The sequence below is a fragment of the Streptomyces sp. NBC_00078 genome, from assembly GCF_026343335.1.
In the GTDB taxonomy this organism is placed as follows: Bacteria; Actinomycetota; Actinomycetes; order Streptomycetales; family Streptomycetaceae; genus Streptomyces.
Map to the genome: position 1 here is coordinate 8,212,593 of NZ_JAPELX010000001.1, position 57,671 is coordinate 8,270,263.

At 70.6% G+C, this 57,671-nt stretch carries 41 protein-coding genes and 5 pseudogenes (2 of these 46 cut by a window edge); 32 read left to right on the top strand and 14 right to left on the bottom strand.

Annotation, left to right across the window (positions count from 1 at the left end; genetic code table 11):
- The 7 genes and pseudogenes from OOK07_RS38210 to icmF form a co-directional block, all read left to right on the top strand.
- Positions 1-3, top strand: the end of a protein-coding gene (locus tag OOK07_RS38210) for an RICIN domain-containing protein (RefSeq protein ID WP_266801080.1). The gene continues 2,691 nt to the left of window position 1, outside the view; 3 of the gene's 2,694 nt are visible here — the last part of the coding sequence; the start codon falls outside the window, past its left edge; the stop codon is at positions 1-3.
- Positions 4-539: 536 nt separating this feature from the next.
- A pseudogene (locus OOK07_RS38215) lies at positions 540-1,118 on the top strand (transposase); the annotation flags it as partial.
- A gap of 457 nt (positions 1,119-1,575) precedes the next feature.
- Positions 1,576-2,817, top strand: a complete 1,242-nt coding sequence (locus OOK07_RS38220; protein ID WP_266801082.1) for an MFS transporter — start codon at positions 1,576-1,578, stop codon at positions 2,815-2,817.
- 89 nt (positions 2,818-2,906) lie between these two features.
- On the top strand, positions 2,907-3,587 hold the full coding sequence (locus tag OOK07_RS38225; RefSeq protein WP_266801084.1) for a pyroglutamyl-peptidase I: 681 nt from the start codon (positions 2,907-2,909) through the stop codon (positions 3,585-3,587).
- Between the two features lie 57 nt (positions 3,588-3,644).
- Positions 3,645-3,899 (top strand): annotated as a pseudogene (locus OOK07_RS38230) (MerR family DNA-binding protein); the annotation flags it as partial.
- Positions 3,900-4,116: 217 nt separating this feature from the next.
- Positions 4,117-4,422: pseudogene (locus OOK07_RS38235) on the top strand (zinc-binding dehydrogenase); the annotation flags it as partial.
- 329 nt (positions 4,423-4,751) lie between these two features.
- On the top strand, positions 4,752-7,982 hold the full coding sequence (gene icmF, locus OOK07_RS38240; protein ID WP_266801088.1) for a fused isobutyryl-CoA mutase/GTPase IcmF: 3,231 nt from the start codon (positions 4,752-4,754) through the stop codon (positions 7,980-7,982).
- Between the two features lie 244 nt (positions 7,983-8,226).
- Here icmF and OOK07_RS38245 read toward each other — a convergent pair whose 3' ends face one another.
- Positions 8,227-9,516 (bottom strand): hypothetical protein, encoded by a 1,290-nt coding sequence (locus tag OOK07_RS38245; RefSeq protein ID WP_266801090.1) that lies wholly within the window; start codon positions 9,514-9,516, stop codon positions 8,227-8,229.
- 284 nt (positions 9,517-9,800) lie between these two features.
- Here OOK07_RS38245 and OOK07_RS43355 point away from each other — a divergent pair, with 284 nt between their 5' ends.
- The 3 genes from OOK07_RS43355 to OOK07_RS38255 all read left to right on the top strand — a co-directional run bounded on the left by OOK07_RS43355 (position 9,801) and on the right by OOK07_RS38255 (position 13,865).
- Positions 9,801-9,911, top strand: coding sequence for a putative leader peptide (locus OOK07_RS43355; RefSeq protein ID WP_323178157.1), 111 nt, complete (start codon positions 9,801-9,803; stop codon positions 9,909-9,911).
- Between the two features lie 56 nt (positions 9,912-9,967).
- The gene (locus tag OOK07_RS38250) at positions 9,968-10,831 is read left to right on the top strand and encodes a glutathione S-transferase C-terminal domain-containing protein (RefSeq protein ID WP_266801092.1); all 864 of its coding nucleotides are present in this window, start codon (positions 9,968-9,970) and stop codon (positions 10,829-10,831) included.
- Positions 10,832-11,639: 808 nt separating this feature from the next.
- Positions 11,640-13,865, top strand: a complete 2,226-nt coding sequence (locus OOK07_RS38255) for a LuxR C-terminal-related transcriptional regulator (RefSeq protein ID WP_266801094.1) — start codon at positions 11,640-11,642, stop codon at positions 13,863-13,865.
- Positions 13,866-13,960: 95 nt separating this feature from the next.
- On the opposite strand, the gene OOK07_RS38260 is transcribed toward OOK07_RS38255, so the two are convergent.
- Positions 13,961-16,525 (bottom strand): CHAT domain-containing protein, encoded by a 2,565-nt coding sequence (locus OOK07_RS38260; protein WP_266802220.1) that lies wholly within the window; start codon positions 16,523-16,525, stop codon positions 13,961-13,963.
- A gap of 147 nt (positions 16,526-16,672) precedes the next feature.
- Between OOK07_RS38260 and OOK07_RS38265 the strand changes: the two genes are divergently transcribed.
- From OOK07_RS38265 to OOK07_RS38275, 3 genes are read left to right on the top strand one after another with little or no spacing between them, the layout of a single operon-like run.
- Complete coding sequence (locus tag OOK07_RS38265; RefSeq protein ID WP_266801096.1) at positions 16,673-18,109, top strand: S8/S53 family peptidase; 1,437 nt, start codon at positions 16,673-16,675, stop codon at positions 18,107-18,109.
- Positions 18,110-18,168: 59 nt separating this feature from the next.
- Complete coding sequence (locus OOK07_RS38270; RefSeq protein WP_266801098.1) at positions 18,169-18,744, top strand: RNA polymerase sigma factor; 576 nt, start codon at positions 18,169-18,171, stop codon at positions 18,742-18,744.
- Between the two features lie 5 nt (positions 18,745-18,749).
- Positions 18,750-19,235, top strand: coding sequence for a hypothetical protein (locus OOK07_RS38275; protein ID WP_266801100.1), 486 nt, complete (start codon positions 18,750-18,752; stop codon positions 19,233-19,235).
- Positions 19,236-19,267: 32 nt separating this feature from the next.
- On the opposite strand, the pseudogene OOK07_RS38280 reads toward OOK07_RS38275, so the two are convergent.
- The 5 genes and pseudogenes from OOK07_RS38280 to OOK07_RS38300 form a co-directional block, all read right to left on the bottom strand.
- Positions 19,268-19,444, bottom strand: a pseudogene (locus OOK07_RS38280) (cytochrome P450); the annotation flags it as partial.
- A gap of 57 nt (positions 19,445-19,501) precedes the next feature.
- A complete protein-coding gene (locus OOK07_RS38285; protein ID WP_266801102.1) occupies positions 19,502-20,299 on the bottom strand; it encodes an N-formylglutamate amidohydrolase in 798 nt (265 codons plus the stop codon).
- Positions 20,300-20,392: 93 nt separating this feature from the next.
- On the bottom strand, positions 20,393-20,881 hold the full coding sequence (locus OOK07_RS38290; RefSeq protein WP_266801103.1) for an MFS transporter: 489 nt from the start codon (positions 20,879-20,881) through the stop codon (positions 20,393-20,395).
- Complete coding sequence (locus OOK07_RS38295; protein ID WP_266801104.1) at positions 20,878-21,228, bottom strand: hypothetical protein; 351 nt, start codon at positions 21,226-21,228, stop codon at positions 20,878-20,880. Before OOK07_RS38295 ends, OOK07_RS38290 begins: the two co-directional genes overlap by 4 nt.
- A gap of 381 nt (positions 21,229-21,609) precedes the next feature.
- Positions 21,610-23,829, bottom strand: a complete 2,220-nt coding sequence (locus OOK07_RS38300; RefSeq protein WP_266801105.1) for an NADP-dependent isocitrate dehydrogenase — start codon at positions 23,827-23,829, stop codon at positions 21,610-21,612.
- Between the two features lie 218 nt (positions 23,830-24,047).
- Between OOK07_RS38300 and OOK07_RS38305 the strand changes: the two genes are divergently transcribed.
- On the top strand, positions 24,048-25,598 hold the full coding sequence (locus OOK07_RS38305; protein WP_266801106.1) for a M1 family metallopeptidase: 1,551 nt from the start codon (positions 24,048-24,050) through the stop codon (positions 25,596-25,598).
- Positions 25,599-25,629: 31 nt separating this feature from the next.
- Here the strand turns inward: OOK07_RS38305 and OOK07_RS38310 are convergent.
- A pseudogene (locus OOK07_RS38310) lies at positions 25,630-25,980 on the bottom strand (mechanosensitive ion channel family protein); the annotation flags it as partial.
- A 253-nt stretch (positions 25,981-26,233) separates the two neighbouring features.
- Positions 26,234-27,223, bottom strand: a complete 990-nt coding sequence (locus OOK07_RS38315) for a lysylphosphatidylglycerol synthase transmembrane domain-containing protein (protein ID WP_266801107.1) — start codon at positions 27,221-27,223, stop codon at positions 26,234-26,236.
- 204 nt (positions 27,224-27,427) lie between these two features.
- On the opposite strand from OOK07_RS38315, the gene OOK07_RS38320 reads away from it, so the two are divergent.
- The 5 genes from OOK07_RS38320 (at position 27,428) to OOK07_RS38340 (ending at position 36,433) form a co-directional block, all read left to right on the top strand.
- A complete protein-coding gene (locus tag OOK07_RS38320) occupies positions 27,428-29,329 on the top strand; it encodes an ABC transporter ATP-binding protein (RefSeq protein WP_266802222.1) in 1,902 nt (633 codons plus the stop codon).
- Between the two features lie 37 nt (positions 29,330-29,366).
- Entirely contained in the window at positions 29,367-30,161 is a 795-nt protein-coding gene (locus OOK07_RS38325; protein ID WP_266801108.1) for an alpha/beta fold hydrolase, read from the top strand.
- Positions 30,162-31,324: 1,163 nt separating this feature from the next.
- Positions 31,325-32,749, top strand: coding sequence for a non-reducing end alpha-L-arabinofuranosidase family hydrolase (locus tag OOK07_RS38330; protein WP_266801110.1), 1,425 nt, complete (start codon positions 31,325-31,327; stop codon positions 32,747-32,749).
- A 378-nt stretch (positions 32,750-33,127) separates the two neighbouring features.
- Positions 33,128-36,082, top strand: coding sequence for a helix-turn-helix transcriptional regulator (locus OOK07_RS38335; RefSeq protein ID WP_266801111.1), 2,955 nt, complete (start codon positions 33,128-33,130; stop codon positions 36,080-36,082).
- A gap of 189 nt (positions 36,083-36,271) precedes the next feature.
- Positions 36,272-36,433: a hypothetical protein gene (locus OOK07_RS38340; RefSeq protein ID WP_266801113.1), complete on the top strand. Its 162-nt coding sequence runs from the start codon at positions 36,272-36,274 to the stop codon at positions 36,431-36,433.
- A gap of 19 nt (positions 36,434-36,452) precedes the next feature.
- Here OOK07_RS38340 and OOK07_RS38345 read toward each other — a convergent pair whose 3' ends face one another.
- Positions 36,453-37,202 (bottom strand): DUF6585 family protein, encoded by a 750-nt coding sequence (locus tag OOK07_RS38345; RefSeq protein WP_266801114.1) that lies wholly within the window; start codon positions 37,200-37,202, stop codon positions 36,453-36,455.
- A gap of 382 nt (positions 37,203-37,584) precedes the next feature.
- Positions 37,585-38,610, bottom strand: a complete 1,026-nt coding sequence (locus OOK07_RS38350) for a 6-phosphofructokinase (RefSeq protein WP_266801115.1) — start codon at positions 38,608-38,610, stop codon at positions 37,585-37,587.
- Between the two features lie 634 nt (positions 38,611-39,244).
- Between OOK07_RS38350 and OOK07_RS38355 the strand changes: the two genes are divergently transcribed.
- The 4 genes from OOK07_RS38355 to OOK07_RS38370 all read left to right on the top strand — a co-directional run bounded on the left by OOK07_RS38355 (position 39,245) and on the right by OOK07_RS38370 (position 41,260).
- Entirely contained in the window at positions 39,245-39,631 is a 387-nt protein-coding gene (locus tag OOK07_RS38355; protein WP_266801116.1) for a hypothetical protein, read from the top strand.
- A 147-nt stretch (positions 39,632-39,778) separates the two neighbouring features.
- Positions 39,779-40,198, top strand: coding sequence for an aspartate 1-decarboxylase (panD, locus tag OOK07_RS38360; protein WP_266801118.1), 420 nt, complete (start codon positions 39,779-39,781; stop codon positions 40,196-40,198).
- Between the two features lie 24 nt (positions 40,199-40,222).
- Positions 40,223-40,567, top strand: coding sequence for a GNAT family N-acetyltransferase (locus OOK07_RS38365; RefSeq protein WP_266801120.1), 345 nt, complete (start codon positions 40,223-40,225; stop codon positions 40,565-40,567).
- A 54-nt stretch (positions 40,568-40,621) separates the two neighbouring features.
- Positions 40,622-41,260 (top strand): aspartate/glutamate racemase family protein, encoded by a 639-nt coding sequence (locus tag OOK07_RS38370; protein WP_266801121.1) that lies wholly within the window; start codon positions 40,622-40,624, stop codon positions 41,258-41,260.
- A gap of 527 nt (positions 41,261-41,787) precedes the next feature.
- Here OOK07_RS38370 and gnd read toward each other — a convergent pair.
- Positions 41,788-43,227 carry an NADP-dependent phosphogluconate dehydrogenase gene (gnd, locus tag OOK07_RS38375; protein ID WP_266801123.1) on the bottom strand — a complete coding sequence of 480 codons (1,440 nt, stop codon included), beginning with the start codon at positions 43,225-43,227 and terminating at the stop codon, positions 41,788-41,790.
- 278 nt (positions 43,228-43,505) lie between these two features.
- Here gnd and OOK07_RS38380 point away from each other — a divergent pair, with 278 nt between their 5' ends.
- Entirely contained in the window at positions 43,506-44,699 is a 1,194-nt protein-coding gene (locus tag OOK07_RS38380) for a transglycosylase family protein (RefSeq protein ID WP_266802224.1), read from the top strand.
- Here the strand turns inward: OOK07_RS38380 and OOK07_RS38385 are convergent.
- Positions 44,689-45,831 carry a DMT family transporter gene (locus OOK07_RS38385; RefSeq protein ID WP_266801124.1) on the bottom strand — a complete coding sequence of 381 codons (1,143 nt, stop codon included), beginning with the start codon at positions 45,829-45,831 and terminating at the stop codon, positions 44,689-44,691. The genes OOK07_RS38380 and OOK07_RS38385 overlap by 11 nt on opposite strands.
- Positions 45,832-46,041: 210 nt before the next feature.
- Here OOK07_RS38385 and OOK07_RS38390 point away from each other — a divergent pair, with 210 nt between their 5' ends.
- The 3 genes from OOK07_RS38390 to glgC all read left to right on the top strand — a co-directional run bounded on the left by OOK07_RS38390 (position 46,042) and on the right by glgC (position 49,338).
- Entirely contained in the window at positions 46,042-46,836 is a 795-nt protein-coding gene (locus OOK07_RS38390) for a (2Fe-2S)-binding protein (protein WP_266801125.1), read from the top strand.
- Between the two features lie 38 nt (positions 46,837-46,874).
- On the top strand, positions 46,875-48,026 hold the full coding sequence (gene glgA / locus OOK07_RS38395) for a glycogen synthase (protein WP_266802226.1): 1,152 nt from the start codon (positions 46,875-46,877) through the stop codon (positions 48,024-48,026).
- A gap of 91 nt (positions 48,027-48,117) precedes the next feature.
- Positions 48,118-49,338: a glucose-1-phosphate adenylyltransferase gene (gene glgC, locus OOK07_RS38400; RefSeq protein WP_266801126.1), complete on the top strand. Its 1,221-nt coding sequence runs from the start codon at positions 48,118-48,120 to the stop codon at positions 49,336-49,338.
- 12 nt (positions 49,339-49,350) lie between these two features.
- Here glgC and OOK07_RS38405 read toward each other — a convergent pair whose 3' ends face one another.
- Positions 49,351-49,737 (bottom strand): cupin domain-containing protein, encoded by a 387-nt coding sequence (locus OOK07_RS38405; RefSeq protein ID WP_266801128.1) that lies wholly within the window; start codon positions 49,735-49,737, stop codon positions 49,351-49,353.
- Between the two features lie 218 nt (positions 49,738-49,955).
- Here OOK07_RS38405 and OOK07_RS38410 point away from each other — a divergent pair, with 218 nt between their 5' ends.
- The 5 genes from OOK07_RS38410 to OOK07_RS38430 form a co-directional block, all read left to right on the top strand.
- Positions 49,956-52,121 carry a glycoside hydrolase family 2 TIM barrel-domain containing protein gene (locus tag OOK07_RS38410; RefSeq protein ID WP_266801129.1) on the top strand — a complete coding sequence of 722 codons (2,166 nt, stop codon included), beginning with the start codon at positions 49,956-49,958 and terminating at the stop codon, positions 52,119-52,121.
- A gap of 35 nt (positions 52,122-52,156) precedes the next feature.
- Complete coding sequence (locus tag OOK07_RS38415) at positions 52,157-54,487, top strand: GH92 family glycosyl hydrolase (RefSeq protein ID WP_266801130.1); 2,331 nt, start codon at positions 52,157-52,159, stop codon at positions 54,485-54,487.
- A 143-nt stretch (positions 54,488-54,630) separates the two neighbouring features.
- Positions 54,631-55,965: a wax ester/triacylglycerol synthase family O-acyltransferase gene (locus tag OOK07_RS38420; RefSeq protein WP_266801131.1), complete on the top strand. Its 1,335-nt coding sequence runs from the start codon at positions 54,631-54,633 to the stop codon at positions 55,963-55,965.
- 103 nt (positions 55,966-56,068) lie between these two features.
- The gene (locus tag OOK07_RS38425; protein ID WP_266801133.1) at positions 56,069-57,571 is read left to right on the top strand and encodes an SDR family NAD(P)-dependent oxidoreductase; all 1,503 of its coding nucleotides are present in this window, start codon (positions 56,069-56,071) and stop codon (positions 57,569-57,571) included.
- A 75-nt stretch (positions 57,572-57,646) separates the two neighbouring features.
- Positions 57,647-57,671 carry the 5' portion of a hypothetical protein gene (locus OOK07_RS38430; RefSeq protein ID WP_266801135.1) on the top strand. 212 nt of this gene lie beyond the right edge of the window, so 25 of the gene's 237 nt are visible here — the first part of the coding sequence; it begins with the start codon at positions 57,647-57,649; the stop codon falls past the right edge of the window.

Here is a 57,671-nt window from a genome sequence, read left to right on the forward strand (position 1 = left end):
TGAGCCGGCGGCCCGTCTGTCGGATGTGCCGCCACCTCCCCGTGGCGGCACATCCGGGGCGTGCGGACATCCCAGGGGGGCACACAGGGGACGCCACTGCTTCGTCCGTCACCCGGCTCCGGCCCGGATGACGGCCCCCGGCCCGCGCGGGGGAGATCCGCCGCGTGCGGGGACGGCTATGGTGGCGGTGAGCCGAAGACCGCTGATACGGGCGGCCGGCCGCCGGAACGGCGGCGAACGCTCGGGGCCCCGGGGAGAGTGACGCCGAGGACGCGCTGCCGGCCTTCGGGAAGGCGGCTGTGGCTGACCACGCGGCGGAAGGTCCGGCGGACGGGAGTCCCCCGGGCGGCGATCCCTCCCGGCCGGTCACGATCGCGTACATCGCCGAATCGGCGAACGTCTCGGTCCCGCGGCTCGTTCGCGCAGATCGGCAGCGTTGAGGTAATCGAGGTCGGCCGTGGTGTCGAACCTGATCTTCGCGAGTTTCCTGCGCAGCATATCGCCTTTGGTCTTGACCTTGGGGTGCCGGGTTTCGGCCGATCTCGAAGAAGGCGTGGACACCGGCCTACGACGCCGACGGCACCGAGCGGCCCGGCGCCTGGGTCGCAGAGATCACCGACATCCCCGACCTGAGCACGTGGCCCAAGAGCATGCGGCTGGTCATCCGCAAGGAACGGTCGTACCCCGGCGCCCAGTTGCGCTTCACCGACCTCGACGGACTACGGCTCACCTGCTTCGCGACCAATACGAAAGGCGGCCAGCTCGCCGACCTGGAGCTGCGTCACCGACGGCGGGCCCGCTGCGAGGACCGCATCCGAAACGCCCGCGCCACCGGACTGCGCAACTTGCCCCTGCACGACACCGCCCAGAACCGGATCTGGCTGGAGATCGTCCAGATCGCACTCGACCTCCTCGCCTGGATGCCGATGCTCGCCCTGATTGCAGAAACCCGCCGCTGGGAACCCAAACGGCTTCGCCTGCGGCTGTTCTCCGCCGCCGCCCAGCTGGTCACCACCACCGGCCACCGCCGCCAGCTCCGATTCACCGCCCGATGGCCTTGGACGGATGTGATCACCCGCGCGATCCAGCGACTCGCAGCCCTCCCCAACCCCGGCTGACCAGCGACTTCACAATCCCGACGAACCACAGCAACATCCCGGAGCCGTGGAACCCGGCGCCCACCCGACGCGACAGCCGGGCTACCGACCTGCCCCAGCCCACAAAATTCCCCACCCCGCAAGCACAGAGCCCCCGTCAGCGAACGGACAAGGACTCATGAACGATCGAGGCTAACAACTTACGGAGGTGCCTCATGAGCTACGACCACTGAGAATGAGCCGGTGGATGGGCCCGGCAGCGGCCGGGTCCATCCACGCCGGGGAATCAAGGGCGGTAACTCGAACACTCTTCGTACGTGCAGTCTCTGCGGGGCGAATTCCAGGAAGCCAGGAAGACAAGCAACCTCTGTTCATGAGTGGCCGGGACTATCAACTGCAGTGAAAAAAGTGGACATTGATGTTGTAGCCTAGGATGTCTCTTCGCCGGGCTACATACGTGTCAAAGCAGGGTGTGGGAATGAGTCTGAAAACCGAAGCCACAGCAGACGATCCAGACCAGGGGGTGGATGTCACCAGCCCCTTCAATCTGCCGGCATTCCGATGGTTCTTCACGGGACGGCTTGTCTCGCTGCTCGGCAGCTCGATGACCCCGGTGGCGCTGTCCCTCGCGGTACTAAATGCGTCGAACAGTGCAGGCGACATGGGTGCGGTGCTCACCGCAAATACTATTCCCCTCATCGTCTTAACGCTGGCAGGCGGAGTGATAGGGGACCGGTTCTCGCGCCGACTCGTACTTCTGCTGTCGAATCTAGGTGCCGGGCTGACGCAGGCTGTTGTTGCTTTCCTCTTGATCTCCGGGAACTATCATCTCGGTTCATTGATTCTACTGGAAGCCCTTAACGGAACAATGGCGGCTTTCACGAATCCGGCGCTGCGTGGCATCGTCCCGGACATTGTGCCCAAGCCGCAGATTCAGCGCGCGAATTCAGTGCTGGGATCGGCCAAGAACGCGGCAAAGGTACTGGGCCCGACCGTTGCGGCCACCCTTGTGGCGACCACGAATGGCGGGTGGGCCATCTCCGTCGACGCCGCCACTTACTTCGTCGCCGCGGTCTGCATGTTCCGGCTCAAGATGACCGGCCGGACGCCGCCCCGGAAGGCCAGCGCCTTCGTTGCCCTCCGTGAAGGCTGGACGGAATTCCGGTCGCGGACCTGGGTCTGGACGATCGTCGCCTCGTTCGGCGTCGCCAACTACATTCAGGTCGGCATCTGGACGGTCCTGGGACCGCTGATCGCGAAGGAGCGGATCGGCGAGACCTCCTGGGGCCTGGTGCTCAGCGTCAGAGCGGTCGGCATCCTGCTCATTGCGGTGGTGATGTACCGCATCACCCTTAGGCGGCTCCTGCCCGTGGCGCAGGTGTGCGCGAGCCTGGTAGGCCTTCCGCTGATCGCCCTGGGGCTTGTCGCGAACGCGTACTGGTTGGCAGCCGCCGCGTTCCTGGCCGGACTGAGTTTTGGTCTTTACAGCATCGCCTGGGAGACCACGCTTCAGGAGAACATTCCCCGGAACATGCTTTCCCGGATCTCGTCGTACGACAATCTCGGGTCTTTCCTCGGCGTTCCGGCGGGGCAGCTGTCGGCCGCTCCCATGGCGAGTGCCTTCGGGCGTCCCGTGTCGCACTCATCGGCGGATTCCTCTGGATCGCCCTCACGCTCTGCCCGCTCGCCGTTCCTTCCGTACGGGGCATGCGGCACGTGACTTGAGGAAAACATCCGGACGAAGTTTCTTTCCGGCCGGTCGCTCCCGCAGCGCTCCCCTGTCCGTTCTCCTCAACAGGCCGACAGCGCGTGAAGAATTCGCTGTCCTCATCCTCGGAGGCTACCGTTTCACGCGTCCTGCTGACTGGCGTCGAACCCTTCGGCCGAAACTACATGAATTCCGCTTGGGGGGCATGTCGGCTCGTGGCCGAATCTCCGCCGGAGGACATGCAGTTGGAGGTGGTCCTGCTGCCTTGTGCATTCGGAGATTCCATAGCCGAACTCCGGAAGAAAATCCTCCGCGTAGAGCCGGAGTTGGTCATTTCCACGGGCCAGGGTGGCAGCCGCCCCGACGTCACCATCGAGCGCGTCGCGATCAACCTCAACGATGCCGAGGGTGCGGACAACAATGGCAATCAACCCATCGACGAACCCATCGTCGCCGACGGGCCCGCAGCATACTTCTCCTCGATACCGGTCAAGGCTTGTACCGAAGCCCTGCTGAAAGCCGGAATACCCGCATCTGTCTCCCATACGGCCGGCACCTTCCTCCGTAACCACATCGCCTTCGGTCTGGCCCACCTCATCGCCACCGAATTCTCGGACAGGCGAGGAACGGCACGCCGGACTACTTCCGCGACCGCCGGGAGAGCCAGCGCAAAGGACTCGATCGCGTGCCACGGGATGCCCCCAGCCGACGAAATTCCCCACCCCGCAAGCACAGAGCCCCCGTCAGCGAACGGACATGGACTCATGAACGATCGAGGTTAGCGCCGCCAGGGCTCGGTCCATCGCGGCGTTGAACTCTTCCGGCGTCAGTGGCAGTCGGGCCCGTCCGGCCAGCGCCTCTACCGGCAGGACGCCGTCACTCTGGTGCGCTTTTTCCAGCAGATGTTCGCCGCCGGCCTGACCAGCCGAAGGATCACTGAACTCCTTCCGTGCTGGGACTCCGGGCACACCGACGCCGAGCAACGAGCCATGCTGCGCACCGAACGCGACCGCATCCAGGCCAAGGTCGACGACCTGCAGGCCGCCTTGGACCGCCTCGACGAGGTCATCGCGATCACGGACACGCACCCGTAGGCGCGGTCAAGGTATGCCGCGAGGTCGTTGCGCCGCTTGACTTCTGCGGCCGTCAGCGGCCGATGAGGGTTTGCCTGCAACACGGTGACAGTGTTCGTCCCCACGTGCCGCACCTAGCAATGGCGGTCGTCGCCGTAGAGGGCTTCGAAACCCTCTCGGTTGAGCACGGTGTTCAGTTGCTCCCACGCATGTGGCCGATCCGGCCCCTCACTCAACGCTCGACACGATCGGCGGCGACACCGCCGGGCGGTCGCTCGAAGTGCTCCGCCCGGGCGGGCGCCTGGTGACGGCGGTCGCCGAGGAGGATTCGGAGCTCGTTGCCAGGTTCGAGGCGGCCGGCATGCGCTTCAGCGGCATCGCAGTCGACCCCGACCCGGTCGCCCTGCGAGCTCTGGTCGAACTCGTCGAACAAGGCAGGCTCCGGGTCCACGTGCAGGAGTCGTTCCCGTTCGAGCGCGTCGTCGACGCGCACCGGCTGCTCGACGACGGTCACCTCCGGGGCAAGCTCGTCCTCACCGTCTGATCTTCGTCTGATCCCGCCGTGGGGCCTCGCGTGAGCCAGGCCCACGGAGACCCGTACGTCATGAAAGCTGCACGTCAGGTGGCGTTGGTGCGCGCCTGCACTCCGCCCTCGCCTTGCCGGCCGACGGCCTCGGTCTCGTCCTGACGCAGACCCTTCGGCAACAACCCGTCTCCTGGGGCGGTCACACCGCATCGGCTCCGGTCTCGCGCCGGCCACGAGATAGTAGGGCGTCCTAGTATCTGTGCTCCTCCTCACACTGCCAAAAATACTTGGACGTCCTACTATTTTTCCAAGAGTGCACTCCGATCTGTACCTGGGAAGGCCCCGCCGTGAGCGATCTGCACCGTCCCGTGCATCCTGTCCGCCTGGTCACCGCTTCGGCCCTGTTCGACGGCCACGACGCGTCGATCAACATCATGCGGCGGATCTTCCAGTCCCAGGGCGCCGAGGTGATCCACCTCGGTCACAACCGCTCGGTGCAGGAGGTCGTGGACGCGGCGCTGGAGGAGGACGCGCACGGGGTCGCGGTCTCGTCCTATCAGGGCGGACACGTCGAGTACTTCGAATACCTGGTCGAGTCGCTGCGTGCGCGGGGAGCGGAGCACGTCCATGTGGTCGGCGGGGGAGGCGGCGTCATCGTCCCCGAGGAGATCACCCGGCTCCGCAACAGCGGGGTGACGATCTTCTCCCCGGAGGACGGGCAGCGCATGGGTCTGGCCGGGATGGTCAACTCGGTGGTGCGGGACTGCGACTTCGACCTTTGGGACGGCAAGCCGGCCGAGGCCGCGGCCGTGGTGGCGGGCGATCGGTTCGCGGTCGCCCGAGCCATCACCGGCGCCGAACTGGGCAAGCTGCCCGCCGAGTTCCTTGCGCAGCTGCGTGCCGCGGCCGGGGCGCGGGTGGTGCCGGTGCTGGGTATCACCGGCACCGGCGGTTCGGGGAAGTCGTCACTGACCGACGAGCTGGTGCGCCGGTTCCGCGTCGACCAGCAGGACAAGCTGCGGATCGCGGTGATCGCGGTCGACCCGACCCGTCGCCGCGGCGGCGGTGCGCTGCTCGGCGACCGGATCCGGATGAACTCCCTCGACGGCAACCGGGTGTTCTTCCGGAGCCTCGCCACCCGCGGCAGCCGCGAGCTGCCCGAGCACCTGACCGACGTGATCGACGTCGTGAAGGCCGCCGGCTTCGACCTGGTGGTCGTGGAGACGCCGGGTATCGGCCAGGGCGACGCGGCGATCGTGCCGTTCGTCGACACCTCGCTGTATGTGATGACGCCGGAGTTCGGCGCCGCCTCGCAGCTGGAGAAGATAGACATGCTCGACTTCGCGGACGTCGTCGCGATCAACAAGTTCGAGCGGCGCGGCGCGAAGGACGCGCTGCGCGACGTCGGCCGCCAACTGGTGCGCAACCGCGAGGCGTTCGGCATGCGGCCCGAGGACATGCCGGTCTACGGCACCTCGGCGGCCACCTTCAACGACGACGGTGTCACCGCGCTTCACCAGCACCTGAAGACCGTCCTGGCCGAGAAGGGGCTGGTGCTGTCCGAGGGCGCGCTGGCGCCGGTCGACGTACGGCACTCCTCCGGAATCCGGCAGGTGGTCCCCGCGGACCGGGTCCGCTACCTCGCCGAGATCACCGACACGGTCCGCGCCTATCACACCGAGACCGGCCAACTGGCCGAAGCGGCACGGCGGGTGCAGCGTCTGGAGACGGTCGAGGGGGAGTTCGTCGACGCCGGCTTCGACACCGAGAACGTGCGCGCACTGCTGGAGAACGCCCGCAGGCACCTCCCGTACGAGATCACGCAGCAGATCGAGAACTGGCCCGCCGTCATCGCCTCGTACTCCGGTGACGAACAGGTGGTGAAGGTGCGGGACAAGGAGATCCGCACCAAGCTCACCCGCGAGTCCCTGTCCGGCAACAGGATCCCCCGCGTGGCCCTGCCCCGTTTCACCGATCACGGAGAGCTGGTGCGGTTCTGGCGCGGGGAGAACCTGCCCGGTCACTTCCCCTTCACCGCCGGGGTGTTCCCGTTCAAGCGTGACGGCGAGGACCCGGCCCGTATGTTCGCCGGCGAGGGCGACCCGTTCCGCACCAACAGGCGCTTCAAGCTGCTCTCCGAGGGCCAGCCGGCCACCCGCCTGTCCACGGCCTTCGACTCCGTCACCCTCTACGGCCGCGACCCCGACGAACGCCCCGACATCTACGGCAAGGTCGGCACCTCGGGCGTCTCGGTGGCCACACTGGATGACATGAAGACGCTCTACGGCGGCTTCGACCTGGTCGCGCCGACGACCTCGGTGTCGATGACGATCAACGGGCCCGCGCCGACCATCCTGGCGTTCTTCCTCAACACCGTGATCGACCAGCAGATCGAGCGGTTCCGGGCCACCGAGGGCCGTGACCCCTCACCCGAGGAGACGGACGCACTGCGCGCCCACGCGCTGGCGAACGTGCGCGGCACGGTGCAGGCAGACATCCTCAAGGAAGACCAGGGCCAGAACACCTGCCTGTTCTCCACCGAGTTCTCCCTGCGGATGATGGCCGACATCCAGGAGTGGTTCATCGCGCACAAGGTCCGCAACTTCTACTCGGTGTCCATCTCCGGCTACCACATCGCCGAAGCCGGTGCGAACCCCATCAGCCAGCTCGCCTTCACCCTGGCCAACGGCTTCACCTATGTCGAGGCCTACCTCGCGAGGGGCATGCGCATCGACGACTTCGCCCCGAACCTGTCGTTCTTCTTCTCCAACGGCATGGACCCCGAGTACTCGGTGCTGGGCCGCGTCGCCCGCCGCATCTGGGCCGTCGCGATGAAGGAGAAGTACGGCGCGGGCGACCGAAGCCAGAAGCTGAAGTACCACGTCCAGACCTCCGGCCGCTCCCTGCACGCCCAGGAGATGGACTTCAACGACATCCGCACCACCCTGCAGGCACTCATCGCGATCTACGACAACTGCAACAGCCTGCACACCAATGCCTACGACGAGGCCGTCACCACCCCCACCGAGGATTCCGTCCGCCGGGCCCTGGCCATCCAACTGATCATCAACCGGGAGTGGGGCCTGGCGATGAACGAGAACCCGCTGCAGGGGTCGTTCGTCATCGACGAGCTCACCGACCTGGTCGAGGAGGCGGTGCTGCAGGAGTTCGAGCGGATCAGCGAGCGCGGCGGCGTGCTCGGCGCGATGGAGACGGGCTACCAGCGCGGCCGTATCCAGGACGAGTCGATGCTCTACGAACAGCGCAAGCACGACGGCACCCTGCCCCTCATCGGCGTCAACACCTTCCGCAAACCCCACGCCGACACCGCCGAGCCGGGCGTCATCGAACTGGCCCGCGCCACCGAGGAGGAGAAGCACTCCCAACTGAAGCGCGTCCAGGACTTCCAGGGCCGCCACCAGGAGCCGGCCCACGCCGCGCTGGCCGCCCTCAAGGACGCGGCGGTCAGCGGGGAGAACGTCTTCGCCGTCCTCATGGACGCCGCCCGCGTCTGCTCGCTGCAGCAGGTCACCGACGCCTTCTTCGAGGTCGGTGGCCAGTACCGCCGCAACGTCTGACCGAGTCACCGGGGGCGCTCCCCCCTCCCCACGAGGGAGCAGAGGGCGGCGGCCGCCGACGGCCATCCGGGTCACCACCTCGGCGTCGGCGACGGTGACGTGTGCGGGAGCGGGAGCTGACGCACGTTTCCGCTCCCGCTGTTCAAGAAACCGTCCGGAAGGCCGGCCGGGGACTCGATGCCCCGGCCGGCCTGTGCGGTGCGATGGTGGCGGTGTATCTACTGACGGCTTCTGCAGCCGGCTTCTACGGTCGGTCGGTACGGCGGCGGCGTACCACCAGGATGGCGCCCGTCCCGACGACGACAGCCGCGGCCGCGGCGCCCGCGATGGGCAGGGTCGCCCCGGACCCGGTGCTCGCCAGGTTGCCGTCGACCGTGGTGGAGCCCGAGGTGCCCGTGGCGGAACCGCCCCCGGTGGACGTGCTGCCGCCCGTGGAGCCTTGGGTGGAGGTGCCGGTGCCTCCGGTGGACGTCGTGGAGCCGCCGCCGTCGCCGCCCGTCGAGCCTGTACCGCCGGTCGTACCGCCGGTCGTACCGCCGCTGCCGGAGGCGGCGAGCGTGATGTCGGCCGTGTCGTCGGCCTTGTTCCTGTCGAACGGCCGGGACTCCCCGGCGAGCGTCACCGAGCCCTTGGCGCCCGGCACGGCCTTGGCGATCTTCAGCTTGAAGGTGTACGTCTCGCCTTCGCCCTCGTTCTCCCAGGACTCGCTGGTGCCGCACTCGTAGGTGCCGGTGGCCACCTTTTCGCAGAAGCCGTGGCCCCTGGTCACCGTCGTACCGGCCGGCATCTTGATCCTGACCTTGGTCGCCGAGACGCCGCTGTCCCGCAGGACCCAGGCCGGCCCCGCGTTGGTGAACTTCACCGAGAGGTCGACCGTGTCCCCGACGGCACCCTTCAGCTGGGCGCCCGCCACCTTGAAGTCGGCCGTGTTGTCCGCGGTGACCTTCACATCGGCGTCGTCCCAGTCGGGGTGAGAGCCGTCGCCGGGTGCGGCGGGGGTGGCGTCGGGCTGCTCGGCGAGCTTGACCGCCGGGCCCGTTCCACGCACGGGCTCGCTCGCGTTCTCGTCGAGGCCCGGCTCGGTCGTCCCCACCACCACGCGCAGCCGGTCGTAGAGCGCACGGTCGAGGGCCTTCAGCGTCAGCGCCTTCTCGGGGGCGTAGACCGCGCCGGGCTTGACGGTCTGGTCGAACTCGCAGACCGCCTCGGACTTGCTGGGTGCCTCGTCGTAGGAAGGTATTTCGTAGCGAAGGCAGTTGGAGGGCAGCTCGGTGTGGCTCAGGCCGCGGGTGACGGTGTACGAGAGCCAGACCTTGTCGGCCGCAGCGGTGCCCGTGTTCGTGAAGGCGACCGAGGGTTCGAAGGTGCTGCCCGGCTTCACGCCGTCGATGGGCGCGATCTCGCCGAGGGTCACGGCGGCCGAGGAACCGTCGTCCGCGACGGCCGGCACGGCGCCCAGCGCGATCAGGGCGACTGCGCCGAGCGCGCCGGCGGTCTGTCGGAGCGGACGAAGGCCGGGAGAGCTCAGGAGCATGTGGGGGGTCCTCTGGTGAAGCATCGATGACGGATGAACGAACTGTGTGGGAACGCGAGTTCCACTACAGGAGACATGTCCGAGCACCGGATGGTTGCACTGGGAACACAGATGCGACGGCGTCACGCGAGGCCTGTGTGCGCGCCCGTATCCGGCGCCCGTGCCTGGCGCCCATGTCCACCGCCTGTCCACCAAGGTGTCCGCGATGCGGGACGGCCCTCTTGACGTCGTCCGGGGCCGGACCGACACTCACGTAGGGAATCCTAGTGAACAGGTAGGGAAATATGAGGCGCCTGGAGTGGGTCATCGTCCCGGTGAGCCGTACGCCTCTTCTGACCTCCCGCCGTCACATCGATCTGCAGCGAGTCTGCAGTGCGATCAGCCCCCAGGGCTGAGTTGCCCGACGTCGCTTCCGCCGCGCGTACGTCCGCGCCCTCACCCGGGGAGAACCATGTCCGTCACGCCTCTGGCCACCCACTCGTCCGACCGGCCCACGCCCGCCTTCCGCGGCCGGATCGGCAGCGACGCCCGCAGCGGTCACTACGCCGTACCCGGTCGCTACCGCCTCCATCTGTCGACCGCATGTCCCGACGGCCTGCGTATCGCCGTCACCCACAGCCTGCTGGGCCTGGACACCGTCTGCCCGGCGACCTTCCTGGCCGCCGTCCCCGACACTCCCGAGGGCAGCCACCGGGCCCTGCGTCCGCTGTACGAGGCGAGCGCCCACCGCTACACCGGTCCGGCCGTCGCGCCGGTACTCAGCGACGGCTGGTCCGGACGGATCGTCAGCACCCACGCCCCGGACATCATGCGCGACCTCGCCCGCCGCTTCGGCGGCGACCAACCCTCGCCCTACCCGTCCGGCGCGGAGTCCGAGATCGAGGCCGTCGAGCGCATGTGCCGACAGGGCATCGAGAGCGCCGCGCAGCGCGCCGGATCGGCAGGCGGCGGGCGGGCGGAGCGCCAAACGGCGCTTGAGGAGCTGCTGGAGGCGCTCGGTGCGCTGGAGCGGTGGCTCGTCGGGCGTACGTACATGATCCGTGACGACATCACCGCCGCGGACGTCGAGTTGTGGGTCGCGCTGGTCCAGCTCGACACCGTGCACCGCAACCACCTCGACGCCTCCGCCGTGCAGCGCATAGCCGATCACCCGGTGCTGTGGGCCTACGCCCGCCGTCTCACCGCCCACCCGGCCTTCGGCGCCCACCTCGACCTGGACGGCATCGAGCGCCGCCACCACGCCCGCTGCCAGGGCCTGGAGGCCGCCGGAGCGGCCGTCCAGATCCTGGACTGGGCGGCCCACGCCGCCCATTAGGCGTTCCATTCGGCGGACCGGCTTCGACGTTCCTTCGGGCGATGTCCTGACTGACGGTCCCCGTTTCAGCAGGCCCCAGGCCCACAGGGCCAAAACGGCGACGGTGACGTGATGTGCGCAGCTCCCGGGACGGCCGCGAGCCGCCTCCCGGGCTGCGTACGGCCGTACGCGAACCCGCTCGTCGCCGACCACGCCGTCGACCTGCTCCGCGTGAACAGCGACTGTGCCCCGCACCGGGCGAGGTCATGCTGCCGGTGCGGGGGAGAGGCGCCCGGATTCATCGACTTCCGTGCGAGTCGGCGCACAACGCCAGAAGCCCCGTCCCGCGCAACTCGGGACGAGGCTTCCATGCGAGCGCTGGGCAGGCCTTGCACCTGCATCTCCCCGCAGGAAGCGGGGCGTCTTTCCTTGGACCACCAACGCATGAGCGGCGACCAGGAGTTGTGGTGACCGGCTCAAGATCAAGTGTAGCGCACTCCAGAGCCGATCCGAGCCGACGCCGCGTGCGGGATCACTCGCGCCGGCCCCCGGCAAGGGCCGGGGGCGGTCTCCCTCCCCCGAAGGTGACCGTCCCCGACCGCTCCCCCGGTGCCGGACTGTGGTCCAGCCGACCGCGTGGTGGATCCGTGCTGTCACCAGCACATGACCGCTGTCTCCCCCCGACCCACGCGGAGTACAGACGTACTCGGACGACGTGGCGGCGACTGCTGCGCGAAGGAGCCATGGCGTCCGGTCATGCGCACAGACTGCCGCGTGCAGGGCCACGGGCGCCTGAGTCGGGGTCTACTCAAGTCCCCCTGTATCAGGAATGAGTACTCGCACTCATACTCCCGTGACGACCTTCGAACGCGAAGCGAAGACCCTTGAACTGCCCTGGCGGTTCACCGGACGTGAGGACGAGCTGGAGCTGATCCGCCGGTCCCTGACCGCGGGCCACCACGGCATCGTGGTGACCGGCCCGGTCGGCTGCGGCAAGACCCGGCTGGTCGCCGAGGCCGTGCGGGGCAGCGACCGCGCCCGGGCGGCCGGGACGCCCGAGACCCGGCACATCCCCTTCGCCGCGTTCGCCCACCTGCTGCCCGAGGCCGTCTCCCTGCACCGGGCGGTCCAGCTCCTGTCCGGGGTACGACTGCTGGTGGTCGACGACGCGCACCTGCTGGACGACGCCTCGGCCGCCCTCGTGCACCAGCTGGCCGTGCACGGCCGCACCCGGCTGGTCGTCGTAGCCGCGGACGGCGGCCCGCATCCCGGCGCGATCTCCCGCCTGTGGACCGGGGAACTGCTCCCGCGCCTGGCCCTGGAGCCGCTGCCCCGTGAGGACATGGAGCAGCTGCTCGCGGCCGGCGTCGGCGGCAGCCTGGAGCCGCTCACACTCAACCGCCTCCACCAGCTGTGCCAGGGCGATCTGCGGCTCCTGCACGACCTGGTGGACGCGGTGCGCGAACACGGCCTGCTCACACGCCTGCCCGAGACGGACGCGTGGGCGTGGCGGGGCCCCGTGCCGGTCACCGCGACCGTCCGCGAACGCACCGTCCAGGTCCTCGAAGGCCCCGGCCCCGAGGAGCGCAGGACCCTCGAACGTCTCGCCTTCGGAGAGCCCCTGCCCCTGCACCTGGACGACTTCGAACCGCGAGACCTCGACCACCTCGAAAACCTTGAGGCCGGCGGCCTGATCCACATCGACGACTCCGGCATGATCCGCCTCCGCCACCCCCTGCACGGCCCGGTGCTGCGCGCCGCGGCAGGCCGGCTGCGGGCGAGTCGGCTGGCCCGCACCCCGGACCAGTGCGCCGCGGCCCTCGCCGCCGAGTCGGCGGCGCTGACCGGACGGATCGAGCAGGCGGACGTACGGGCGCTGCCGACGCCCGTGGGGGAGTGGCTCGCGCAGGAGGGCGCACCGGTGCCGGTCCGGTACGCGTCCGTGCGCGCCCGGTTCGCGCGGCTTCGGGGGGAGCTGCGGGAGGCGGTGGCCTGGGCGAGGGAGGGACTGCGGGACGCTCCGGGCAACGCGTCCTGCCGCGCCGAACTCGCCCTGGCCGCCGCACAGTCGGGTGATCCGACGACGGCACAGGAGGCTGTGGGGGACTGCCCCGGCCTCGACGAGCCGTCCGCATGGCTGGTCGCGTCCCGTGGAGACGTCGACGGAGCCCTGGCGGCGATCGGCGAGGCGACGGACGGCATGGAGCAGAGGTACGGCGGGGGCGGCGACCGTATGGCGGGGATCGGCGCCATCGATGGCGACCGCGGCGTGGAGATCGGTGACGCCGTTGGCGGCGGTACGGCAGGGTACGGCGTCACAGTCGGCCCTGCGGCGGGGATCGCCGTCAGCGGCGGCGACCGTACGGCGGGGACCGGTGCCACCGGCGGTGACCGTGGAGGCGCGACGGGGCGTGCGCGGGGGCGCGGTGCGGCAGGGGCGGGGACAGCCGCCTGCGGTGGTGGAGCCGCCGACACGAGGGTGGATGGTGGCCGTTGGGCCGGGCGGGTGCGATCAGATGCTGCCGGTGCGGCCGAACTCGCCTGTGCCGAGGCCGCGTTCGCACTCTACGACCTCGTACGGCTCGGGGCCCCGGAGAAGGCCGTCGAGCGTCTTCCGGCCGACGGCGTGTTCGCCAGGCATGCCGACGCGCTGGCCCGTGGGGACGGGCCGGCGCTGGACCGGGCGGCCGAGGAACTGGAGGGGCGCGGGTTCCTGCTGTTCGCCGCCGAGGCGCACGCGCAGGCCGTACACGCCCACCGCGACCCGAGCGCCGCACGCACCTCACGCACACGTGCGGTGGCCCTCGCCCGCCGCTGTCAGGGCGCCCGCACCCCGGCCCTGTCCGGCCTGGTCCTGGGTGAACTGACCGCCCGTCAGCGGCAGATCGTCACGCTCGCGGCCGCGGGCCTGAGCAACCGGCAGATCGCGGAGAAGCTCACGCTGTCCATCCGCACCGTGGGCAACCACCTCTACAGCGCCTACGCCAGGCTCGGCGCGAGCGACCGGAGTGCGCTGCCGTGGCTCGTGGAGCTTCCGGACGCGCAGCCGGCCTGAGCCGCGCCCATGAACCGGCGGTCTGACCCCCAGTATTCGGGGGAGGGGTCAGGCCGCCCCCTCATGCCCGCAACGCCCTTGCGACGCCTGCCACTTCAGGCTGCTCCGAACGCGGTGAACGCCCACCCGGTCGCCTGATGCAGCGCATCCCCCGGCATCGCGGCTCGTGCGTCGCGCAGGGACTCCGCCAGCGACAGCCCCGAACTCAGGCCCTTGTGCAGGGCGAGCATCAGGGGCACCACAGCGGCATCGTTGACGGGTGCGCTGCTTGCCACCACTCCTGCCGTGCCGAGCGGCAGCAACGCGGTGACCAGGCCGAGGAGTTCGTCCGCGCCTACCGAGGCGAGGCGGGCGGTGTCGCAGCTGGAGAGGATGATCCGGTACGGGCTGCGGTCCAGGCGTTCGAAGTCGTGGACGATGAGCGGTCCGTCGGCCATCCGCAGCGAGGAGAACAGGGGACTGTCGGCGCGGAAGGTACCGTGCGCGGCGATATGGGCGAGCGCGGCACCGTCGAGTTCGTGCAGAACGCGCGGCACGCGCGCGTCGTCGTGTTCCAGGAGGGCCGGCCTGCCGTAGCGGTCGGCGAGTTCGGGCACCTCCGCGCCGCCGGTGGCCAGTCCCGGCCCGCGGACCAGGACGTGCCGGCCACCGGGCGGGGGCTCGGTCTCGTGGGCGCGCAGCCAGCTGCTCGCCGATGGCGACACGCTGAGCACCCGCTCCCGCAGGGACGGCAGCAGCGCCCACGGCACGCGGTGCAGCCGGCTCGGCGGTACGACCACGACCGGGCCGGAGCCCAGGTGCGCGGCGGCCGGGCCGAGCAGCAGCTCCTCCAGGCGGCGGCCCATCGCCTCGACCACCGCAAGGCGGCCCTCGGCCCCCGGGTGGGCCAGCCGTCGCAGCCCGGCCTGTACATGTTCGGCCTCGGTCTCGGCGTCGGCGAGCAGCCCCGTCTCGAACCGCCGTACCCGCCCCTGCCCGCACAGCAGCACCTGGACCCGCCCGTCGAGCACGGCGAGTTCCACCAGCCGCGTCTCGCCCAGCCGTTCGAGGAGTCGGGCGGGGTCGAAGCGGCGCTCGGCGCCGGGTGCGTCGCCGCGCATGTGCAGGGTCCGGGAGCGGATCTCCCGCTCCAGCCGGCGTTGTTCACGCTCCAGGGCGGGGATCGACCGGCCGTCCCAGCGGGCCTCCTCCGCGCGGGCGGCGATCTCCCGGAAGGCGGTCAGTGTGGCGAGCAGGGCCGGGTCGGCGGGCGGCCGGGTGGGCGGTGCGGACAGCACGGTGGCCCGCCAGCGTTCGCTCCAGGTCAGCAGCCGGCGCGGGCTGCCCGTGTCGAGACTGGCCTGCTGGGCCAGCGCGGCCAGCTCCGCGCCCTGCTCGGTGGCCCGGGCCCGAAGCTCGGAGGCGCCCAGCGTCATCCGGTGGTCGTCGAGCACGTCAAGCCCGCGCCGGCACGCCTCCAGCACGCCCCGCCCGGAGCCCGACGCCCGGGCCCGCAACGCCTGCGCGGCCCAGCCCGTCATACGCGCCAGCGGCGGCCCGCTGTGCCGGCTGCGTGCGGCCACGGCCAGATGCCGTTCCGCGTCCGCCGTCCAGCCCAGACCCAGTGCGATCCGGCCCGCCAGCAGCGAAGCCTCCGGGGCGGCCGGCGCGCCGAACGAGGCGAGCAGTTCGGCGACCGCCGCCGCGTCCGCGACCAGGCGTCCCGAACCGCGCCCGGCGGCCACCTGCGCCTCGATCAGCACCAGTCGGGCGTGCGTCTCCCACCATGTGCGCCGTTGCCCGGCGAACAGCCGCACCGCCAGCGCCGCTCGCGCGATCGCCGTGTGCGCGTCGCCCGCGAGACGGGCCGCGCGCGCCGCCACCAGCAGCAGCTCGGCCTTACGCGTGGACTGGCCGCCGATCTCGTCGAGCGCCCCGATGGCGGTGTCCGCCTCGGCGAGGGCCTCCGGGGCGAGCCCGGCGGCCATCAAGACCTCGCAGCGCCGGATGTAGAGCATGAAGGACGGCGTGCCGAGCTTGGCGTACCGCTCCTCGGCCTCGTCGAGCAGCCGTAGCGCGAGGGGAATGTCACCCGACCGGAAGGCGGCAAGGCCCCGGCTCTCCACCACGTCCGCCTTGTCGTGCTCCTGGCCGGTGGTGTCCCACTGCGCGTGGGCGGCCGTGAAGTCGGCCTCCGCCCGGTCCACCGCGCCGAGCGCCAGATGCACGGTGGCCCGCAGGGTCAGAGCCCGAGCCGTCCAGATGACGTCGTCCGCCTGCCGCAGCACCGGAATCGCCCGGCGCACGTCCTCCAGTGCCTCGCGGTGACGGCCCAGCACCCAGGACGCGTAGGCACGCCGGAACAGGACACGCGCGCGGGTGTGGCCGCTGCTCACCGCGACACCCCGCTCCAGCGCCTGCAGGCCCTGCCGCGTGCGGCCCGCGTGCACGAGTGCCACGCCGAGGGCGGCCAGGACGTCCGCCTCCCGGTCAGGCGACTGCGCCCGCGCGGCCAGGTCACGGGCCCGGCGCAGATGGTGCAGCGCGACCTTCATGTCGCCCCAGTCCCGTTGCCAGATACCGATCACCTGGTGGGCGACGGAGGCGCGCCACGGTGACGGATCGGCGTCGAGCACGCCACGCGCCCGCGCCACAGCCTCGCCCGGGTCGGCGAACACCATCGGCAGCAGTTCGAGAACCGAGTCGCTTCCCGCTGTCACTCCACGGATGGTAGTGGTCCTGGTTGCGCCCCACACGGTTTGGTGCTGTATCAATCGACTGCCCCGAGACTCTGATTGACGACTGTCGCCTCAACGGGAGGACACGCCTTGGCACCTCAGCGATTCCACGAGCAGTTCGACCAGATCCAGCGTTCGATGCCCGACGTCTCCCTGGCCATGGGGCCCGACGACGCGGCGGAGTTCATCTACGAGAAGGGCGTGGTGCTCGCCCGTGACGGTGAGGAGGCGCGCCTCGTCGAGGACACCGTGCGCACGCACTTCACCGAAGCGACCGGACTGACCGCAGACCGTGTGCAGAGGGTGAGCCCGGAGACCAACCGCTCGGGCATCACCCGTATCCAGGTCGGCGACCCGGGCCATGGCGACCGGCGCGGTGACCGGGCCGTCGCGCACGCCCTGCGGGCCCTGCGCGCGCAGGAGGGGCGCGCCGAGCGCCGGCTGGTCAGCCGCAACCACGTGGTGTCGATCGCGGTCAACTCCTGTCCGGGCGACGAGCCCGTGCCGGCCCCGCTCACCCAGGGCACCAACCCGGTCGCGGCCGAGGCCGGCCATGACGCGGACACCGCCGTCGGCGTCCTGGTCATCGACAACGGCCTCACCCACGACTACGGGATGGTCCCGCTGCTCGCCCACGTCCAGGGCGACCTGCACGGTGTCGAGACCGACGACCAGGGCCACCTGCTGCAGTACGTCGGCCACGGCACGTTCATCGCCGGCCTGCTCGCGGCCGTCGCACCCAACACGAACGTCACCGTGCGCAACACTCTCAACGACGCCGGCGCCATCCTGGAGTCCGACTTCGGTCAGCGACTCTTCGACGCGGTCGACCAGCACGGCTGGCCGGACATCATCAGCCTGTCCGCCGGCACCTCCAACGGCCGTACCGACGGACTGCTCGGCGTGGAGAGCTTCATGCAGGCACTCCGCGGGCAGCGCACCCTGCTGGTCGCGGCGGCCGGCAACAACGCGAGCGCCACCCCGTTCTGGCCAGCCGCCTACGCCTCTCTTCCCGACTACGCCGACGTCGTGCTGTCGGTTGGCGCGCTGCGCGGCGACGGCGAGTACGGTGCCTGCTTCAGCAACCACGGCTCCTGGGTGAACGCGTACGCCCCGGGCGAGCGCCTCACCAGCGCGCTGACCGGCTTCGACGCGCCCGTGCCGTACCTCTACCAGCACTCCACGTACGAAGCCTGCCGGTTCGGCTTCACCTACGCGTGCACCTGCCAGTACCCGCGCCACACCGGCGCGTTGAGCGAGGTGGGCACCCCTTCGTCCGCCAAGGCGGACCAGGTGATGTTCGAGGGCTACGCGCACTGGAGCGGCACCTCGTTCTCCGCTCCGGTGGCCGCAGGCATGGTCGCCGCCTACATGACCGCCAACAAGATGACCGACGCCCGCGCCGCCCGAGCGCAACTGCTCGCGGCGAACGCCGGGTTCGCGGAAGTGCGCGGGGCGCATGTACCGGCGCTCCGCCCGGCCGGCTGGCGCCCGGGTCCGGTCGTACAGCTCTCCCCCGGAGCATGAGGTCCGGAACGGCCCCCTCCACGGCGTACGATGACTTGCCGTACACGAGGGGTGGGGCCGTGGACCGAGCAGATGTCGGCGCGTTGGTCCAGACCGCCGTCGACGGTGACGCGGCGGCCTGGAAGGCGCTCGTGGAAGGGCTGAGCCCACTGGTGTGGTCGGTGGTGCGCTCGCACCGGCTCTCCGACGCCGACGCGCACGAGGTGTACCAGACGGTGTGGTTCCGCTTCGCCCAGCACCTGGGGCGGATCCGCGAACCGGAGAAGGCGGGGGCGTGGCTGGCGAGTACCGCACGCCACGAATGCCTGAAGGTGCTCAAGAGCTTAAGGCGGCTGACCCCGACCGACGATCCGCAGCTGCTCGACCGGGTCAGTGAGGACCGTACGCCCGAGCAGTCCTTCCTCGACCTGGAGGACGCGGCGGCAGAGACCGAGCGGATCCGGCACCTGTGGCAGGAGTTCGAGGAACTCGGCGATCGTTGCAGGCAGTTGCTGCGGGTCCTGATGGCCTCGCCGCCGCCCCGCTACCAGGAGGTGTCCTCGGCGCTGGGCATCGCCGTGGGCAGCATCGGGCCGCTCCGCCAGCGCTGTCTGCGGCGCCTGCGGGCACGAATGGAAGCACGGGGGGCGGTGTGAGGGACATGGACGACGACCTGAGTGACATGAGCGGCGAAGACGCCTTCGACGGCGAGGACCTGGGCTTCGACCTGCTGGAGGAGGAACTCCGTCGGGCCGCGGCCATCCTGGACCCGGTGCCGCCACAACTGCGCCGCCTCGCCGTCGAGGCCTTCGCGCTGCACGACCTCGACAGCCGCATCGCCGATCTGACCTTCGACTCGGTGGTCGACGCCATCCCCGTGCGCGGCGCGACGGATGTGCCGCGGATGCTGACGTTCCACGCGGGCGGGGTGACCGTCGACGTCGAACTGACCGCGCAGGGGCTGATGGGGCAGGTGCTGCCGCCGCAGACCGCGGCCATCGAGGTGCTCAGCGGCCCGCAGGCCGGTTCGCCGCTGGAGACCGACACCATGGGGCGCTTCACCTACGACCAGCCCCCCGCCGGACCCTTCGCCCTGCGGCTGCGGACCGGCGAGGGAGTACTCGTCACGGACTGGCTGACGGCCTGACCGCGGCTTCCGCCGTCACCAGGTGACGGGCAGCGGGTCGCCGGCCACGTCCAGCCCTCGCCGTGCGGCAGCCGGATGCGGATCAGCGGGCTCTCTCGCATGAACTCCGCGAGCACCGGGTCGAACTCCGTCCCGGTCAGGTCGAGCGCGGGCCAGTCCCGTACCGGGGGCGGGGTCTGCTCGGTCAGCGTGGTGGTCTCCTCGGTCATGCCCTCCACCCCGGCCCCGGCCGTGCGGCCGTCGCGCGGGAGTGCGCCAGGCGGAGGTCAGTCCGTCACGGCGTCGACGAGCGCGGCGAGCGCCGAGGCCAGCCGGGTCACTCCGGGGCCGGCCCGCCCGCCCGGCTCGTTCATGTACGTGTCCCGGCGGATCTCCACCATCAGCGCGCCGACGCGCGGCTCCTTGCCGTGGAAATCCAAAGGCACGTACGTTCCGCTGAACGGACTGTCGAGCCCCGTCTCCCCGCACACCGCGAACGCCTCGCGCGCCGCTGCCGACAGCTCGGACGGTGTGTGGAAGGAGTCCGTGCCGAGGCAGACCGGCGGCCGGGGGCCCGCGCCGTGCAGCTCGTAGGGCAGCGGGACGCTCGGGTAGGAGTGGACGTCGATGATCACAGCGCGGCCCGTGGCGGCCAGCCGGTCGGCCACTGCCTCGGTCATGGCCCGCGCGTACGGCCGGAAGTAGCGTTCGATCAGCGGCTCGGGGTCGGCGTCCGCGGGCCGCAGTACGCCCCGGTGAGTGGTCCGGGTGTAGACCGCGCCCATCCCGACGGATCTCATCTCCTCCCGCTCGTCAGGGAAGCGCTCCGGGTCGACGACCAGCCGCGAGAGCCGGTTCACGAACCGCCACGGCGTCACGGCGCACCGCTGCGCCGCGGCATCCGCCAGCTCGGCCGTGTGCGCGTCGGTGATGTGGTCCAACTCCCGCTCCAGAGCCGCCTCGTCGAGCACGATGCCGGCCCGTACCTCGGCCGGTATCTCCCGCGCCGAGTGCGGCACGTGCAGGATCACGGGGGAGTGGGCGGCGCCGGGCAGGAGCTGGAAGGGCGGGGTGTCAGGGGTCATGCGTCAGGCTCCCGGGCGGGCGTTGTCAGTGGCGTGGTGCATGATCAAGGTGCCACATCGGACGTCAAGGAAGGCGGGGGACCGGCGTGCCCGTCAGCAACCAGCAGGTGCTCGCACACCCGTTTCTGAAGGCCCTGTACCGGGACGGCTATCGGAGAGCAGGGTCAGGGACAGCGGCATGACGGCCGCCGCGCCGAAGCCCTGGATCGTGCGGAAGGTGATCAGCTGCGTGCTGGTGTCGGCCAGGCCGCAGCCGATGGAGGCCAGCGTGAAGACGGCGATGCCGAGCACGAAGACGCGGCGGCGGCCGAACCGGTCACCGAGGGCCGCGCCGGTCATCAGCAGACAGGCGAAGCTGAGGACGTAGGCGTTGACGAACCACTGCAACTGCTGAGTGGACGCCTTGAGGTCGACGGCGAGGGTGTGCAGGGCGGTCGATACGACGAGGTTGTCGAGCGCGACCATGAACATGGGCACGCTCGCCGCCACGATCGCCAGCCAGAGCGGGATACGGCGGGCGGCAGGGGCCGCCGGTGTGTCGACCGGGTCGGCGACGGCCGGGTTCTGTTCGGACAGGGTCATGGTGGGATCTCTCCTGGGGAGCCGGTGAGGGGATCAGGCGTCGGTGGTCTGCTGCTCGGCGAGCCGGCGCCGGGCGTCCGACCGGTCGATGGGCAGGTCGGCCGCCTTGACCTGCCAGAAGGTGAGTTATGCAGCAGGGCGAGAGCCTCGTCGGCGTGCGTGGCGAGCACGGCGTGGTCGAACCGCTCCGTGCCGGAGGCGGTGGTCGCCGCGACATGATCCGGCTCCTGCCGTGGGGCGACCGCCGGAGCGGAGACCCGCAGGTCGGGGCCGGTCGCCGCGAGGGCCTTGCGGACCTTGGAGATCGAACCGCCGCCCACCGTCCGCCAGTCGACCCGCTGCGCCAACTCATCGAAGAAAGCGGGCGGATTCGCCGTCCCGCTCCGCGACGGCCGCGGTGTGGTGGTCGCGGCCGTCGGGGTCGTGTTCCCCCTGGCATGGTCCGGCCGGCACAGCTTGCCCAGCACGTCCACGCCGTGGCCAATGCCATCTCGCAGACCTTGCGGGCGGTGCGGTCGGGTGCGGCGGAGGGCGGGACATGAGGGGCGCCCGAACGGGCACCTGCCGGCACCGGAGCGGGTGACGGCCCGTCAACTCGCCGTCGGCGGCGTCGCTCAGCCGTTCACACCGAGGGCGGCCGGGCCGGGCAGCGCGCGGGACGAGTCCGCCCCGGCAGGCGGGGTGCCTGCCGGGGCGGAATCAGCAACGGGCCGTCAAGACCTGCCGCGTCAGCTCAGGGACGCGAGCGCCTCGTTCCAGGTGGCCGAGGGGCGCATGACCGCCGCGGCCTTGGCCGGGTCGGGCTGGTAGTAGCCGCCGATGTCGACGGGCTTGCCCTGTGCGGCGATCAGCTCGTCGACGATCTTCTGCTCGTTGGCGGCGAGCGTCTCGGCGAGCGAGGCGAAGGCCTTCGCCAGGTCCGCGTCGTCGGTCTGCGACGCCAGCTCCTGTGCCCAGTACAGGGAGAGGAAGAAGTGGCTGCCGCGGTTGTCGATGCCGCCGACGCGACGGGTCGGCGACTTGTCCTCGTTGAGGAAGGTCGCCGTGGCGCGGTCGAGGGTGTCGGCCAGGACCTTGGCACGGGTGTTGCCCGTGGCCGTGGCGTACTGCTCGAAGGAGGGAACGAGTGCGAAGAACTCACCCAGCGAGTCCCAGCGCAGGTAGTTCTCCTTGACCAGCTGCTGGACGTGCTTCGGCGCGGAACCGCCGGCGCCCGTCTCGAACAGGCCGCCGCCCGCCATCAGCGGGACCACCGACAGCATCTTGGCGCTGGTGCCCAGCTCCAGGATGGGGAAGAGGTCGGTGAGGTAGTCACGCAGGACGTTGCCCGTCACCGAAATGGTGTCCTCGCCGCGGCGGATGCGCTCGATCGACAGCTTGGTGGCCTCGACCGGGGCCAGGACGCGGATGTCCAGGCCCTCGGTGTCGTGCTCGGGCAGGTAGGCGTTGACCTTGGCGATCAGGTTGGCGTCGTGCGCGCGGGTCTCGTCCAGCCAGAACACGGCCGGGTCGCCGGTGGCGCGGGCGCGGGTGACGGCCAGCTTCACCCAGTCCCTGATCGGGGCGTCCTTGGTCTGGCAGGCGCGGAAGATGTCGCCGGGGGCGACCGGCTGCTCCAGGACGACGTTGCCGGCCTGGTCGACCAGGCGGACCGTGCCGGCGGCCTTGATCTCGAAGGTCTTGTCGTGGGAGCCGTACTCCTCGGCCTTCTGCGCCATGAGGCCGACGTTCGGGACCGAGCCCATCGTCGACGGGTCGTAGGCGCCGTTGGCGCGGCAGTCGTCGAGCACGGCCTGGTAGACGCCCGAGTAGGAAGAATCCGGCAGGACCGCGAGGGTGTCGGCCTCCTGGCCGTCCGGACCCCACATGTGGCCGGAGGTGCGGATCATGGCCGGCATCGAGGCGTCGACGATCACGTCGGACGGGACGTGCAGGTTGCTGATGCCCTTGTCGGAGTCGACCATCGCCAGCTCGGGACCGTCGGCGAGCTCGGCGTCGAAGGAGGCCTTGATCTCGGCGCCCTCGGGCAGGGCCTCAAGGCCCTTGTAGATGCCGCCCAGACCGTCGTTCGGGGACAGGCCCGCCGCGGCGAGCGTCTCGCCGTACTTCGCGAAGGTCTTCGGGAAGAAGGCGCGCACCACGTGGCCGAAGACGATCGGGTCGGAGACCTTCATCATCGTGGCCTTGAGGTGCACGGAGAACAGGACGCCCTCGGCCTTGGCGCGGGCGACCTGCGCGGCGAGGAACTCGTTCAGCGCGGCGGCGCGCATCACGGAGGCGTCGACGACCTCGCCCTCGAGGACCGGTACGGACTCGCGCAGCACGGTGGTGGTGCCGTCCTCGCCGACCAGCTCGATCTTCAGCGAGCCGGCCTCGGAGATCACCGCGGACTTCTCGGTGGAGCGGAAGTCGTTCTCGCCCATGGTCGCGACGTTGGTCTTGGAGTCCGCGGACCAGGCACCCATGCGGTGCGGGTGGGTCTTGGCGTAGTTCTTGACCGAGGCGGGGGCGCGGCGGTCGGAGTTGCCCTCACGCAGGACCGGGTTCACGGCGGAACCCTTGATCTTGTCGTAGCGGGCCTGGATCTCCCGCTCCTCGTCGGTCTTCGGGTCGTCCGGGTAGGCCGGCAGCGCGTAGCCCTGGCCCTGCAGCTCGGCGACGGCGGCCTTCAGCTGCGGGATGGACGCCGAGACGTTCGGCAGCTTGACGATGTTGGCCGCGGGCGTCTTGGCCAGCTCGCCCAGCTCGTGCAGGGCGTCCGGGATGCGCTGGTCCTCGGTCAGGTACTCCGGGAACACGGCGATGATGCGTCCGGCCAGCGAGATGTCCCGCGTCTGGACCGAGACGCCCGCCTGCGAGGCGTACGCCTGGACCACCGGCAGGAAGGAATACGTTGCCAGGGCCGGGGCCTCGTCAGTGTGCGTATAGAAGATGGTCGAGTCAGTCACCGGGTGCTCCGCTCCACGTCTGCAACATTGCTCGACATCAAGATATCTCGTGATCCGGTCCGGCTCGACAGGGGTCCGGCTCCGCGTCCCACACTCCGGAACCCGATCTGCTGCCCGGCGTGCAACCAAAGGCGCCGATCTTTGGTCCTGCAAGGAGATCGTGCACTGATCGTCGACGGCCGGAACTGACCTCCCGGCCGCCCGAGCGAAAGCTGACCATGAGATATCGCAGCAGAGTGACGGCCCCTGTGGCCGCCTTGATCGGTACGGCCGCGGCACTGACCACGGGGTCCGCGGCCTACGCCGCCCCTTCGCCCCTGAAGGACGGCGGCACCCCGGGCGCCGAGACCCTCGGTGACTCCGTCTTCCCGGGCCTGGGCAACGACGGCTACCGGGTCTCGTCCTACCACCTCGACTTCGCCTACGACCAGACGTCGAAGCTGGTCGAGGCGGTGGCGACCATCCAGCTGACGGCGACTCAGGCCCTGAGCCGTTTCTCCCTGGACGCCCTCGGCCTCGACATCCGCACGGTCCGGGTCAACGGCCGCAACGTCGCCTTCAGGCAGTCCGGCGAGAAGCTGCGCATCACGCCCGCGACCGCCCTGGCCGCGCAGGCCCAGGCCAGCGTCAGCGTGGGCTACACCGTCGACCCGCGCGGCACGCTCGCCCACACCGCCTGGGTCGCCACGCCGGACGGTTTCGCGCTGTGCCCGCAGCCGAACTCCGCGCACACGGCCTTCCCGTGCAACGACCATCCCCTGGACAAGGCGGACTTCACCTTCTGCATCACGGTTCCAGCCGGGCTGCGCGGCGTCGCGAACGGCGTGCTCACCGGCACCAAGAGCCTGTCCGGCGGCCGGACGGCGTACTCGTACGCGTCCCGCTCGCCGATAGCCACCGAACTGGTGCAGATAACCGTCGGCGACTACGTCATCAAGGACCGGCAGGGCCCGAACGGGCTGCCCCTGCGGGACGTCGTGCCCACCGCCCGCGCCGCCGCTCTCGAACCGGCGCTCGCCCTCACCCCGAACCTCGTCCAGTGGATCGAGGCACGGCTCGGGGCCTTCCCGTTCGAGACGTACGGGCTGCTGCCCTGCAACTCCGACGCCGCCAACGCCTTCGACTTCACCGGCCTGGAGACGCAGACCCTCACCCTGTACAAGCCGAACTTCCTGCTCCAGGCGGAGAAGAACATCGGCTCGCACATGATGCACGAGCTGGTCCACTCCTGGTTCGGCAACCTCGTCAGCCCCGCCAACTGGGCCGACCTGTGGCTGAATGAGGGCCACGCCGACTTCTACGGGCTGCTGTACCGCTACGAGCGCGGCTGGACCGACTCCCTGGGCCTGACCACGATGGAAGCCCGGATGAAGGACACCTACGCCCGCGGCGACCAGTGGCGCCACGACTCGGGCCCGGTGGCCGCGCCGAACGAGGCCAACCTGTTCGACAGCCAGCGCTACCTGGGCGGCGTGCTCGTCCTGTACGCCCTGCGCCAGGCCGTCGGCGAGGACGTCTTCACCAGGATCGAGCAGACCTTCCTCGCCCGTTACCGCAACTCCACGGCGACGACGGAGAACTACATAGCCGTCGCCTCGGAGGTCTCCGGCCAGGACCAGTCCGGCTTCCTCAAGGACTGGCTGTACGGCACGAAGACGCCGCGGATGCCCGGTCACCCGGACTGGACGGTCACGCCGGTGCAGTCGGCGCTGGCCTCACCGCACAGCCGCAGGGGCGGGCACTACCACGAGAACTCCGCGACGCTCTGACCGCGGTGACTCACTGACCCGGGGCGGCCGGTCAGTCGAGGGGGGCGGGGGAGATCTCGCCCGCCTCGACGACCGCCGTCCGGGGGCTGCGCTGCTGCGGGATGGCCACCGGCCCCTGCTGCAGCGCCACCGTCCGCGCGGGCGCCGGGATGCGGATGCCCTCCTCGCGGTAGCGCTTGTGGAGGGCCTTGACGAACTCGTGCTTGATCCGGAACTGGTCGCTGAACTCGCCCACGCCCAGGATGACCGTGAAGCCGATCCGGGAGTCGCCGAAGGTGTGGAAGCGGATCGCCGGCTCGTGGTCCGGGACCGCGCCGGTGGTCCGGGACATCACCTCGGCGATGACGTCCATGGTCACGCGCTCGACGTGCTCCAGGTCGCTCGCCTCCAAGACCGTGCAGCCCGGCGACTACATCCGCCTGAGCAGCGGTGAGGAGCTCATCCTGCCGTACACGGCACAGGGATTCGAACGTCGAGGACTCCCGGACGACGCGGTTCGGACACTCCATATCGCAATCCGGACGGGGCAGATCGCGTGCGCCGAGCGCGCTCCTGGAGACGCCGTGGGCAGTGGTGCAGGGCCGGCGGACGCCCCGGCACCGAGGACGCGGCTGCGCCCTTACGGGAGGGGCGGCTCAGATCACCTTCAGCCGGACCAGCGCACCCAGCGTCAGTGCCCCGGGCAGCAGCGGCAGCCACACCGTGATGATCCGGTAGGCGAGCACCACCGCCGTTGCCACGGCCACCGGGCTGCCGGCCGCCACCAGAGCCACGACCAGCGCGGCCTCCACCGAGCCGAGCCCGCCCGGCGTCGGGACCAGGGCGACCGCGACCGTCGCCGCGAGATACGCCACGGCCATGTGGACGGGCGGCACCGGCAGCCCCAGTGACAGGCCGACCAGGACCAGTCCGGTCGCCTGCAGCGCGGGGAAGGCGAGGGAACCGCCCCACAGCGCGAGAGCGCGGGACGGACGGGTGTGCACCGAGCGCAGTTCGCTCAGTGCCGTGCGCAGGAACGACAGGACGGCGGCGCGCAGCGGTCGTAGGAGAGCGAGGACGGTCACCGCCACGACCACGACGGCACCGACGGCGAGCAGCAGCGGGACCACCGAACCGTCGGGCAGCAGCGTGCCGAACCGCAGGGCGCCCGGGGAGGCGAGCAGCAGCCCCGCCAGGAGGCCCAGCCGGGCGACCGACTCCGCGAGCAGGTAGAGGGCGAGCGCGGCGGAGGAACGGGCGAGCGGAATCCCGCACACGGTCATGAACCGCAGGTTGACCGCGCCCGCTCCGAGACCGGTCGGCAGCAGGTGGTTGGCCGAGCCCGCCGCGAACTGGGTGGCCAGCAGGCGCCTCCTGGGCAGCCGGTCCACGACCGCGCCCTGCCGTGTGCAGGCGGCCGCCACCCAGGTCAGACAGGTCGCGCCGGCCGCCGCAAGCAGCCAGGGCCACTCCGCGGCCCGCAGATGTCCGAAGCCCTCGACGAGGACGGACCGGTGCTGCACGGCCACGACGGAGACGAGCAGGAGCGGAAGCAGGCACAGGATCTGCCGGAGCACGCGGGCCGGGACGCGTCGGGGGAATCGTCCTGGGGGGAGGGGCCCTCGGGGAAGGTGTACAGCGGTCACATCCCGAGAGGGTTTCCAGTCCGCGCCAACGGCGGGTTGCGGAAGCGGGGACAGCGGCTGAAGGGGGGACAGCGACTGGAGGCGGGACGGCGACTGGAGGCGGGGCGGCGGCTTGCGTACGGTCATCGGGTCCTTCGAGCGGGAAGACGTCAGGAAAAGATTGACCTCAATGTTGCTTGAGGTTCTAAGTTCTCTCTCATGAGCATGGAGACCACGGCCTGGACACAGCTGCACAGTGTCATGAACGCCGAGCAGGAACGCCGCCCCTTCGCGCGCGCCACGCTGCGCCGCATCGCCGCCTTCGCCCGTCCGCATCGCGTCCGCATCGCGCAGTTCGTGGCGCTGGGGGTGGTGACCGCGCTGCTCGCCGTCGCGACCCCCGTACTCGCCGGACATGTCGTGGACGCGATCGTGTCGGGCGGCGACGAGGGAGAGGTCGTACACCTGGCCCTGCTCATCGCACTCATCGCGGTCGTGGAGGCGGCCCTCGGCATTCTCGGCAGGAGGCTTTCGGCGACGCTCGGGGAGGGGCTGATCCTCGATCTGCGGACGGCTGTGTTCGATCATGTGCAGCGGATGCCGGTCGCGTTCTTCACACGCACACGTACGGGCGCGCTGGTCTCCCGTCTCAACAACGACGTCATCGGCGCCCAGCGCGCGTTCAGCAACACACTGTCCGGAGTGGTCAGCAACCTGGTCACCCTCGTGCTCACCCTCGCCGTCATGCTGACGCTCTCCTGGCAGATCACCCTCCTCGCGCTGGTGCTGCTCCCGGTGTTCGTCGTGCCGGCCCGGCGCATGGGCAGCCGGATGGCCCGTATGCAGCGGGAGGCGGCGACGCTGAACGCGGCGATGGGCACCCGCATGACCGAGCGGTTCTCCGCACCGGGAGCCACGCTGATCAAGCTCTTCGGGCGCCCGGAGCAGGAGTCCGAGGAGTTCGCGGCCCGCGCGAGCCGGGTCCGTGACATCGGGATCCGCACGGCGACCGCCCAGTCCGCCTTCATCACCGCGCTGACCCTGGTGTCGTCCCTGGCGCTGGCCCTGGTCTACGGCCTCGGCGGCTGGTTCGCCCTGCGCGGCCGCCTGGAACCGGGCGCGGTCGTGTCGTTGGCGCTGCTGCTGACCCGCATGTACGCGCCGCTCACCTCGCTGGCCGGCGCACGCGTCGAGGTGATGAGCGCCCTCGTCAGCTTCGAGCGCGTCTTCGAGGTGCTCGACCTCAAGCCCCTCATCGAGGAGAAACCGGACGCGCACGCCGTGCCCGACGGCCCGGTGTCGGTCGAGTTCGACGGCGTCCGCTTCGCCTACCCCTCCGCCGACAAGGTCTCCCTGGCCTCCCTGGAGGAGGTGGCGTCCCTCGACACCCGGGGCGGTGCCGAGGTCCTGCACGGCATCTCCTTCCGCGCCGAGCCGGGCCAGACGGTCGCCCTCGTCGGCTCGTCCGGCGCCGGCAAGTCGACCATCGCGCAGCTGCTGCCACGCCTGTACGACGTCGACGAGGGCGCCGTACGCCTCGGTGGCACCGACGTCCGCGACCTGACAGCCGCCTCCCTGCGTTCGACCCTCGGCATGGTCACCCAGGACGGCCACCTCTTCCACGACAGCGTCCGCGCCAATCTCCTCCTGGCCGCCCCCACGGCCACCGAGCCCGATCTGTGGGACGCGTTGCGCCGCTCACGTCTCGACGATCTCGTACGCTCCCTGCCCGACGGCCTCGACACGGTGGTCGGCGAACGCGGCTACCGTCTCTCCGGCGGTGAACGCCAGCGCATGACCATCGCCCGTCTCCTGCTGGCCCGTCAGCGCGTCGTCATCCTCGACGAGGCCACCGCCCACCTCGACAACACCTCGGAGGCCGCCGTCCAGGAGGCCCTGACCGAGGCTCTGGAGGGCAGGACGGCGGTCGTGATCGCGCACCGGCTGTCCACGGTGCGGGCGGCGGACATGATCCTGGTGATCGAGGGCGGCCTGATCGTGGAACGCGGCACCCACGAGGAACTGCTGACGGCCGGTGGCCGGTACGCGGAGCTGTACCGAACGCAGTTCGAGGAGCCGGCGGAAGAGGTGACGGAGATCGCCCCGGCGGGGGAGGCTGTGGCGTAGTCCTTACCGGGCCCCGGCACAAGGAGATGGAGTCACCGTGATCGACCTCGGCCGTATCCGGCTGTTCCACACCGCCCTCGGACCGGCCGACGACGCTCCCGCCCTCCTGCTGGTGCACGGCTGGGGCGGGGACGGCCGGGAGTGGTCGGCGCATGCCGAGGCGCTGGCGGGCCGGTTCCGGGTGGTGGTGCCCGATCTGCGCGGGCACGGCCGCTCCGAGGTGCCGGCGGAGGGCAACACCCCGGCGGAGATGGCGGCGGACCTGGCCGCGCTGACCGAGGCCCTGGGCACCGGTCCCGTGATCGCGGTCGGCCACTCCATGGGCGGCCAGGTCGTCAACCTCCTCGCCGTCCACCATCCGCACGCCGTACGGTCGGTGATCGCCCTCGACCCGGCCCACGGCGCCCACGGCGAGGAAGTCGAGCAGATCCCCGCCAGGCTGGCCGCCTACCGTGAACGCGGCGCACAGGCGGCGGCCGCGTTCGTGGCGGCGGCTTTCGGGCCGGCCGCGCCGACGGGCCTGAGCACCGCCCACGTACGCACCATGCTCGGCACCCCCGGCCACGTCATAGCCCAGGCCTACGCGGGCATGTACACCGACGACGGCGCCGTCGGCATCCGCCCGGCCAGCGAGGCCCACCTGCGCCGCCGCACACAACCGGCGCTGACGGTCTGGACGTCGGCCGAAGCGGCTGCATGGGAGCGCGGCACCCTGCGCACAGCCGCATCCCGCGTCGACCACTGGCCCGGCACCGGGCACTACCTGCACGAGGAACATCCGCGCCGCACGGTCCGCCTGATCGAGGACTGGGCGGACGGCGGGCTTGCTTGACGTGTGATTCGCTAAGAGGCCGATTTGCGCCCGCTGAAGCACCCGACGAGGTGGCTGGACGGTCTTGCCGCCCAATGGGAGAACCGCCTGCGGGCGATCAGGGAACTGGCCGAGAGTGATGCCTCGCCCTGAGCCGAGCTGAATGTCACGCCGCTTCCCACTGCCTGCACAACGCCAAGGTCGGCGGGGGAACCAGCCTCGCCGAGGCCGGGGGCGCCGAGGCCCAGGTCATCGATACATCGACACCACGCATCTCACGCCGTCCGGGCCGCCCTGCAGATCGCAGAGGCCGCTGGGAGTTGAGGCCCGCATCAGGCGGAGCCATCGCCCAATGCCGGCCGGCTCAGGGCATCCCGGTCGAAGGGGGCGCGGCGCCGTTCGTGAGTGCGCGTGTGAGGCGACGAGGCCCGCCGCGCCAACGCAGCCGACCCGGCGGCGGAGAAAAGCGTCGCGGATTCAGTGACCGTCAGCGCGGCCGCCGCGAAGAGGGTTCGAAATTTCGGGTGCCATTCGGAAAAACGAGGTGGGGCGGACGCCGGAGACGCGACGGGCCATGTCGACGCAGTCCGCGAAACCGGCCCAGCTCCGGCGCCAAAGGGGCTGTCCATCTGCCCGGCCCGACGGTTCGATCCGCGTGACCTGCGTCGTTTCGTTCAGGACGTCCTGCGAATGTTTCGGAGTCCTTCGCGAATAATGCGAGAGGTATTGACGCCGTTCACCAGTTCCCTATCATCCAAATTGCTCGACAATTCGGCTCTTGTTCGATTTGCCGAACACGTCAGGGCCGCTCCACTCGCACAGCAGGGCAACTCCGGAACAGGGTCTCGCCCACCGCAACGACCGAGCCGCAAGGAGCACTCGCACGATGCGTATGTCATGGCCTCATCATTTCTGCTCCCGTCGTCGCGCACCGACGGCCGCCATCGCCAGGCCGCCGGCGCGGTTCTCCCGTCGGCGGGCGCCTCCCCGGGCCGCTCTGCTCCCACCCGGGGGCCGGTCTGTGGGTCTCGCAGGACCGCGCAGCAGTAAGGGCTCGGCCCGGTTCCCTGGACCGCTGCGAACCGCATCGCATCGACAGCCCTGACAGCCCTGACATCCCCAACAGCCCGGACGGCCTCGGACGGGCCAACCGGAACCGCCTACTCAAGGATTACGAGGTCCCCATGCGCAGACGAAGTTTGTTCAGCCGCGGACGTCTGTCCGTGGTGCTCGCCGCTGCGGTCGCGGCCCTGGCCACGTTGGCGGCGATGCTCGTCGCCGGCCCGGCTCAGGCGGCAACCAGCGGCGCCTTGCGCGGAGTTGGTTCCGGCCGGTGCCTCGATGTGCCGAACGCCGGCCAGACCGACGGCACGTACCTGCAGACCTGGGACTGCTCGGGCGGGACCAATCAGCAGTGGACATCGACGGACAGCAACCAGCTGACCGTGTACGGCAGCAAGTGCCTGGATGTTCCGGGCCATGCCACCGCGGCCGGTACGCGGGTGCAGATCTGGACCTGCACCGGCGGCGCGAACCAGCAGTGGCGAGTGAACTCCGACGGCACGATCGTCGGCGTGGAGTCCGGGCTGTGCCTGGACGTCAGCGGCGGCGCCACGGCCAACGGCACGGCGGTGCAGCTCTGGAACTGCAACGGAGGCAGCAACCAGAAGTGGACCGGCCTCTCCGGGACGACCCCGCCCGACGGCAACTGTGCACTTCCGTCGACATACCGGTGGACGTCGACAGGTGCGCTGGCGCAGCCGGCGAACGGGTGGGTCTCGCTGAAGGACTTCACCAACGTGACGTACAACGGCAAGCACCTGGTCTACGCGTCGAACGTGTCGGGATCGTCGTACGGCTCGATGGCGTTCAAGCCCTTCACGAACTGGTCGGACATGGCATCGGCCGGCCAGACCGGCATGAGCCAGGCCACGGTGGCACCCACCCTGTTCTACTTCGCGCCCAAGAACATCTGGGTCCTTGCGTACCAGTGGGGTGCGTGGCCCTTCATCTACCGCACGTCGAGCGACCCGACCAACCCCAACGGCTGGTCCGCGCCGCAGCAGCTGTTCACCGGCAGCATCCCGGGCGCCGCCCCGATCGACCAGACCCTGATCGCCGACGGCCAGAACATGTACCTGTTCTTCGCCGGTGACAACGGCAAGATCTACCGGGCGAGCATGCCGATCGGAAACTTCCCCAGCAGCTTCGGCTCGTCGTACACGACGGTCATGAGCGACTCGGTGAAGAACCTGTTCGAGGCGCCGCAGGTCTACAAGGTCCAGGGCCAGAACCAGTACCTGATGATCGTCGAGGCCCGGGGTGCCAATGAGCAGCGCTTCTTCCGCTCGTTCACGGCCTCCAGCCTGAACGGTTCGTGGACCCCGCAGGCCGCCACCGAGTCCAACCCCTTTGCGGGCAAGGCCAACAGCGGCGCCACCTGGACCAACGACATCAGCCACGGCGACCTGGTCCGCAACAACCCCGACCAGACCATGACCATCGACCCCTGCAACCTGCAGCTCCTCTATCAGGGCAAGTCCCCCACCGCGAGCGGCCCCTACGACCAACTGCCGTGGCGGCCGGGCGTCCTCACCCTGCAGCGCTGACCGCCCGATCCACGGTGACCGCGAGGTGGTGCGGTCCGCCGGCCCGTGGACGAGCGGTTCACGGCACGAGCAGCTCCACCTGCTGACCGGTACACACCGCAGCGAGGAACCCCAGCCGTGCGTCGGCTGGGGTTCCTGCTTCTTGTGAACCCGCTTCGTGGACAAGGACCGAAGCACTACGACGCCACCAGGGAATCGCTTCCCGGCCGCGATGTGCTCTCAACTCCGCGCAACGCGAAATCACTGCCGAGCCACGGCGGTCAGTGGCTCCTGCCTTCCCGCAGATCACAAGTCGGGCAATGTGATGGCCTAATATCCGAACCGACTACAGAGGGCGTCCTGGCTCGTGTGTACATCCGTGGGAAGGGAGAGGATCACTTGCCCCCCAAGGATCCGGCGCATGAGAACGGCGCAGTTCTCGTCGGCAGACACACGCAGATCGAGTGTCTCTCCGCGGTCGTACAGGATCTGACCGACGGGCGCGGAACGGTCCTGGAGGTCACTGGCGAGCCGGGGATCGGCAAGACCGCCCTGCTCGCCCTGCTTGCCGAGCGGGCAGCCGGAACAGGGGCCCTGGTGGCGCGAGCCCACGCCGCGCGCACTACGACGCAACCCGGCCAGGTGATCAGAGACGTGCTGGATGCCCTGGACGTGGGGGACTCCCCGATCGCCCGGGGGCTCGGCGCCGGGGCGGGAGCCGAGGTGCGCGGTGTACTGGGGCGCTGGGCCGCGCGGCACGGCGGCGTGCTTGTTCTCGACAACGTTCATCTGTGGGACGAGGAGTCCGCGAGGCTGATCGCGCAGCTTGTGCGGACACCCCCGCCCGGCCCGTTCGTCCTGGCGCTGGCGCACCGCCCGCGGCAGGCCGGCCCGGTCCTGAGGGAAGCGCTCGAACACGGAGTCGAGACCGGCTCGGTCACCCGTCTGGCCCCATCCCACCTGGACCTCCCGGCGATATCCACTCTGCTCGGCCACCGTGGGTCCCTCACGGACACCACATCCCGGCACGCCTTCTCCCATTCGGCGCAAGACCACGCGTACACCGACTGGCGCGCCTCCCCGGCCCCCGTGGTCGACGCCACATACGCCGAGCAGTTGCACGCCGCCTCCGGCGGCAACCCGCGGATGCTGCGGATCCTGGTCGCGGCGCGGTGGGACCCGGACGTGTGGCCGCTGAGCGCCGGACCGGACCGGGACGGCATGCGCCGGGAGGCCGTCTCCGTCGTCACCGAGCTGGACTCCCTCACCGCTGACGCCGCGCTCTCGGCCCAGGTCGCCGCGGTTCTCGGCGATCCCTTCCTGCCGGACGACGTCGCCGCGGTCTCCGAACTCGGCCTGGAACGAATCCTCAGAGCGTTCACCGAACTCGTCGAGGCGGACTTGGTACGGCCGCTGCCCTGGGGTGGCGGCTATGTCTTCCGCAACCCGGTGCTCGGCCACGTCGCCCTGGAACACGCTTCGCCGTCCCTGCGCGTCAACGCCCACAGGCGGGCCCTGGATCTGCTCACCACGCGAGGAGCGACGGCGCTCCGACGTGCCCGGCAGGCCGAGCACCTGGTGGGCGCGGGCAGTGCTCGGGCCCGGCAGGTGCTGGTCGAGGGCGCGGCGGAGGCGATGGCCAAGTCCCCCGCCGTCGCTGCCCGTTGGCTGCGCCTGGCGCTGGACCACCTGCCCGCCGGGGAAAGGATCAGCGAGCCCCGGGTCGTGCTCGTGCTCGACCACTGCCGGGCCCTCAGTGCCGTGGGCCGCCTGCAGGAAGCCCGTTCCCTGGTGCACGACCTGCTCAGGCATCAGTCGGATCTCTCGGTGGACCTTCGGCTGAGCGCCTACGCCGTCTGCGGAGAGCTGGAGCGGTTGCTGGGCCGCCACCAGGAGGCGGAAGCGGTGGTCCGGACGGCACTGGGCCTCGTACCCCGCCCGCTGCCGGTTCCGCTTCCGGCGCCGGCGGCCGAACTGATCGGCGCGTACGGGCGAGTGCAGTTGTTCCGGGGCGCCTACGGCGAGGCACGTGACGTGGTCCGCGAGGCGGCGGAGGCCGCCGAAGCCGTCGGCCCGGCGGCGCCCTACCTGCGGGCCCTGGGGGCCCTCGGCGACACCCAGTTGGGGCTGCTGCCCGAGGCCGTCGCCGAGGTCACCAAGTGTGCGCGGATCGTGGACGCGCTGCCGGACGCCGCTGCCGTCACCATGCCCGACGTCCTGGCGATGCTCGGCTGCGCGGAGCTGTTCCAGGAGCGGTTCCATGACGCCTACCGGCATCTGGAGCGGGGACTGCAGGCAACCACGGGTGCCACCCGCAGGTTCATCCGGATCAACCAACTGGTGGCCCTGTGTCATCTGGACCAGCTGACGGGGCGTCTGGAGTCGCTCTGTCGCCGTGCCGGGGAGGCCGAGTTGCTCGCCCGGACGAGCGGGGTCGACGAAGCCGCCGGGATCGCCATGATCCTGCGGGCGACGGGGCTGCTGTGGACACGTCCACGGCGGGACGCCGACAGGCTGCTCGAACTCGCCGGAGAAGGGCTGTCCCTCGCCCTGCGCAAGCGGGGCTGGCGGGCAGCCGTGGCGGTCGGCCTGCGCGCCCACGCCCAGTTCCTCGGCGGGGATCCGGCAGGCTGTCTGCGCACCCTCGTCGAGGAGGGAGGCCCGCAACTGCAGCGGCTGCTGCGGACGTGGCAACCCTCTCTCCTGGCACTGGCCTCCGTCGCGGCACTGCGTTGCGGTGACATCGACGCCGCACGCGACTGGGCCGGGACGGGGGAGGCCGTGGCCGAGGAGTTGGGGCTGCCGCTGCAACAGGAGTATGTGCGCAGAGCCCGAGCCGGGCTCCACGCCGCCGAGGGACAGCACCACCTGGCGGCAGGGCTGTTTCACGAGGCCGCGGAGGCGTTCCGCCGCGCGGGTCTGCCGGTGGAACACGCCTGGACCCTGGTGACCGGTGCGCCCTCGGTCCACGCGGCCCATGGCACCCAGCAGGCGCTGGAGTGGCTCGACATGGCGGGAAAGGCCGCGCGGGCCTGTGGCGCAGAGCGGATCCGTGAGGAGGCGGCACGAGTCAGGGGCATGCTGCCCGCGTCATCCGCCGCCACCGGTGCGGCGGTTGCAACGGCGCAGGACTGGAGCACCGGGGCGACGATGGTCCTTCTCACCGAGCGGGAGCGGGAGATCGCGGAACTGGCGGCAGAGGGCAAACGCACCAGGGAGATCGCAGAGCAGCTCTTCGTCAGCACCAGGACGGTCGAAACCCACCTCGGACGGATCTACCGCAAGCTCGACATCCCCTCCCGGGCGGCACTGCCGCGCGCACTCGGCCGAGTGATCCACCGGCCGGCCGTCTGACCGGTCACTCAGGTCCCGCCCGGCGGGGCCGCCGACGCCCAGAGGGTCGCAGTGCTGCCCCTCAGGAACGCAGCCGGGCAGCAGTGCCCGAACCGTCCCGGCCATGGCCGGCCAGGCCGCCGTGACCCAAGGATGGGCAGCGCGCCCACACCCCATGTCCGGGCAACTCGCTGCCCTTGGGACAACCCCGTGTCCTCTCCCCTCGGCGTCGGCCCGCCTGCGGCCGACCGTGTCACCACCATCGCCGATCGGAGCCCCGGATCCATCGGGGGAAACACGGAATCCTCCACGGACACCGGTGCCCTCACCGCACTGCTGGCGGGCGTGATCACCGAGGCGGCCGCCAGGTGAAGACGGGTCGGCCGGGCCGTCAGGCGGCGGACTGCTCGTGCAGGCGTTGGGCGACCGCCAGGAACAGGTGCAGGTTCGTGATGTCCTTGGCCATGTGGTGGGACCAGCGGACGGGGTCACCCATGGAGCCGGTGGTCATGATGCGGACCAGGCCACCCGTGGCACCGACCTCCCTGACCTGCGACCAGGGCAGGCTGCCTGTCCCACGGGCGCTCACGGCCGTGCGGGAGAGCGAGAGGGCTCCGAACGGGACCGTGCCGCCTTCGCGAAGCGTCTCCAGCACGGCCGGTCTCTGTGCGCGCACCACCGCGTCCTGCATCCGGGCACCCCAGACCTCGGGATCCTCGTAGAACTCCGTGATCTGCACCGAGCCCTGGCCGGGGGCGCTTGCCGAGTAGACGTATTTGGTCGGCGCGGGGATGCCGTTGATGATCAGCTGGCTGATGTCCTGCTGGAGGCGCAGCGAGTCCCAGCGCAGGGCGACCGGCTCGCCGCCGGACGGCGGTTGCACGACCAGCCCCTCCTCGAACAGGTGCAACCGCTGGGCGGCCCGCTTCCGGCTGAAGTCGGGGTAGCGCCGCATGGAGAACCAGTAGTACAGCAGCCCGGGAACCAAGAAGAACGGCATGAGCATGAGGCAGTTGAAGACATGGGCGACGTACACCACACGACGCAGGCGCTTCGGCGCGAACACGCCTTCGAGCGCCCCCAGCCGATGGCGTACGGCCAGGTCGGCGACCTCGGGCGACGCGGGGGTGAGTGAAGTCATGAGGACGAGCGTCCGAGCTGCGCCCACACGTGACAACCGTGGATTTACGTAACTCGGTTACGTATCTTCCGTGTGCCGTGTGCCGTGTGCCGCGTGCCGGTCGACCCGCCGGGTGCGGCCTTCGGCGACGTTGCGTGCGTCCAGGGACGGTCTGGGCGTGCCGCTCGTCGTTCCCGTCGGGACGGCCGCGTCAGGCGGTGGCGAAGAAGATGACGTGGTGCGGCTGCCTTTACACCTGCAAGCCCTCGGTCGACCTCTTCGGGCTCGACAAGGACGACCTCGCGGACCAGCTCCAGGACGTCCTCACCGTCGGCGAGTTCTACGAGCACGCGGCCGGAGGCCGGATAACGGCCGAGGGCCGGATGCCTGACAGCGGACGGGGTCAGCCGAAGAACACCTCGAACTCGTCGTACAGCGAGGGGTCCACCACCTTGGTCTGCGCCCTGGTGTGGGCGAGGGGCACACGGATGATGTCGGTGCCGCGCAGAGCCACCATCGTGCCGAAGTCGCCGTCCTTGACCGCGTCGACGGCGTGCAGTCCGAAGCGCGTGGCCAGCCACCGGTCGAAGGCACTCGGCGTGCCGCCCCGCTGGATGTGGCCGAGGACCGTGGTGCGGGCATCCGTGCCGGTACGTTGCGAGATCTCCTGGGCCAGCCACTCGCCGATGCCGGACAGGTGTACGTGGCCGTACTCGTCCAGCGACCGGTCCTTGAGGATCATCTGTCCCTCTTGAGGGAGAGCTCCTTCGGCGGCGACGACGATCGGCGCATAGTTGATCTTGAAGCGGTTGTTCACCCAGGCGCAGACCTGATCGATGTCGAACGGCCGCTCCGGGACGAGAATCACGTTGGCGCCGCCCGCGATGCCGGCGTGCAGGGCGATCCACCCGGAGTGCCGGCCCATCACCTCGACCACCAGGGTGCGCATGTGCGACTCGGCGGTGGTGTGGAGGCGGTCGATGGCTTCGGTGGCGATGCCCACGGCTGTGTCGAAGCCGAAGGTGTAATCGGTGCCGGGCACGTCGTTGTCGATGGTCTTGGGCACGCCGACCAGGTTGATCCCCTGGCGGCTCAGCTCGGTGGCCGCGCCGAGCGTGTCCTCGCCGCCGATCACGATGAGCGCGTCCACCTGGTGCGCGGCCAGGGTGTCCTGGATGCGCCGCACCCCGTTCTCGTGCTTGAAGGGGTTGGTGCGGGAGGAACCGAGGATGGTTCCGCCGCGTGGCAGGATCCCGCGCACGGCGGCGATGTCCAGCGGCACGACGTTGCCCCGCAGCGCACCGAGCCAGCCGTCCCGCAGGCCGACGAACTCGAAGCCGAACTCCTGGGTGCCCTTGCGGACCACGCTGCGGATCACGGCGTTGAGGCCGGGACAGTCGCCGCCACCGGTCAGCACTGCGACCTTCATGGCTTCCTCCCTCTTCCGCCCGGGAGCGACTGCGCTCTTGCCGTCGCGCACGAGGCGGGCCGCCGTTCGCCCTCGGCCCGGGGGTCCCGCAGGCCTGCTCCAGCAGGCTTCCCGGTCTGTCACGTAGGGGCAGAACCATGCGGCTCAGCTCTGCGGATGTGACCACGGAGAGCCGGGTGACTCTCCTTCCATCATGAGCGACAGAGTCTGCGGAGGCGACCCGCCTTGGGCCCGACGAGGGGGACCTTCGCCCCCATGACCGGGCCGTGCCGCCGTCCGACCGCGCAGAGACGACGGGCGGGAGGCGACGCCGATCTCCGACGCGACGACCACCGATCCGTACGAGGTCACGACCGTCATGACGTATCTGCGTGGGGCTGACTTCCATTGGGTCCGTACGGCCCACTGCGGCCGGATGCTCGCGGGCCGACGCCGGGTGCCGTCAGGAGAGGCGGGGGCCGTCCTGCCGACAAGGGCGGGTACGGCCGGAGACCGGCCTGACCATGGCGTTCACGCGTTCGTCCGGTACCAGCTCTTCAGCTCCCTGATCGCCCGCGCGGACAACGGCCCCTGCTGGGCCGCCACCAGCTGCGCAAGCGGATGCTGTGGCTGCGCCGGTGCCGGAGTCCCGGCCGTGCAGATCGTCGCCGTCCACCTGCCCTGGACGCGCAGCATCCTCGGCACTGTGCCGCTCGCGCTCACCCAGTGGGCGATGATTTTGGGCGCCGCGGCTACCGTGCCGCTCGCCGACCACGCGGCCCGCCTCGCCCCACTCACCGACCAAGACGTGCACGCCCTGATCACGCCGCACGCGCCCGCGCTCTCGGCGCGAGCGCGCTGTGCGGTCGTGATCGGCCGGCGCGAACAGACCGGTTCGGTTGTTGCGGCGGAAGCGGACAGACGTGCTGTGGCGACGGTCACGAAGGTTTCCGGCGCGTGGTTGCGTACGCTGGCGTCGGCCGTTCGACAGGGCGCAGCTCAGGAGCCGCAGCGACTCCGTGCCCCCACAATGGCTGCCTGACGCACCGTCAGGAAGGTCAGCAATCGGTCAGCGTGAGTCCTGAAAACCCGGGGGAAGCTGCCCGTGCTTGCGACTCGCTGTAAGGTGAGAAAATAGCCCTTGACCTGCAAAAACGCAGGCAGGGAGCCTACTCGCGGGAGTGCGCCGATGTTCCGTACCATGTTCAAGTCCAAGATCCACCGAGCCACCGTCACCCAGGCCGACCTGCACTACGTCGGATCCGTGACCATCGACGCCGATCTGCTCGACGCCGCCGATCTGCTGCCCGGCGAGCTGGTGCACATCGTCGACATCACCAACGGCTCGCGTCTGGAGACGTACGTCATCGAGGGTGAGCGGGGCTCGGGCGTGATCGGGATCAATGGCGCCGCAGCCCATCTCGTCCACCCCGGCGATCTGGTGATCATCATCAGCTACGCTCAGGTGACCGACGCCGAGGCGCGGGCACTCGAACCCCGGGTCGTGCACGTGGACCGCGACAACCGCATCGTGGCTCTGGGCGCCGACCCCTCCGAGCCGGTGCCGGGCTCGGACCAGGAACGCAGCCCGCAGGCCGTCTCCGCCTGACGGCCGAACACCAGGAGCGCGCTCATGAGCGACATCGAGATCCGCGACGACCGGGCGGCGGGCCGCCTGGAGGCCTACGACGGTGCCGAAGTCGTCGGCCACGTCGAGTACTTCGTCCTGGAATCCCCCGAGCGCGCCCTGGTCCCCGTGCACACCATCGTGGAACCGGCCCACGAGGGGAAGGGCATCGCGGGCTCGCTGGCCCGTGAGCTGTACGGCATCGCCGAGCGCGAGGAAATCGTCGTGGCCCCGCTGTGCCCGTACGTCGTCAAGTGGGCCGAACGCCATCCCGACGAGGCCCCCGCGGCCGCCCCGGAACTGCTGAGGGCGGCGAAGGGCTGGCTGGTGGCGCACCCGGGCCGGTTCTGAGACCGGGTACCTGTCCGGTACCTGTCTCCCCTCGAAGAAAGGCCCTTCGCCCGCATGCTGGCCCTCCTGCACACCTCGCCCCTGCACGTCCCGGTCTTCGACGCCCTGCGCGACGAGGAGCACCGGGGCCTGGAACTGCGGCACTTCGTCGACGAGGAGTTGCTGGCCCGAGCCCGCCGCGAGGGTCCGGAGGCGGTGGCGGACGAGGTGCGGGCGGTACTGGACAAGGCCGTCGGCGAGGGCGCGCGGGCCGTTCTGTGCACCTGCTCGACCATCGGCGCCGTCGTGGAGTCGGCGGCTTCCGGGGCCGGGGTGCCGGTGGTGCGCTCCGACCGTCCGATGGCGGCAGCCGCGGTGGCCGCCGGCTCGCGGATCGTCGTCCTGGCCACCGTGGAGAGCACGTTCGGTCCGACGACGGCCCTGATCGAGGAGGAGGCCCGTCGCGCCGAGAGCCCCGTTCAGGTGCGGACTCAGCTCGTCGACGGCGCCTGGAGCCGCTTCGAGGCGGGTGACGCCGAGGGCTGCGCCCGTCTCGTGGCGGCCGCGATCGACGCGGTCACCGACGCCGACGCGATCGTCCTGGCCCAGGGCTCCATGGCCCCGGCCCAGCACCTCGCCACGACCATGGTCCCGGTGCTGTCCAGCCCGCGCGCGGGTCTCGCCGCGGGCGCCGCGGCGGTGCGCACCGCTTAGGCCCACCGGACGCTCTGCCGTCCTACGGGTGCGTGAACACGGGCGGGTGAGTACAGGTGAGTGAGGGCGGGTGAGTGGGGAGACGGGCGTCGGGTACGCGGGGGAGTAGTCCAGAGCCGATGCCGACCGACTCGCCGGAGGACATCATGACCGATCCGTACCCCGACCCCGTGCCCCCCGCACCCGGCCCGGACCCGCGGCCGGACCCGTATCCGTCCCCGGTCCCCACGCCGCAACCGCCGTCCCCGGAACCCACTCCACCGTCGCCTCCGCCCTCACCGCCGACCCCGACGCCGGACCCGGGCCCCTCCCCGTCCCCGGTCCCACCGGGCCCGGACCCGGTCCCGCAGCCGGGACCTCCGCTGACCTGAGCTGGATCTCACGGAGGGTGAGACTTTCTCGTACGTCAACTCAATTGAGTGACGTCGCGTTGCCTGTCGGCAGGGATGGCCGATCGAGGGCAGGAGCGGTCCGCAGGGCATCCTGCGGACCGCTCCTTCGGCCCGGGAGACCGTGTGCTGGGCGGACTAGGCGGACACCTCCGACCGGTCCCCGCCCCACAGCGTGTGGAACGCGCCGTCCCGGTCCGTGCGCCGGTACGTGTGCGCGCCGAAGAAGTCCCGCTGCCCCTGGGTCAGGGCCGCGGGCAGGCGCTCGGCGCGCAGGGCGTCGTAGTAGGCGAGGGCCGCGGCGAAGCCGGGGGTCGGGACGCCCTGGCGGGTGGCGGCGACCAGGACCTCGCGCCAGTCGTCCTGGGCGGCCGCGATCTCCTGGGCGAACGTCTCGTCGGACAGCAGGCTCGGCAGGTCGGCGCGAGCGTCGTAGGCCGCGCGGATGCGGTCCAGGAAGGCCGCGCGGATGATGCAGCCGCCGCGCCAGATGGAGGAGACGGCGCCGAGGTCGATGTCCCAGTCGTACTCCTCGCTGCCCGCCTGGATCTCGTGGAAGCCCTGCGTGTAGGAGACGATCTTCGACGCGTACAGCGCCTGCTCGACACGGTCGGCGAAGGCCCCCGCCTCGGCCTCGGACAGCGGGGACGCCGTCGGGCCCGCCAGGCCGCGGGACGCCTCGCGCAGCGCCGCGTGACCCGACAGGGACCGGGCGAAGACCGCCTCCGCGATACCGGAGACCGGGACGCCCAGGTCGAGGGCGATCTGGACGGTCCAGCGGCCGGTGCCCTTCTGCTCGGCCTGGTCCACCACCACGTCCACGAACGGCTCGCCGGTCGCCGCGTCCACGTGGGACAGCACCTCGGCGGTGATCTCGATGAGGTATGAGTCCAGGCGGCCCGTGTTCCAGGTGCGGAAGATCTCGGCGATCTGGGCGGGGGAGTATCCGGCCACGTCCCGCAGCAGCTGGTACGCCTCGCCGATCAGCTGCATGTCGGCGTACTCGATGCCGTTGTGGACCATCTTCACGAAGTGCCCGGCACCGTCGGGGCCGACGTGTGTCACGCAGGGCGAGCCGTCCTTCGCCTTCGCGGAGATCTTCTCCAGCATCGGGCCGAGCGAGTCGTACGACTCCTTGGGGCCGCCCGGCATGATGCTCGGGCCGTTGAGTGCGCCCTCCTCGCCGCCGGAGACACCCATGCCGACGAAGTGGATGCCCTGCTCGCGCAGGTCGCGCTCGCGGCGCCGGGTGTCCGCGAAGTGCGCGTTTCCGCCATCGATGATCATGTCGCCGGGCTCCAGGAGCGGGGCGAACTCCTGGATCACCGCGTCGGTCGGGTCGCCCGCCTTGACCATGATGACCAGGCGCCGCGGCCGCTCCAGGGCCGCCACGAACTCCTTGGCGGTCTCGGCCGCGATGAACTCGCCCTCGTCCCCGAACTCCTCCACCAGGGCGTGCGTGCGCGCCGCCGTCCGGTTGTGCAGCGCGACCGTGTAGCCGTTGCGCGCGAAGTTGCGGGCGAGGTTGCGGCCCATGACCGCGAGTCCCGTGACGCCGATCTGGGCTGAAGTGCTCATACGGTTTGGCTCCTAAAGGATCCTGTGTCGGTGGTGCCGGTCGTGCCCGTCAGTATCGACCCACCGACCATCCTTGCCTGCCGGTTCGCCGAGCGCATGTCCGGGGTGCCCGACGTGCCGCAGGCAGATACGCACGTCGAGCACCACCCGCCTCAGTCGATCTGCAACTCCCGTGAATTCCTGGTTGCTTGCGGGACAGGGCGGCCGATTGCCGTCTTGTCATGGCCTGTTCGGGGCGCTTACTTTTGGCCCTCGGACGCATGTCGAGGGGGATCTTCATGGCCGTACGCGGCCGGCACCGCCGGTATCAGCCGAAAAGGATCAACCGCGCCTCACTCACCATCACGGTCGGCGGCGCGGGCATGGCAATCCCGCTGATCGGCGCCGGCACCGCCCACGCGGCCGACGTGTCCACCTGGAACAAGGTCGCCGCCTGCGAGTCGACCGACAACTGGAGCATCAACACCGGCAACGGCTTCTACGGCGGACTGCAGTTCACGCAGTCGACCTGGGAGGCATACGGCGGCACGGCGTACGCGCGGCGCGCGGATCTGGCCACCAGGGACCAGCAGATCGCCGTCGCGGAGAAGGTCCTGGACGGGCAGGGGCCGCATGCCTGGCCGGCCTGCTCGGCGAAGGCCGGACTGACCAGGGGCGGCGGCACCCCGGACGTCCATCCCGCCGGGGGCACCTCCGAGAGCGGGAGCACCGTCAAGAAGGCCTCGGTGCAGGACGTTCAGCCGCAGACCACGCCCCAGTCCCGGGCGGGTACGGCCGAGATGTACACCGTGGTGCGCGGTGACAGCCTCTCCGAGATCGCCGACAACGAGCGTCTGCGAGGCGGCTGGCGGCAGCTGTACGCAGCGAACCGCAGGACGATCGGGGCGGACCCCGACCTGATCCTGCCGGGCCAGCGGCTGAAGCTGCACACGAAGGACCCCGGGACGACCCGCAGCGGCTCCAAGTCCTCGACGGAGAAGACCTCTTCGGCCACCGAGGAGAAGACCCCCTCGGCCACCGGGAGAAAGGCCCCCTCGGCCACCGAGCACAAGGCCAGGCCCAGCGGTCACTCCCTCGTCGCCCCGGTCCACGGCTCGCTCGGCACCCCGTACCACGTGGCCGGCTCCTCCTGGTCGAAGGGCTACCACACCGGAGTCGACTTCCCGGTGCCGACCGGCACCACCGTGAAGGCGGTCGCGGCCGGCCGGGTGGTCAGCGCCGGCTGGGGCGGCAGCTACGGCTACCAGGTGGTGATACGGCACTCCGACGGCCGCTACAGCCAGTACGGCCATCTGTCGGCGATCTCCGTGAAGGCCGGACAGGGAGTGGGCAGCGGGCAGCGCATCGGCCGCTCCGGCTCGACGGGCAACGCGACGGGCCCGCATCTGCACTTCGAGGTGCGGACGGGGCCCGGTTTTGGTTCCGACATCGACCCTGTGGCGTATCTCAGGGCCGGCGGCGTCAGGATCTGACGCGCTCCCGGTGCCGGTCGTGACCCGGCATCGGGACGTACGAGCCGCCGTAGAAGGGGCCGTAGAAGCGGTACCTGGCCGGGTCGGCGGGCTCCGCGTCGGCCTGGTCGTAGGCCACCGCCAGGATCGTGGGGCCCGCCTGCGCGGGGACCAGGACCTCCTCGCGCAGGGCGGCCGTGGCCGGCCGCTCGGGGATCACGGCGAGCAGCTGCTCGACGGGGGTCGGTCCGGCGAGTTCCCCGACGGGCGTCGGCCCGGTGACGGGCTCGGCCGGCTCCTCCGGCGCGGCGGCCTGCACCGCGGCGCGCGCCATGCGTTCCGTCGTCAGCAGGATCAGGCCACCCGCCGCCACCACGCCGCAGCTCAGCGCGAGCGCGGTGCCCGTGGTGCCGTAGCGGAAGGTCTCGCCGAACATCGTGATGCCGACCGCGGCCGCGACCACCGGATTCACGACGGTCAGGGTGGCCAGCGGGGCGGTGAGACCGGCGCCACGGTAGGAGGCCTGGGACAGCAGCATGCCGGCCGTGGCGAAGACGCCGATCACGGCCAGGGCGGGAAGGTCGGTCGAGGACACGCCGTCGGTCCAGTCGACCGCGACGGTCTTCGTGAACACCGAGGACATACCGAACGCGATGCCGGAACCGGTCGCGAGCAGCATGCTGCGCACCGCCGGGTGCCGGTGAGCGGCCCGGCCCGCGATCATCAGCGCCAGGACCACGCCGCCGGAGACCACGGCCACGCCGACCCGCTGGGCCGTGTCCAGCGACTGCGACTCGGAGGAGCCGACCAGGGACAGCAGACCGGCCAGGCCCACGGTCGCCATGATCGCGCCCCGCCAGGCGGTCGCACCGGCCTTGCGGCCCACGAACAGCGCCGCCATCGGCAGCGCGAACACGATCGTCAGCGCGCCCAGCGGCTGCACCAGGCTCAGCGGGCCGTAAGCCAGCGCCACCACGTGCAGCAGTCCGCCCAGGCCGTTGAGCGCCACCGCGGCCCACCAGGTCGGCCGGCGCAGCGGCGCGTACTCCTGGTCGGGGGAGGACACCGCGACGTGCTCCTGCACGATCGCCCCGCCCGCGTAGGCGACGGCGGAGACGAGCGACAACAGCACGGACAACGCGAGGGCACTCACGAGCTGCTCCTCTGCGTGCGGCGGGGGAGGTGATCCCTGCGCGACGAACGGTCGGCCTTCATAACCAACACGATGCCTTGTCGATCTGTTCCCGTCGTCGTCCCTGAGCAGGCAATGGGTCCTACTGCCGATGGAGTACGAATCGGGCGCCGTCCTCCCCAAGGTGGGCGACACGGGGTGGGGACCCCCCAATGGGAACCCCTAGGGCGCTTGGTACTACTGCTCCTCGTGGACCTCGATCAGGATCTCGCCGCCCTCGGACCGCTCGGCGGCTTCTTCGTACTACGCACCGGCGGAGCACCGCATGCGCCCCTGCCGACGCTGGCGGACGCATACACGACGTACACCTGCACGACGCACACGACGTATCCGCAGGAAAACCAGTCTTCAGATGCTCGCGGAAATCCTATTACTTTTCGGGTCGAAAAGGTCGCTCATTCTCTCCGCGCTCCCGAGATGCGGATCGCTGTCTCCGTCGCCCAGCAGGGGCTCGCGGCCCGGCTGTGGTCGGTGACGCTCGCCTGCGCCGTGCTCTACGGCAGCGTCCCCGACCTGGACCCCGGGCTGCTGCACTGGGATCCCGACGCAGGCGCCCCCGACGACCTGTGGCTCGCCGAGGTGCGCCCGCTGCCCGCGGACGCCGCGACCGTCGCGGACGTCGTGCTGAAGGGCCACCTCGAACCGCTGGCGGCGGCCCTGCGCGCCCGCCACCGCGTCGCCCCCGGCCTGCTGCGGGGCAACGCGGCATCCGCGCTGGCGGGCGCCGCCCGGCAACTGGACCACTGGGCCGCCGCCCACGGACACCCCCGGGCGGCCGCGCACACCCGCTCCCTCGCCGCCGGACTCCTCGCGCACCCTCTGCTGTCCGGCACCGGAACCCTCACCGGCACCTCGTTCCGCCGCCGCAGCTGCTGCCTCTACTACCGGGTGCCCGGCGGAGGCCTGTGCGGTGACTGTTGCTTCACACGACCGCCGCGCTCTTCCGCGCACGGCACATCTGGGTGACCATGAGAGAACCGGTCGCCGAGAGCTGGGGGTTGCGGGTGCGAGTGGGACTGCTGACCCGGGAGTACCCGCCGGACGTGTACGGCGGCGCGGGTGTTCATGTCGAGTTCCTCGCCCGGGAGTTGACGAACCTGGTCGACCTCGAAGTGCACTGCTGGGGCGAGGGCCGCGGGGTGGGCGTCATACGCCACCGTCCCTGGGCCGCCCTCGACACCGCCAACGACGCGCTGCGCACGTTCTCCGTCGACCTCGCGATGGCCGCCGGACTCGAAGGCCGCGAGCTCGTGCACTCCCACACCTGGTACGCCAACCTCGGCGGCCACCTCGCCAAGATGCTGTACGGCGTACCGCACGTGATGACGGCGCACTCCCTGGAGCCGCTGCGCCCCTGGAAGGCCGAGCAGCTCGGCGGCGGATACGCCCTCTCCAGCTGGGCGGAGCGCACCGCGACAGAGACCGCCGACGCCGTGATCGCCGTGTCCGGCGCCATGCGCGAGGACATCCTCACCTGCTATCCGACGCTGGATCCGGCCAAGGTCCACATCGTGCACAACGGCATCGACACCACCCTCTACCGCCCCGACAGCGGCACCGGCGTGCTGGAGCGCCTCGGCCTCGACCGGAAGCGCCCGTACGTCCTGTTCGTCGGCCGCATCACCCGCCAGAAGGGCGTGCCCCACCTGCTGCGGGCCGTGCGGGACATCGACCCGGCCGCACAGGTCGTGCTGTGCGCGGGAGCGCCGGACACCCCGGAGATCGACCGGGAGTTCCGCGATCTCTACCAGGAGCTGAGCCGCGTGCGCGAGGGCGTGCACTGGATTCCCCAGATGCTGCCGCGCCCCGAGGTGATCCAGCTCCTCACGCACGCCGCCGCGTTCGTCTGCCCGTCGGTGTACGAACCCCTCGGTATCGTCAACCTGGAGGCGATGGCCTGCGGGACTCCCGTCGTGGCCTCCCGGGTCGGCGGCATCCCCGAGGTCGTGGACGACGGCAGCACGGGGCTGCTCGTGCCCGTGGACGACGACTTCGAGGCGGGCCTCACGCGGGCACTGGACCAGGTGATCGGCGATCCGGAGGCCGCCCGCCGGATGGGCGAGGCCGGCCGGGAGCGCGCGGTGGAGGAGTTCGGCTGGGACGCCGTCGCCCGCCGTACGGTCCGTCTTTACGAGGAGACCCTCAAACTGGGTTAGAAAGGAAGACAGCGGCAGGGAGTTCCTCGAACAGGCTTACACCCCCCTGTGCAGGGGCAGGCATGGATCAACCACGGTGAGGGGAGCGGCCATGCGTCGTGGCGGACCTTCGGTGCTCGGGATCGTACTGGCGGGCGGAGAAGGCAAACGCCTGATGCCCCTGACCGCGGACAGGGCGAAACCAGCGGTCACCTTCGGCGGCACGTACCGCCTTGTCGACTTCGTCCTGTCCAATCTCGTCAACAGCGACATCCTGCGCATCTGCGTCCTCACGCAGTACAAGTCGCACTCGCTGGACCGGCACATCACCACCACCTGGCGGATGTCGAGCCTGCTCGGCAACTACGTCACCCCGGTCCCGGCGCAGCAGCGGCTCGGCCCGCGCTGGTACCTGGGCAGCGCCGACGCCATCCTGCAGTCCCTGAACCTCGTGCACGACGAGGGGCCCGAGTACGTCGTCGTCTTCGGCGCCGACCACGTGTACCGCATGGACCCCAGCCAGATGCTGGCCCAGCACATGGAGAGCGGCGCGGGAGTGACCGTCGCGGGGATCCGCGTGCCGCGCGCCGAGTCCTCGCAGTTCGGCGTGATCACCCCGGGCTCGGACGGACTGACGGTCGAGCGTTTCCTGGAGAAGCCCGCCGACCCGCCCGGCCTTGCGGACGATCCGGAGTGCGTGTTCGCCTCGATGGGCAACTACATCTTCACCACCAAGGCCCTCATCGAGGCCCTGCAGCGGGACGCCGAGGACGAGCACTCCGTGCACGACATGGGCGGCTCGATCCTGCCCCAGCTCACCGACCGCGGCGAGGCGATGCTGTACGACTTCAGCGCCAACCACGTGCCCGGCGAGACCACCCGCGACCGCGGCTACTGGCGTGACGTCGGCACCCTCGACGCGTACTACGACGCCCATATGGACCTGATCGCCGAGCGCCCGGCCTTCAACCTCTACAACCGCCAGTGGCCCATCTACACCCACGCCAACCAGCTCTCCCCGGCCCGCTTCAACGCGGGCGGCATGGCCAGTGAGTCCATCATCAGCGCGGGCTGCCTCATCCGGGGCCAGGTCACCCGGTCCATCCTGTCCCCCGGTGTCAGGGTCGACCCGGGCGCCGTGGTCCAGGGCTCGGTCCTGCACGACAACGTCCGCATCGGCCGTGGCGCGGTGGTGCGCGGGGCGGTCCTGGACAAGAACGTCGAGGTCCCGCCCGGCGCCACGATCGGCGTCAACCCGGACCGGGACGCGGAGCTGTACACCGTCTCCGAGGGCGGGGTGATCGCCCTCGGGAAGGGGCAGGTGGTGTCGTAGCCGGCGGGCCGGTCAGCCGGAGGCCTCCCGCATCGCCTGGAAGTTCTTCATGATGGCCTCGCTGGTGGGCCGCACATCCTTGGTCGGGCTGAACTGCAGCGCCTCGGTGCCCGGTGCGGTGCGCACGGGGACATGTCCGGGCGGTGCGTAGTACGCGTCGCCCTCCTCGTACACCTCGTCGCGGTCCGCGTAGTGGAAGATCAGCTGCCCCTTGAAGACATAGCCCCAGTGCGGGCACTGGCACCGGTCGTCGGGCAGGCCCCTGAGCAGGAGCGTGTGATCGACGTTCTCGCGGAAGGTGATGAAGTCCACCGTGTAGTCGTCCAGCTCCTCGGACCGGTCGAGAACGATTCCGAAGTCGCCGCCCTGGGTGGCCGTCTCCCTGGATACCTTCGACATCTGCCTCGCCCCTTTCTGCTGAGGGTGCCGTCGCAGCCGACTCACGACCCGCGCGGCACAGGGGTGACATCCCCATTCTTCGCCGGTGGTGGTGAGGGGGCCACTCGCCGGGTCCCGCCTCGGCTTGTCCCGTCCCCTTGTCATGTCCCTGGACGCAATCCGGAATCCGTGTTGTCATGCCAACTGCTGTCCATGACAACGTTGTTATGGGAGGTTCCGTGCACACCAGACGCCTCAGAGACCGGCTCGCCCTCCTGCTCGCAGCGGCGCTCGGCGCGGCCGGGCCGGCCGCCGCGCCCCGTGCGACCGCGGCCGACGACCCCGACGAGGTCCACGGTCTGAAGGGCGAGTACTACACCCAGTCCGCTCCCGGCGCCTTCGACTTCGACCAGCTCAAGGCGACCGGCTTTGATCCGAACCTCGACTTCGGCAACCTCGAACCGAGGCTCGCCCTCGCCACCGGGCAGTCGGATGATGTCAGCGTCCGCTGGACCGGAAAGATCGTCCCGGAGAGGTCCGGCACCCACACCTTCTCTGTCATCGGCGACAACGGCTTCCGGCTGTGGGTCGACGCCGACGTCCGCTACGACGGAAGCGGCGGCCTCACCGGCGCCGACGGCAACGTTGTCAGAGGCTTCTGGAGCAGCGGCCCCAACCACTCCACGTACGAACTGCGCACGCAGTGGGCCGACCGGGTGGGCCCGGACAACGCCCACCCCGAGTACCCGCGCCCGCAGCTGACCCGCGCCGACTGGCGCAATCTCAACGGACGTTGGCAGTTCGCCGCCGCCACAGCGGGCGAACGCCCGCCCGTCGGCAGGAACCCCGCCGAGCGCATCCTCGTCCCGTACCCCGTGGAGTCCCAGCTCTCCGGCCTCGAACGGCACGAGGACCGGATGTGGTACCGCCGCACGTTCACCGTCCCCGCCGGCTGGAGGATCGGCTCCGGCAAGCGGCTGCGGCTCAACTTCGGCGCCGTCGACTGGCGATCCGAGGTGTACGTCAACGGCACCGAGGCCGCCCGGCACCAGGGCGGCTACGACAAGTTCAGCGCCGACGTCACCGACGCCCTCAAACCCGGCCGCACCCAGGAGCTCATCGTCGGCGTCTACGACCCCACCGGCGCGGCAGCCGGCGAGAACCCGCCGCTCGGCAGGCAGCGCCTGGACCCCAGCGGCATCTGGTACACGCCGACCTCGGGCATCTGGCAGACGGTGTGGATGGAGCCGGTGGCCACCGACCACGTCGACTCCCTCAAGCTGACCCCCGACGCCGCGGGCGGCCGACTCACCGTCGAGGCGCGGGGAGTCCGCGACGGCGCGGCGATCACCGCGACCGCGTACGACGGGAAACGCAAGGTCGCCACGGCCCGCGGCCGCACCGGCGCCCCGCTCACCCTGACGGTCCACGACCCGCACCTGTGGTCGCCGGACGCCCCGTTCCTCTACGGCCTGAAGGTCACCGTCGGCGCCGACCGCGTCGGCAGCTACTTCGGGATGCGTTCGATCGCCGTCGAGAAGGTGAACGGCGTCCCGCGCACGGTGCTCAACGGCAAACCGGTCTTCATGATGGCCACCCTCGACCAGGGCTTCTGGCCCGACGGCCGCTACACGGCCCCGACCGACGACGCCCTCGCCCACGACCTGAAGGTGCACAAGCAGCTCGGTTTCAACGCGGTGCGCAAGCACATCAAGGTCGAGCCCGACCGCTGGTTCTACTGGGCGGACCGGCTGGGCCTCATGGTGTGGCAGGACATGCCCGCGATGACGGCCGGGGTGGACCCGAGCGCCGAGGCCCGCGCCGAGTACGAGCGCGAGATGAAGCAGATGATCGACGAGCACATCAGCAGCCCGTCGGTCGTCATGTGGGTCACCTTCAACGAGGGCTGGGGCCAGTACGACATGGCCCGCATCGCCGACCAGGCGAAGGCCTGGGACCCGACCCGGCTGGTCGACTCCATGTCCGGGCTCAACCTCGGGGCCGACGGTGGCACCGGCGACATCATGGACGAGCACGGCTACCCCAGCCCCGCCCTGCCACCGCATCCGGACGGGCAACGCGCCCTGGTCAGCGGCGAGTACGGCGGCCTCGGCCTCGCGGTGCCGGGACACGCCTGGTCCGTGCAGCAGTCGTACGTCGATGTCGACCCGGCCACCTACACCGGCGACTACCTGGCCAAGCTCGCCGAGGTGCACGCCCTGGCCTGCAAGGGGAGCAACAGCGCGGTCTACACCCAGATCTCTGACGTCGAGGGCGAGCTCAACGGCCTGCTGACGTACGACCGCAGGGTGCTGAAGCCCGATGGGCGGCGCGTGAAGGCGGCCCAGCAGGCCCTGATCCGCGACGCGTCCCAGGCGGCTCCCGCCGGGTGCCCGACCACGTGATCCCACATCTCCCACGCCTCCGGAGGACTGCCCACATGAGACGGACCCGGCGCCTGCGCCTGTGCCTGGCGGGGGCGGTGGCAGCGTCCGCGCTGTTCGCCGTTCCCGGCACCGCGCAGGCCACCGAGCCGCGCGACGGTCAACTCACCGATCTGGTCAACCCGTTCATCGGAACCGAGAACGAGGGCAACACCTATCCCGGCGCCGCCGTGCCCTTCGGCATGGTGCAGTTCTCGCCGGACACCGGCCACAACACCGGCTACGACTACTCCCAGAACCACATCCGCGGCTTCTCCCTGGTCCATCTCTCGGGCGTCGGCTGCGGTCTCGGCGGCGACCTGCCCGTGCTGCCGACCACCGGTGACGTCACCCAGACCGACAACGCCAGGTACGAGGCCGAGTTCAGCCACGACGACGAGACCGCGAGCCCCGGCTACTACCGGGTCGGCCTGAAGACCGGCATCAGGGCCGAGCTGACGGCGACGGCGCGCACCGGCGTGCAGCGCTACACCTTCCCCGCCACCGACAAGGCCAACGTCCTGCTGAACGCGGCCCAGTCACTGCACACCGACGTCTCCACCAAGGTCGAGGTGCTCGACAGCCGCACCGTGCGCACCGCCATCACGGGGCGCGGTTTCTGCCAGGACACCAAGCCGTACACCGTCTACACGATCACCCGTTTCGACCGGCCCTTCACCGCGTACGGCACCTGGGACGGCACGACCGTGACCTCGGGCTCGAAGAACGGACGCGACGGCGCCTACGTCCGCTTCGACACGACCAGGGACCGTACGGTCGAGGCGACCACGGCCCTCTCCTACGTCGACGCGCACGGCGCGGCGGTCAACCTCCGTGCCGAGGGCGGCCGTTCCTTCGACGCCGTACGCCACACGGCGCGGCGGACATGGGAGGACCGCCTCGACGACGTGCGCACACAGGGGGGTGCCGACAGCCTGCGGCGGACCTTCTACTCGTCCCTGTACCGGTCGTTCCTGGCACCGAACATCGGCAGCGACGCCGACGGCCGCTACACGGGCTGGGACCAGAGGATCCACCGCACCGACGGCTTCACCTACTACCAGAACTGGTCCCTGTGGGACACCTACCGCACCCAGTCCCAGCTGCTGTCCCTGCTCGCGCCCCGCGAGGCCCGGGACATGGCGATCTCGGTGATCAAGATCGACGAGGAGAGCGGCTGGCTGCCCAAATGGGGCTACGGCACGGTCGAGACGAACATCATGACCGGCGACCCGGTCACCCCGTTCCTCACCAACGCCTACCAGCAGGGCCTGCTCAAGGGCCCCGGGGGATACGAGGAGCGTGCCTACCGGGCCCTGAAGCAGAACGCCGACGGGGTGCCGCCCGCGGACTCGCCGGCAGTGGGCCGGGAGGCGAACAAGGAGTACATCGCCGACGGCTTCGCCCCGTACGTCAAGGGCCGCCCGCATGTGAAGCCGGGCGACTCGGACTACGACCACGGCGCCTCGGCGACCCTGGAGTACGCCCTGTCGGACGCGATGCTCGCCCGGATGGCCCGCGATCTCGGACACGGCGTGGACGCCGGCCGCTATGCGGCCCGCGCCCAGAGCTACCGGAACGTCTTCGACCCCTCGACCGGCTTCTTCCGCGCCCGTGACGCCTCGGGCGCCTTCACCGGACCCGCCGACCCGGCGCAGAGCGAAGGCTTCCACGAGGGCACGTCCTGGCAGTACCAGTGGCTGGTGCCGCAGGACCTGCCGGGCGTGGTCGGCCTGATCGGCGGCGGGCAGGCGGCCAACGACCGGCTGGACTCGTTCTTCGCCTACGACCGGCTGCTGGCCGACCCGGTGAGGACGGCCCGCGAGGTGTGGGTCAACGGTCCGTACGACTACTACAACGCCGACAAGTACAACCCGCAGAACGAGCCCGACCTCATCGCCCCCTACACCTACCTGTCGACCGGGCAGCCGTGGAAGACGACCGACGTCGTGCACGCGGCGCTGACCCTCTTCACCGACGCGCCGACCGGGATGACCGGCAACGACGACCTCGGCACGATGTCCGCCTGGAACGTGCTGTCGTCGATCGGGATCTTCCCGGTGCAGCCCGGCTACGACACCTGGGGGCTGTCCACGCCGGTCTTCGACCGGGTCGACCTGACGCTGGACCGCCGCTACTACCCGCACGGCGCCCTCACCCTCACCGCTCCCGGCACCTCCGGCACCGACCGGTACATCCAGTCGGCCCGCACGGACGGGAAGGCGTACGACGGGACGTATCTGACGACCGGCAGCCTGCGCTCCCTGCGCTCGCTCGCGTTCACGGTCGGCCCGCGCCCGTCTGAGTGGGGAATGTCGGCACAGGCGGCGCCACCGGCGCTGAACTGACCTCAGGTGTTGCTTGAGTCCCATCCCTCACATGGGGGTGGGACTTAATCTGCTGTTAACTGTGCGTAGCTTGATCGTACTTGACCGTAATCGCCCTGGGGGGTTGACTGCTTGCTCACCCTTCCTCGACGCGAGGCAAGCCATTGACTTCTGACCTGCTCGCTCCCCTCGACCTGGCGTTCTGGAACATCGAGTCCCCCGAACACCCCATGCACCTCGGTGCGCTCGGGGTCTTCTCGGCCCACTCACCCACCGCGGGCGCCCATGCCGCCGATCTGCTCGCCGCCCGGGCTGCGGCGGTGCCCGGTCTGCGGATGCGGATCCGGGATGTATGGCAGCCGTTCTCGTTCCGGCCGCTGGCCTTCGGCGGGGCCACTCGCGAGCCCGACCCCGCGTTCGACCCCCTCCACCACGTGCGGCTGCACGCCCCGACCGCGGACTTCCACGCGGACGCGGGCCGGCTCATGGAGTGCCCGCTGGAGCGCGGCCGTCCGCCGTGGGAGGCGCATGTGCTGCCGGGGGAGGACGGCGTCTCCTTCGCCGTGCTGTTCAAGTTCCACCACGCCCTGGCCGACGGGCTGCGTGCGCTGACGCTCGCCGCCGCCGTCATGGACCCGATGGACCTGCCGGCCCGGGCGCCCCGCCGCGAGGAGAAGAAGGCCGGCCTGCTGCCCGACGTGCGCAAGCTGCCGGGCCTGGTCCGCGGTGCCGCCTCCGACGTGGGCCGCGCGCTCGACATCGGCGCCTCCCTGGCCGTGTCCAGCCTGGGGGTGCGCTCCTCGGCCGCCCTCACCGCCGAGCCCACCGGCACCCGCCGCACCGCCGGCGTGGTCATCGACCTCGACGACGTGCACCGCATCCGCAAGTCCGAGGGCGGCACGGTCAACGACGTCCTGATCGCCGTCGTCGCGGGCGCCCTGCGCCGCTGGCTGGACGAGCGCGGCGACAGCAGCGAGGGCGTCCGGCCACGCGCCCTGATCCCCGTCTCCAAGCGCCGTCCGCGCACCGCCACCCCACAGGGCAACCGGCTCTCCGGCTACGTGATACGGCTCCCCGTCGACGACCCCGACCCGCTCGTCCGGCTCGGCACGGTCCGCGCGGCCATGGACCGCAACAAGGACGCCGGCCCCAACCGGGGCGCGGGCGCCGTCGCCCTGCTCGCCGACCACGTGCCCCCGCTCGCCCACCGGCTCGGCGGCCCCCTGGTCAGCCAGGCGGCCCGGCTCTGGTTCGACATCCTGGTCACCAGCGTCCCGCTGCCCAGCCTCGGCCTGAAGCTCGGCGGCAACCCGGTCACGGAGGTCTACCCGCTCGCCCCGCTGGCCCGCGGCCAGGCGCTGGCGGTGGCCGTTTCCACCTACCGCGGACACGTCCACTACGGGCTCGTCGCCGACGCCAAGGCCGTGCCGGACCTGGACCGACTGGCCGCCGCCCTGACCGCGGAGGTCCAGACGCTGATCACTGCCTGCGGTTCCTGATCGAGACGGGTTTGGAGGACGGGCCCGGCGCTCCGTAAAATTCGCCCTTCGACAGCGGGTGCGATCGGAGCGCCGCTCGGGTGATCAGGGAAACGGCAGCGCGATGACGGTGACAGAGGACGGCCCGGCGGCCATGGACGAGGCCGTGTACGGCCCCGGTATCGACCCGGAGCGGCTCGCCGTCTGCCTCAGCGTGCTGGAGGAACTCGACAAGCTGGAAGTCGACCACCCGGACGCGATCGCCGTGCGCCGGGCCACCGCCGGCGTCTACCGCACGGTCAAGCAGCGCCGCCGCCAGGAACGCCGGGCCGCCAAGACCGCCCACGACAAGGCGGTCACGGAGGCCACGGCGACCGGCTCCGCCCAGCGCATCGACGACGAGACCGAGGGCATCCTGCCGTCGTCGGTCACCGAGGAGGGGCAGATCGCGGGGATACTCCAGCGCCCGCGCTCCTGCTACACCTGCAAGACCCGATTCGTCGAGGTCGACTACTTCTACCACCAGCTCTGTCCGGACTGCGCCCGCCTGAACCGCGACAAGCGCGACGCCCGCGCCGACCTCACCGGCAAGCGTGCGCTGCTCACGGGCGGCCGCGCCAAGATCGGCATGTACATCGCGCTGAGGCTGCTGCGCGACGGCGCCCACACGACGATCACCACCCGATTCCCCAAGGACGCCATCCGCCGCTTCAAGGCCATGGACGACTCCGCGGACTGGATGCACCGCCTGGAGGTCGTCGGCATCGACCTGCGCGACCCGGCACAGGCCGTGGCCCTCGCCGAACAGGTCGCCGAGGCCGGCCCCCTCGACATCCTCGTCAACAACGCCACGCAGACCGTACGCCGCCTGGCCTCCGCCTACGCCGCCCTGGTCGACGGGGAGAGCGCTCCGCTGCCCGCCGGGGCACTCCCCGCCCACCACGTCATCGGCGCCTTCAACTCCGGCGCGGTCCACGCCCTGACCGGATCGGCCGCGCTGCCCGTCGGCGTCAGCGGACTCGACGCCCAGCAGGTCGCCGACCTCGCGCTGGTCGCGGGCAACGCCAGCGTCGCGCGGCACCTCGACGGCACCGCCATCGACGCGGGCGGCCTGGTCCCCGACGTCGTCGACACCAACACCTGGGTGCAGACCATCGAGCAGATCTCCCCGGTGGAGCTGCTCGAGACCCAGCTGTGCAACTACACCGCGCCGTTCATCCTGATCAGCGCGCTGCGCCGGGTCATGGCCGACGCGGCGAAGAAGGCGTCCAGCAAGCGTGCCTACGTCGTGAACGTCTCGGCGATGGAGGGCGTCTTCGGCCGCGGCTACAAGGGAGCGGGCCACCCGAACACCAACGCCGCCAAGGCCGCGATGAACATGGTGACCCGGACCAGCGGCCAGGAGATGTTCCAGACCGACGGCATCCTCATGACCTCGGTCGACACCGGCTGGATCACCGACGAGCGCCCCCACTACGACAAGCTGCGCCTGGCCGGGGAGGGCTTCCACGCCCCGCTCGACCTGGTCGACGGGGCCGCACGGGTTTACGATCCGATTGTGCGCGGCGAGCAGGGCGAGGACCTGTACGGCGTCTTCCTCAAGGACTACGCGCCCGGCAAGTGGTGACCCACCTGCCGCGACGTGTGGCCCGGCACCGTCGGGGAACTCGGACCCTGGTGACCACCGCGCCAGGGAGTGACGATGAGCAGTCCACATGGCATAGATC

Bases quoted from the DNA above. Each gene is read 5' to 3' on its own strand.
- OOK07_RS38320 (WP_266802222.1), top strand. From the start codon at position 27,428: ATGGAGACCACGGCCTGGACACAGCTGCACAGTGTCATGAACGCCGAG.
- OOK07_RS38365 (WP_266801120.1), top strand. From the start codon at position 40,223: ATGAGCGACATCGAGATCCGCGACGACCGGGCGGCGGGCCGCCTGGAG.
- OOK07_RS38330 (WP_266801110.1), top strand. From the start codon at position 31,325: ATGCGCAGACGAAGTTTGTTCAGCCGCGGACGTCTGTCCGTGGTGCTC.
- OOK07_RS38370 (WP_266801121.1), top strand. From the start codon at position 40,622: ATGCTGGCCCTCCTGCACACCTCGCCCCTGCACGTCCCGGTCTTCGAC.
- OOK07_RS38350 (WP_266801115.1), bottom strand. From the start codon at position 38,610: ATGAAGGTCGCAGTGCTGACCGGTGGCGGCGACTGTCCCGGCCTCAAC.
- OOK07_RS38285 (WP_266801102.1), bottom strand. From the start codon at position 20,299: ATGACCCCTGACACCCCGCCCTTCCAGCTCCTGCCCGGCGCCGCCCAC.
- OOK07_RS38425 (WP_266801133.1), top strand. From the start codon at position 56,069: ATGACGGTGACAGAGGACGGCCCGGCGGCCATGGACGAGGCCGTGTAC.
- OOK07_RS38220 (WP_266801082.1), top strand. From the start codon at position 1,576: ATGAGTCTGAAAACCGAAGCCACAGCAGACGATCCAGACCAGGGGGTG.
- OOK07_RS38380 (WP_266802224.1), top strand. From the start codon at position 43,506: ATGGCCGTACGCGGCCGGCACCGCCGGTATCAGCCGAAAAGGATCAAC.
- OOK07_RS38405 (WP_266801128.1), bottom strand. From the start codon at position 49,737: ATGTCGAAGGTATCCAGGGAGACGGCCACCCAGGGCGGCGACTTCGGA.
- OOK07_RS38260 (WP_266802220.1), bottom strand. From the start codon at position 16,525: ATGGTGTTCGCCGACCCGGGCGAGGCTGTGGCGCGGGCGCGTGGCGTG.
- OOK07_RS38415 (WP_266801130.1), top strand. From the start codon at position 52,157: ATGAGACGGACCCGGCGCCTGCGCCTGTGCCTGGCGGGGGCGGTGGCA.
- gnd (WP_266801123.1), bottom strand. From the start codon at position 43,227: ATGAGCACTTCAGCCCAGATCGGCGTCACGGGACTCGCGGTCATGGGC.
- OOK07_RS38250 (WP_266801092.1), top strand. From the start codon at position 9,968: ATGTCCGTCACGCCTCTGGCCACCCACTCGTCCGACCGGCCCACGCCC.
- glgC (WP_266801126.1), top strand. From the start codon at position 48,118: ATGCGTCGTGGCGGACCTTCGGTGCTCGGGATCGTACTGGCGGGCGGA.
- OOK07_RS38345 (WP_266801114.1), bottom strand. From the start codon at position 37,202: ATGACTTCACTCACCCCCGCGTCGCCCGAGGTCGCCGACCTGGCCGTA.
- OOK07_RS38275 (WP_266801100.1), top strand. From the start codon at position 18,750: ATGGACGACGACCTGAGTGACATGAGCGGCGAAGACGCCTTCGACGGC.
- OOK07_RS43355 (WP_323178157.1), top strand. From the start codon at position 9,801: ATGAGGCGCCTGGAGTGGGTCATCGTCCCGGTGAGCCGTACGCCTCTT.
- panD (WP_266801118.1), top strand. From the start codon at position 39,779: ATGTTCCGTACCATGTTCAAGTCCAAGATCCACCGAGCCACCGTCACC.
- OOK07_RS38255 (WP_266801094.1), top strand. From the start codon at position 11,640: ATGAGTACTCGCACTCATACTCCCGTGACGACCTTCGAACGCGAAGCG.
- OOK07_RS38290 (WP_266801103.1), bottom strand. From the start codon at position 20,881: ATGACCCTGTCCGAACAGAACCCGGCCGTCGCCGACCCGGTCGACACA.
- OOK07_RS38245 (WP_266801090.1), bottom strand. From the start codon at position 9,516: ATGCTCCTGAGCTCTCCCGGCCTTCGTCCGCTCCGACAGACCGCCGGC.
- OOK07_RS38305 (WP_266801106.1), top strand. From the start codon at position 24,048: ATGAGATATCGCAGCAGAGTGACGGCCCCTGTGGCCGCCTTGATCGGT.